Origin of the sequence: Thalassobacillus sp. CUG 92003 (assembly GCF_013618635.1) — a bacterium.
Lineage (GTDB): Bacteria > Bacillota > Bacilli > Bacillales > Halobacillaceae > CUG-92003.
In genome coordinates this window covers 115,343-173,013 of the sequence record NZ_JABLSJ010000008.1, presented here as the reverse complement: position 1 = coordinate 173,013, position 57,671 = coordinate 115,343, and the positions used below count along the sequence as shown (strand labels likewise).

Annotated in this window: 51 protein-coding genes and 1 other annotated feature (2 of these 52 running past the window's edge); of the genes, 38 read left to right on the top strand and 13 right to left on the bottom strand. The window is 43.6% G+C overall.

What is annotated here, in order from left to right:
• The 8 genes from HOP45_RS13630 to ccpA form a co-directional block, all read left to right on the top strand.
• Positions 1–2,483 carry the 3' portion of a DNA translocase FtsK gene (locus HOP45_RS13630; RefSeq protein ID WP_181349915.1) on the top strand. It extends 10 nt beyond the left edge of the window, so 2,483 of the gene's 2,493 nt are visible here — the last part of the coding sequence; its start codon lies beyond the left edge, outside the window; its stop codon occupies positions 2,481–2,483.
• Positions 2,484–2,702: 219 nt separating this feature from the next.
• Positions 2,703–3,812, top strand: coding sequence for a nicotinate phosphoribosyltransferase (locus HOP45_RS13625; RefSeq protein ID WP_181349913.1), 1,110 nt, complete (start codon positions 2,703–2,705; stop codon positions 3,810–3,812).
• A gap of 285 nt (positions 3,813–4,097) precedes the next feature.
• A complete protein-coding gene (gene murC, locus HOP45_RS13620) occupies positions 4,098–5,396 on the top strand; it encodes a UDP-N-acetylmuramate--L-alanine ligase (RefSeq protein WP_181349911.1) in 1,299 nt (432 codons plus the stop codon).
• Between the two features lie 177 nt (positions 5,397–5,573).
• Positions 5,574–5,990, top strand: a complete 417-nt coding sequence (locus HOP45_RS13615; protein ID WP_181349909.1) for a DUF948 domain-containing protein — start codon at positions 5,574–5,576, stop codon at positions 5,988–5,990.
• Between the two features lie 17 nt (positions 5,991–6,007).
• Positions 6,008–6,487 carry a YtxH domain-containing protein gene (locus tag HOP45_RS13610; protein WP_181349907.1) on the top strand — a complete coding sequence of 160 codons (480 nt, stop codon included), beginning with the start codon at positions 6,008–6,010 and terminating at the stop codon, positions 6,485–6,487.
• A 131-nt stretch (positions 6,488–6,618) separates the two neighbouring features.
• Positions 6,619–6,951 (top strand): bacillithiol system redox-active protein YtxJ, encoded by a 333-nt coding sequence (gene ytxJ, locus HOP45_RS13605; protein ID WP_181349906.1) that lies wholly within the window; start codon positions 6,619–6,621, stop codon positions 6,949–6,951.
• A gap of 268 nt (positions 6,952–7,219) precedes the next feature.
• On the top strand, positions 7,220–8,278 hold the full coding sequence (locus HOP45_RS13600) for a bifunctional 3-deoxy-7-phosphoheptulonate synthase/chorismate mutase (RefSeq protein ID WP_181349904.1): 1,059 nt from the start codon (positions 7,220–7,222) through the stop codon (positions 8,276–8,278).
• 293 nt (positions 8,279–8,571) lie between these two features.
• Positions 8,572–9,573 carry a catabolite control protein A gene (ccpA, locus tag HOP45_RS13595; RefSeq protein WP_181349902.1) on the top strand — a complete coding sequence of 334 codons (1,002 nt, stop codon included), beginning with the start codon at positions 8,572–8,574 and terminating at the stop codon, positions 9,571–9,573.
• Between the two features lie 48 nt (positions 9,574–9,621).
• On the opposite strand, the gene HOP45_RS13590 is transcribed toward ccpA, so the two are convergent.
• The 4 genes from HOP45_RS13590 to HOP45_RS13575 form a co-directional block, all read right to left on the bottom strand.
• On the bottom strand, positions 9,622–10,806 hold the full coding sequence (locus tag HOP45_RS13590; protein ID WP_181349900.1) for an acetoin utilization protein AcuC: 1,185 nt from the start codon (positions 10,804–10,806) through the stop codon (positions 9,622–9,624).
• Positions 10,803–11,450 carry an acetoin utilization AcuB family protein gene (locus HOP45_RS13585; RefSeq protein ID WP_181349898.1) on the bottom strand — a complete coding sequence of 216 codons (648 nt, stop codon included), beginning with the start codon at positions 11,448–11,450 and terminating at the stop codon, positions 10,803–10,805. Before HOP45_RS13585 ends, HOP45_RS13590 begins: the two co-directional genes overlap by 4 nt.
• 6 nt (positions 11,451–11,456) lie before the next feature.
• Positions 11,457–12,104, bottom strand: a complete 648-nt coding sequence (locus HOP45_RS13580) for a GNAT family N-acetyltransferase (protein WP_181349896.1) — start codon at positions 12,102–12,104, stop codon at positions 11,457–11,459.
• 138 nt (positions 12,105–12,242) lie between these two features.
• Complete coding sequence (locus tag HOP45_RS13575) at positions 12,243–15,521, bottom strand: transglycosylase domain-containing protein (RefSeq protein ID WP_181349894.1); 3,279 nt, start codon at positions 15,519–15,521, stop codon at positions 12,243–12,245.
• Positions 15,522–15,635: 114 nt separating this feature from the next.
• Positions 15,636–15,841, top strand: a binding site (T-box leader).
• A 106-nt stretch (positions 15,842–15,947) separates the two neighbouring features.
• On the opposite strand from HOP45_RS13575, the gene tyrS reads away from it, so the two are divergent.
• Positions 15,948–17,216, top strand: a complete 1,269-nt coding sequence (gene tyrS / locus HOP45_RS13570; protein ID WP_181349892.1) for a tyrosine--tRNA ligase — start codon at positions 15,948–15,950, stop codon at positions 17,214–17,216.
• Between the two features lie 254 nt (positions 17,217–17,470).
• Here the strand turns inward: tyrS and rpsD are convergent, their stop codons facing one another.
• A complete protein-coding gene (gene rpsD, locus HOP45_RS13565; RefSeq protein ID WP_181349890.1) occupies positions 17,471–18,073 on the bottom strand; it encodes a 30S ribosomal protein S4 in 603 nt (200 codons plus the stop codon).
• A gap of 376 nt (positions 18,074–18,449) precedes the next feature.
• On the opposite strand from rpsD, the gene HOP45_RS13560 reads away from it, so the two are divergent.
• Positions 18,450–20,339: a sensor domain-containing diguanylate cyclase gene (locus tag HOP45_RS13560; RefSeq protein WP_181349888.1), complete on the top strand. Its 1,890-nt coding sequence runs from the start codon at positions 18,450–18,452 to the stop codon at positions 20,337–20,339.
• 101 nt (positions 20,340–20,440) lie between these two features.
• Here HOP45_RS13560 and HOP45_RS13555 read toward each other — a convergent pair whose 3' ends face one another.
• Positions 20,441–20,920, bottom strand: a complete 480-nt coding sequence (locus tag HOP45_RS13555) for a GAF domain-containing protein (protein ID WP_181349880.1) — start codon at positions 20,918–20,920, stop codon at positions 20,441–20,443.
• 120 nt (positions 20,921–21,040) lie between these two features.
• On the opposite strand from HOP45_RS13555, the gene refZ reads away from it, so the two are divergent.
• The gene (gene refZ / locus HOP45_RS13550; protein ID WP_181349878.1) at positions 21,041–21,643 is read left to right on the top strand and encodes a forespore capture DNA-binding protein RefZ; all 603 of its coding nucleotides are present in this window, start codon (positions 21,041–21,043) and stop codon (positions 21,641–21,643) included.
• Here the strand turns inward: refZ and hisJ are convergent.
• Positions 21,633–22,436, bottom strand: a complete 804-nt coding sequence (gene hisJ, locus HOP45_RS13545) for a histidinol-phosphatase HisJ (RefSeq protein WP_370458027.1) — start codon at positions 22,434–22,436, stop codon at positions 21,633–21,635. The genes refZ and hisJ overlap by 11 nt on opposite strands.
• Before the next feature lie 163 nt (positions 22,437–22,599).
• Here hisJ and ezrA point away from each other — a divergent pair, with 163 nt between their 5' ends.
• From ezrA to HOP45_RS13525, 4 genes are all read left to right on the top strand, one after another.
• Entirely contained in the window at positions 22,600–24,291 is a 1,692-nt protein-coding gene (gene ezrA, locus HOP45_RS13540) for a septation ring formation regulator EzrA (RefSeq protein WP_181349875.1), read from the top strand.
• Positions 24,292–24,458: 167 nt separating this feature from the next.
• The gene (locus HOP45_RS13535; RefSeq protein ID WP_181349873.1) at positions 24,459–25,607 is read left to right on the top strand and encodes a cysteine desulfurase family protein; all 1,149 of its coding nucleotides are present in this window, start codon (positions 24,459–24,461) and stop codon (positions 25,605–25,607) included.
• Positions 25,604–26,806: a tRNA uracil 4-sulfurtransferase ThiI gene (gene thiI / locus HOP45_RS13530; RefSeq protein ID WP_181349871.1), complete on the top strand. Its 1,203-nt coding sequence runs from the start codon at positions 25,604–25,606 to the stop codon at positions 26,804–26,806. Before HOP45_RS13535 ends, thiI begins: the two co-directional genes overlap by 4 nt.
• A 261-nt stretch (positions 26,807–27,067) precedes the next feature.
• Entirely contained in the window at positions 27,068–28,657 is a 1,590-nt protein-coding gene (locus tag HOP45_RS13525; protein ID WP_181349869.1) for an amidohydrolase, read from the top strand.
• Positions 28,658–28,709: 52 nt separating this feature from the next.
• Here HOP45_RS13525 and HOP45_RS13520 read toward each other — a convergent pair whose 3' ends face one another.
• Positions 28,710–29,513, bottom strand: coding sequence for an NAD kinase (locus tag HOP45_RS13520; RefSeq protein ID WP_181349867.1), 804 nt, complete (start codon positions 29,511–29,513; stop codon positions 28,710–28,712).
• Between the two features lie 173 nt (positions 29,514–29,686).
• Here HOP45_RS13520 and tpx point away from each other — a divergent pair, with 173 nt between their 5' ends.
• From tpx to HOP45_RS13495, 5 genes are all read left to right on the top strand, one after another.
• Positions 29,687–30,193 carry a thiol peroxidase gene (gene tpx / locus HOP45_RS13515; RefSeq protein WP_181349865.1) on the top strand — a complete coding sequence of 169 codons (507 nt, stop codon included), beginning with the start codon at positions 29,687–29,689 and terminating at the stop codon, positions 30,191–30,193.
• Between the two features lie 150 nt (positions 30,194–30,343).
• Positions 30,344–31,327, top strand: coding sequence for a class I SAM-dependent methyltransferase (locus HOP45_RS13510; protein ID WP_181349864.1), 984 nt, complete (start codon positions 30,344–30,346; stop codon positions 31,325–31,327).
• Positions 31,328–31,453: 126 nt separating this feature from the next.
• Positions 31,454–32,641: an acetate kinase gene (locus HOP45_RS13505; RefSeq protein ID WP_181349862.1), complete on the top strand. Its 1,188-nt coding sequence runs from the start codon at positions 31,454–31,456 to the stop codon at positions 32,639–32,641.
• A 193-nt stretch (positions 32,642–32,834) separates the two neighbouring features.
• Positions 32,835–33,656, top strand: a complete 822-nt coding sequence (locus HOP45_RS13500) for an EcsC family protein (protein WP_181349860.1) — start codon at positions 32,835–32,837, stop codon at positions 33,654–33,656.
• Positions 33,657–33,658: 2 nt separating this feature from the next.
• On the top strand, positions 33,659–34,192 hold the full coding sequence (locus tag HOP45_RS13495; protein ID WP_181349858.1) for a MogA/MoaB family molybdenum cofactor biosynthesis protein: 534 nt from the start codon (positions 33,659–33,661) through the stop codon (positions 34,190–34,192).
• A gap of 79 nt (positions 34,193–34,271) precedes the next feature.
• Here HOP45_RS13495 and HOP45_RS13490 read toward each other — a convergent pair whose 3' ends face one another.
• Entirely contained in the window at positions 34,272–34,712 is a 441-nt protein-coding gene (locus tag HOP45_RS13490) for a universal stress protein (RefSeq protein WP_181349856.1), read from the bottom strand.
• Between the two features lie 293 nt (positions 34,713–35,005).
• Here HOP45_RS13490 and HOP45_RS13485 point away from each other — a divergent pair, with 293 nt between their 5' ends.
• The 9 genes from HOP45_RS13485 (at position 35,006) to HOP45_RS13445 (ending at position 43,876) form a co-directional block, all read left to right on the top strand.
• Positions 35,006–35,764, top strand: coding sequence for an SDR family oxidoreductase (locus HOP45_RS13485; RefSeq protein WP_181349855.1), 759 nt, complete (start codon positions 35,006–35,008; stop codon positions 35,762–35,764).
• A 170-nt stretch (positions 35,765–35,934) separates the two neighbouring features.
• On the top strand, positions 35,935–37,053 hold the full coding sequence (gene ald, locus HOP45_RS13480) for an alanine dehydrogenase (RefSeq protein ID WP_181349852.1): 1,119 nt from the start codon (positions 35,935–35,937) through the stop codon (positions 37,051–37,053).
• Between the two features lie 185 nt (positions 37,054–37,238).
• Complete coding sequence (locus tag HOP45_RS13475) at positions 37,239–37,751, top strand: DUF4178 domain-containing protein (RefSeq protein WP_181349851.1); 513 nt, start codon at positions 37,239–37,241, stop codon at positions 37,749–37,751.
• Between the two features lie 14 nt (positions 37,752–37,765).
• Complete coding sequence (locus HOP45_RS13470) at positions 37,766–38,437, top strand: PspA/IM30 family protein (RefSeq protein WP_181349849.1); 672 nt, start codon at positions 37,766–37,768, stop codon at positions 38,435–38,437.
• Positions 38,438–38,514: 77 nt separating this feature from the next.
• A complete protein-coding gene (locus tag HOP45_RS13465; RefSeq protein ID WP_181349847.1) occupies positions 38,515–39,183 on the top strand; it encodes a DUF4247 domain-containing protein in 669 nt (222 codons plus the stop codon).
• Positions 39,184–39,201: 18 nt separating this feature from the next.
• Positions 39,202–39,597: a DUF350 domain-containing protein gene (locus HOP45_RS13460; RefSeq protein WP_181349845.1), complete on the top strand. Its 396-nt coding sequence runs from the start codon at positions 39,202–39,204 to the stop codon at positions 39,595–39,597.
• Positions 39,598–39,753: 156 nt separating this feature from the next.
• Positions 39,754–41,304: a polyamine aminopropyltransferase gene (locus tag HOP45_RS13455; RefSeq protein WP_181349844.1), complete on the top strand. Its 1,551-nt coding sequence runs from the start codon at positions 39,754–39,756 to the stop codon at positions 41,302–41,304.
• Between the two features lie 35 nt (positions 41,305–41,339).
• Positions 41,340–42,020: a metal-dependent hydrolase gene (locus tag HOP45_RS13450; RefSeq protein ID WP_181349842.1), complete on the top strand. Its 681-nt coding sequence runs from the start codon at positions 41,340–41,342 to the stop codon at positions 42,018–42,020.
• 542 nt (positions 42,021–42,562) lie between these two features.
• On the top strand, positions 42,563–43,876 hold the full coding sequence (locus HOP45_RS13445) for a DRTGG domain-containing protein (RefSeq protein ID WP_181349968.1): 1,314 nt from the start codon (positions 42,563–42,565) through the stop codon (positions 43,874–43,876).
• A gap of 94 nt (positions 43,877–43,970) precedes the next feature.
• Here the strand turns inward: HOP45_RS13445 and HOP45_RS13440 are convergent, their stop codons facing one another.
• The gene (locus HOP45_RS13440; protein WP_181349840.1) at positions 43,971–44,267 is read right to left on the bottom strand and encodes a YtpI family protein; all 297 of its coding nucleotides are present in this window, start codon (positions 44,265–44,267) and stop codon (positions 43,971–43,973) included.
• Between the two features lie 144 nt (positions 44,268–44,411).
• Here HOP45_RS13440 and HOP45_RS13435 point away from each other — a divergent pair, with 144 nt between their 5' ends.
• Complete coding sequence (locus tag HOP45_RS13435) at positions 44,412–45,362, top strand: DHH family phosphoesterase (RefSeq protein ID WP_181349838.1); 951 nt, start codon at positions 44,412–44,414, stop codon at positions 45,360–45,362.
• Positions 45,363–45,400: 38 nt separating this feature from the next.
• Here the strand turns inward: HOP45_RS13435 and HOP45_RS13430 are convergent, their stop codons facing one another.
• The 3 genes from HOP45_RS13430 to ytrH all read right to left on the bottom strand — a co-directional run bounded on the left by HOP45_RS13430 (position 45,401) and on the right by ytrH (position 46,542).
• Positions 45,401–45,598: a YtzJ family protein gene (locus HOP45_RS13430; RefSeq protein WP_181349836.1), complete on the bottom strand. Its 198-nt coding sequence runs from the start codon at positions 45,596–45,598 to the stop codon at positions 45,401–45,403.
• Between the two features lie 108 nt (positions 45,599–45,706).
• Positions 45,707–46,210 (bottom strand): sporulation membrane protein YtrI, encoded by a 504-nt coding sequence (ytrI, locus tag HOP45_RS13425; protein WP_181349835.1) that lies wholly within the window; start codon positions 46,208–46,210, stop codon positions 45,707–45,709.
• Positions 46,210–46,542 carry a sporulation membrane protein YtrH gene (gene ytrH / locus HOP45_RS13420; protein ID WP_181349833.1) on the bottom strand — a complete coding sequence of 111 codons (333 nt, stop codon included), beginning with the start codon at positions 46,540–46,542 and terminating at the stop codon, positions 46,210–46,212. The genes ytrI and ytrH overlap by 1 nt, the downstream gene beginning before the upstream one ends.
• Positions 46,543–46,669: 127 nt before the next feature.
• On the opposite strand from ytrH, the gene dnaE reads away from it, so the two are divergent.
• The 8 genes from dnaE to HOP45_RS13380 form a co-directional block, all read left to right on the top strand.
• Positions 46,670–50,035 (top strand): DNA polymerase III subunit alpha, encoded by a 3,366-nt coding sequence (gene dnaE, locus HOP45_RS13415; protein ID WP_181349831.1) that lies wholly within the window; start codon positions 46,670–46,672, stop codon positions 50,033–50,035.
• A 204-nt stretch (positions 50,036–50,239) separates the two neighbouring features.
• The gene (ystJ, locus tag HOP45_RS13410; protein WP_181349967.1) at positions 50,240–51,451 is read left to right on the top strand and encodes an NADP-dependent malic enzyme; all 1,212 of its coding nucleotides are present in this window, start codon (positions 50,240–50,242) and stop codon (positions 51,449–51,451) included.
• A gap of 95 nt (positions 51,452–51,546) precedes the next feature.
• Positions 51,547–52,155, top strand: coding sequence for a FadR/GntR family transcriptional regulator (locus HOP45_RS13405; protein WP_181349829.1), 609 nt, complete (start codon positions 51,547–51,549; stop codon positions 52,153–52,155).
• A 93-nt stretch (positions 52,156–52,248) separates the two neighbouring features.
• The gene (gene accD / locus HOP45_RS13400; protein WP_181349827.1) at positions 52,249–53,109 is read left to right on the top strand and encodes an acetyl-CoA carboxylase, carboxyltransferase subunit beta; all 861 of its coding nucleotides are present in this window, start codon (positions 52,249–52,251) and stop codon (positions 53,107–53,109) included.
• Complete coding sequence (gene accA / locus HOP45_RS13395) at positions 53,106–54,068, top strand: acetyl-CoA carboxylase carboxyl transferase subunit alpha (protein WP_181349825.1); 963 nt, start codon at positions 53,106–53,108, stop codon at positions 54,066–54,068. The genes accD and accA overlap by 4 nt, the downstream gene beginning before the upstream one ends.
• Positions 54,069–54,322: 254 nt before the next feature.
• Positions 54,323–55,282, top strand: a complete 960-nt coding sequence (gene pfkA / locus HOP45_RS13390; protein ID WP_181349823.1) for a 6-phosphofructokinase — start codon at positions 54,323–54,325, stop codon at positions 55,280–55,282.
• Positions 55,283–55,327: 45 nt separating this feature from the next.
• Complete coding sequence (gene pyk / locus HOP45_RS13385; RefSeq protein WP_181349821.1) at positions 55,328–57,091, top strand: pyruvate kinase; 1,764 nt, start codon at positions 55,328–55,330, stop codon at positions 57,089–57,091.
• Between the two features lie 213 nt (positions 57,092–57,304).
• On the top strand, positions 57,305–57,671 hold the 5' portion of the coding sequence (locus tag HOP45_RS13380; protein ID WP_181349819.1) for an FxsA family protein. It continues 26 nt past the right edge of the window; only the first 367 of its 393 coding nucleotides appear in the window; its start codon is at positions 57,305–57,307; the stop codon falls past the right edge of the window.

Genomic DNA, 57,671 nt, shown 5'->3' with positions numbered 1-57,671 from the left:
AATTAAAATATAAACTCAAACAATTATTTGATAGTGATCATGAATCCGGTGATTCGACGTCATCTAATGCTGCTGAGTCTTCCCGTCAACCTGGGGGAGAGACGAAAATGACCTATAAATATCCGAAATCCGGTGCCTTCCGGTTTCCGGTTATTCCTGATGAGAAAAAACATAAAACACATCAAAGGGTACAACCAGAGCCTTCTTCTAAACCAGCCAAGCATGATTACCATGCAAATGTTCACTCGACTGAGCAGCATCAACCGGAACGGAAGGCCGAGGCTGAAAAAAATACAGCTCGGCCGTATTATAAAGAATCGAACAAGACGAACAAAATCGAAGTCAAAGACAATCATCATGCTAACCCATTCACCCCTACTGAAGTACCTTCTCCTATTTACGGGTTCCAAGTTCGCGAAGATTTAAAGCAGACTGAGCTTGAAACGTATTCGCCTGATTCTTGGAATTATCCGCAAGATTTGATCAGAAGCGGCTTGAAAGATGCATCCCGTCAAACAGAAAGTGAGGCGGCTGCTTCTCTTCAAGAAAGTGATACTGAGTCAGAAGAAGTTGCGCCTCATAAAGTTGATAAAAAAGATGAAGATAGCATTGAAACCACAGAAGCCGAACAGGAAGAATTTGCCGGTATTTTTACTGTAGCAGATATTACACAAACCGATAAGAGTGAAGACGAGGAGGAGAAGGAAGAGCAATCGGCCGATCTCGTGTTGGAAAATGAAGAGATGGAGCAAAAGCGTAAAGAGCTTCAAGACGGGCGTTCCGACAATGAAGAGCTGAGAGACGAGACAGATTCGATGCCAGTCCGCGAAGATAGAGAAGCCAGTGAAGCGTCCCAGGAAAAAGAATCAGAGGTCACGGCCGAACCGAGGGCGTCGACCAGAACCGTTCGCCGTTCCGAGCAAGGCTCATCGCAAAGACGCGTGCCTTTCAATGTGATCATGACCCCTCGCGATAAACGGGGGCGTGATACAAAAAAGGTAACGTCAACTAATTCTGAGACGGAGCGGAAGGTTGACCCTGAGAGCGTCGCCACGCCACCACTCTATCTCTTAGATGATGTCGAACGTCGTTCAGAAGAAGACGATACGTGGATGAACGAACAAATGCAGTTGCTAGAGACAACACTTAAGCATTTTAATGTAAAAGCAAAAGTAGTCAATGCTATGAAGGGGCCATCTGTTACGCGGTTTGAAGTCCAGCCGGACCCTGGCGTGAAAGTAAGTAAAATTACGAATTTATCGGATGACATTAAGCTGAGCATGGCTGCGAGTGATATCAGAATAGAAGCCCCCATCCCCGGGAAGCAGGCGATCGGTATTGAAATACCAAATCCGGAAGCTCAAAAGGTTGGGCTGCAAGAAATTTTCGAGTCTCCATCTTTTGAACAGAGCACGTCAGCTCTCTCTGTAGCACTTGGATTGGATATCGGCGGGGAACCTGTGGTAACAAATCTGCAGAAGATGCCTCATGGTCTGATTGCAGGTGCCACGGGTTCAGGCAAAAGCGTCTGTATTAATACGATATTGATCAGTTTGCTGTATAAGGCGCACTACGAAGAAGTGAAGTTTTTACTGATTGATCCTAAAATGGTAGAGTTAGCGCCATACAATGAATTGCCTCATTTAGTATCGCCGGTGATTACCGATGTAAAAGCAGCTACCAGCGCTCTGAAATGGGCTGTGAAAGAGATGGAAGAGCGCTACGAGAAATTTGTCGCAGAAGGCGTGCGTGACGTGGAAAGATTTAATCATAAAATGGTTCAGCAGCAAAGACACGCAGAGAAACTTCCATATTTAGTGATTGTCATTGATGAATTGGCAGATTTAATGATGGTTTCGCCTCAAGATGTCGAAGACGCCATCTGCCGTATCGCACAAAAAGCAAGGGCATGCGGCATGCATTTGCTTGTGGCCACCCAACGCCCTTCTGTGGATGTCATCACTGGTCTGATAAAAGCAAATGTGCCCACCCGGATTGCATTCAGTGTGTCCTCCCAAGTTGATTCACGTACCATATTGGATACGAGCGGAGCCGAGAAATTACTGGGCAAAGGTGATATGCTATTTTCTGAGAATGGTTCAGGTAAATCTGTTAGGATTCAAGGTGCGTTTGTTTCTGAAGAAGAAATTGAACGTGTGACCCAACATGTGAAAAAGACTGCACCGCCTAATTACCTATTTGAACAGAGCGAACTGATTCAACAGGTTGCCTCAGAAGAAGAAACGGATGCACTGTTTGAAGAGGCTGTATCATTTGTCGTCAATCAGCGAGGAGCAAGTGCTTCTTTGCTTCAACGTCGATTTAAGATCGGCTACAACCGTGCAGCGCGCTTGATAGATAAAATGGAAGAATACGGGATTATATCAGAGCAAAAAGGCAGTAAGCCGAGAGATGTTATGATGACCCAAAGCCAAGTGGAAGCGTTCATGAACCCCGATGAATCAAAATTTGAAACGCATTGACACACCAATGATGGTGTCAAAAATACGGCAACTGCCCGCCCTCTGCTTTTCAGGGGGCGGGCGATTGCATGGCGGTATGTCTTTGTGCAGATCGCTTCTTTGCTGAGAGTGACCACAAAATAATGGATAAATATCTTGTGTTCATTCATAAGTTTTTATATCATAAAGGATGAATGATCATTAAAACCAAGATTTTATCTCACGTTAAGGAGAAGAATCATGAAGGAAATTGAACGTAAATTAAACGGTGAAATCAGCCGATTGACTAATGACACCTTTAAGTTTGATGAACGCGTTGGTGAAGGTTGGTTTTCAGCCGTATACTTTTTAAAAACGAAACGAATAGCGGAAGAATACTTACAGGATAACATCGTGACCATGCAATTTTTTCAAAAAGACCATGCTGTGTTGTGCGGGACAGATGAAGCGATTGCTATCTTACATACTTTTGCTGATCACCCTGAGAAGTTGGAGATTCATTCTCTAAAAGACGGGGATAAAATAAGCCCATACGAGTCGGTATTAACGATTACAGGACCTTATCAATATTTCGGTTACCTTGAAGGCATTATTGATGGCATATTAGCCAGGCGGACATCTGTGGCAACGAATGTTTACACTGTTGTCAAAGCAGCGCGCGTATCCGGACGCCAAAAACCGATCATCTTCATGGGTGACCGTGATGATCACTTCACTCAACAAGCGGGTGATGGCTATGCTGCTTTTATTGGAGGTTCAACAGCTCAGGCCACGCATGCGATGAACGAGTGGTGGGGAAAAAAAGGAATGGGAACGATGCCTCACGCCTTGCTGCAAATGTTCCAAGGTGATGTCGTAGCTGCTACAAAGGCGTACCATGAACAATACCCTGAAGACGAACTTATGGCTTTAGTGGACTATAACAATGATGTTATAACAGATTCACTGAGGGTCGCTCACGAGTTCGGTGACACATTGAAAGGGGTAAGAGTCGATACCTCCCGTACCTTGGTAGATAAATATTTTCTGCGCAATCAACATAAAATGGGGACATTCGACCCGCGCGGGGTAAACGCGGAATTGATTTTCGCTTTGCGTAGAGCACTGGATGAAGAAGGCTACCATCATGTGAAGATTGTCGCAAGCGGCGGTTTTACCGAAGACCGCATCAGGGAATTCGAAGAAAGAAAAGTGCCTGTGGATATGTATGGAGTAGGCGGCAGTCTGTTAAAAATAAACATTGGATTTACGGGTGATAATGTGCTGTTGAATGGAAAAGGTGAAGCGAAAGAAGGAAGAAGATATCGCCCCAACCCACGATTAGAAAAAGTCGACCCTAGTGAGGGCTGATGATTTGGTTGGACTTAAGCGCTGCTAAAGAACTCTTTAGTAGCGCTTTTTATTCATTTTTTAGTAAATCGAGACATTCGCCTTTATCGGAAAGGTTTACCGCTTTTTATCCTGTATAATTCGTGGTAAAATAATTTGATATCTGGGATTTAGATTCATCCTATTCAAACCTTTGGGTACACTAATTAGACTGGCCCCAGAAGCAAACCGTACAAAAATGGCAATTTATTTACACGTACATATATTACATTATAGTGATTCACTTCATTTTGGAGGTTCTTGTTTATGACAATTTTCCACTTTATAGGTATTAAAGGAACTGGAATGAGCGCGCTTGCTCAGATACTGCATGATTCCGGGGAACACGTACAAGGATCAGATGTTGATAAACGTTTTTTTACCCAAGATACGCTTGAAGCAAAACATATAGATATTCGACCTTTTTCTAAACATAATATTGAACCGGGTTTGACCGTCATCGCCGGAAATGCCTTCGGGGATGATCATGAGGAAATTGTAGCTGCAAAAAAATTAGGTCTGCCCTATTATAGGTATCATGAGTTTCTTGGTGAATGGTTAGGAAAATATACGAGCGTGGCGGTAACAGGAGCACATGGGAAAACATCGACCACGGGGCTATTGTCTCACGTTCTATCCGAAAATTATCCCACATCTTATTTGATTGGTGACGGAACGGGTAAAGGACACGAACATGCCAAATATTTTGCGTTTGAAGCGTGTGAGTACAGACGTCATTTTCTCGCGTATTATCCGGATTATGCCATAATGACGAATATTGATTTTGATCATCCTGATTATTTCACCAGTATTGACGATGTCTTTCAAGCTTTTCAAGAAATGGCAAAACAAGTCAACAAAGGCATTATCGCTTGTGGTGATGACGAGCATTTACAGCATATCCAGGGTAACGTCCCTGTGCTGTACTATGGGTTTAACGATACAAATGATTTTCAAGCCCAACATGTAGAAGAGACCGAGGATGGCACGACGTTTGATGTATTTGTGCGCAATTCTTATTACGACACGTTCACAATCCCGACTTTCGGCAACCATAATATTTTAAATGCCCTAAGTGTCATCACGTTGTGCCATTATGAAGGGATGTCTGCAGAAGAAATAAAAGTGATCAATTCGTTTAAGGGTGTGAAAAGAAGGTTCACCGAGAAAAACGTAGGTAATCAAGTATTAGTGGATGATTACGCGCATCATCCGATTGAAATAACAGCAACGATTGATTCTGCCCGGAAAAAATATGCTGATCGTTCAGTTGTGGCCATTTTCCAACCTCACACGTATACGCGAACAAAAACGTTCTTGAATGAATTCGCGGAAAGTCTAAAAGAGGCTGATTATATTTTTCTTTGTGATATTTTCGGTTCAGCACGGGAAAATGAAGCTGATTTATCGATTCAACACTTACAGGACCTGATTCCGGACTCTGTGATACTCGATCTTGACCAGACAGAAAGGCTCCAGCAGTTTGACGATAGCGTTTTGTTGTTTATGGGGGCAGGAGATATTCAGAAGTTTCAGGAAGCGTATGAGATGCATACGCTGACGTAAAAAATTTCAGCTCCCTTTGTCCTGGACTGGGGGGGCTAGATTTTTTTTCTAAAAAAAAGGTATAAACGAGGTTCTTAGCGAAACTTTAAATTATAGAGATAGAACGTTTATCCTGACGTTAAGGCGGGTAAACATTAAATCAGAAGTGAATACATAGTTGAAGGAGTGAACAGGGGGATGATTGAACTACTGTACGTAGCCGCCTTAATCGCTGCGGTTGCATTCGCTGTTCTGGTGATATTCTTAGCTAGAACATTGATGGCTGTCAGAAGAACCATGAACAACGTAGCGGATACATTAGAAGGCGTTGAAAAACAAATGGAAGGTATTACATTAGAAACAACTGCACTGTTAAATAAAACAAATAAATTAGCAGAGGACGTGGGTGAAAAATCACAGAAGCTGAACACGCTGGTTGATGGGGTTAAAGGCATAGGAGACTCTGTACAAGACTTCAATCAATCCATCCGCTCTGTATCAAGAAATCTCACATCTTCAGCTGAAAAAAATGGTGACAGTGCGGCACAAGCGATGAAATGGGGACAAGTGGCTATTAATTTATATAAGAAAGCCAAAAAGGAACAAGGTAAATAAATAAGGAGGAAATGAATATGAGTGAAAATCAAAAGCAACAACAAAAGCAGCACAATCAACAAAATGAAGGAAATGGGAGTGGAAGAGACTTTGTCATTGGCTCATTGATCGGTGGTTTGGTCGGCGCTGTTACAGCGTTATTGTTTGCTCCTAAATCCGGAAGAGAACTAAGACACGATATTAATGAAGGATCTGGCTACGTAAAAGAACGTGCAGGTGAATGGAAAGACACCGCTTATGAAAAAGGCGGCGAATGGAAACACCGTGCGGCTGAGTCCACTTCTCACTTGTCCAAAACTGTATCAGAAAAGTCCCAGGACTTAGGTAGTAAAGTGAAGGATTCCACAAAAAATTTACAAGATAAAGTGAAAAATTTCCGAGGAAATGACGACGAAGAAGAAGCTGAAAGAGCTGCACAAGAAGTAGCAGAAGCGATTGAAGAAGCAGCTCAGGAGTTAGAAAAACAGCAAGATTCCACAACCTCATCAAATGTGTAACAGACGAACAAAAGGCGGACTGACTTAAGAGTCCGCCTTTTTAAGAGCTCATTTATAGAAGGGTCTTAAAGTCTCATAACACGATGTGTGTGATAAGGAACTCAGCTAAAGGATGATAAGGAGATGATCATGTGACAGAACGCAGACTCAGCTCGATTGAAGATTTTCAACAAGCTCAAAAAAATGAAGGAGCATTTTGGCTTTTGAAGCATAGTTTGACGTGTCCGATCAGTGCTTCGGCCAAAAAAGAATTTGAGAACTATACAGAGCGTACTCATTTACCCAGTTTTATACTTCACGTGCAAGATTCACGAGCGTTATCGAACCATATAGCCACTGATCAAAATGTAAAGCATGAGTCGCCGCAAGCTTTATTATTTGAGAATGGCTCGGTCCGTTGGCATGATTCACACGGAGGCATCACGCATGATGCGCTTGAAAAAGCTGAGAAGTCTTTCCGATAATTATGTTAAAACATTGCTGATGGTTGCTCTACAATATCCTAATTCATTATAGAAGAAGTACTTGGGTTGGCAAGAAATATTCTTTCAAAGCCAACCTTAGCTCTTTTATCAAATATAAAAGAGGCCATCCAGTTTATTCCACAAGGGTCGTGTATAACATTTTGCTGACAAATCTGTATGAATATCCTCTGAATGGATGACAACAAAGCTAAAGTCAGCTATAATTATCCCTAATTATCTTATTAATATATATAAGGGAGGCCATCTTATGAGTAACGAACAATTGGATAACCTGCGTAATGAGATGAATCAGGTAAACTTGCAGCTTCTTGATTTAATCAATAAACGCGGTGAATTAGTAAAGGAAATCGGTGAAATTAAACAAAAGCAAGGCATTACCCGTTTTGACCCTGTGCGAGAACGGGATATGCTTGATGAGATAACGGATCATAATGAAGGACCGTTTGAGCAGTCAACAATTGAACATCTGTTCAAAGAAATATTCAAAGCAGCCCTAGAATTGCAGGAAGATGATCATCGCAAGGCATTGCTCGTATCCCGTAAGAAAAAGCCAGAAGACACTGTCATCGACATTAAAGGTGAACAAATCGGCAACGGCGAGCCTCATTTCATTATGGGTCCATGTGCCGTAGAAAGTTATGAACAAGTGGCTACGGTTGCAGAAGCTGTGAAAAAACAAGGCATCAAATTGTTACGTGGCGGAGCTTTTAAACCACGTAGCTCTCCTTATGACTTTCAGGGATTAGGTATTGAAGGGCTCCAAATATTAAAACGTGTGGCCGATGAATACGATCTGGCTGTCATTAGTGAAATTGTGAACCCGGCTGATATAGAAAAAGCTATAGACTATATTGATGTCATCCAAATTGGTGCTCGTAACATGCAAAACTTTGAACTCTTGAAAGCAGCAGGAGCCGTTGATAAACCTGTGCTGTTAAAACGAGGGATGTCAGCTACAATATCTGAATTCATTAATGCAGCTGAATACATTATTTCACAAGGGAATGAAAACATTATCCTATGTGAACGTGGTATTCGAACGTATGAAAAAGCGACTCGAAATACACTCGATATCTCCGCTGTTCCGATTTTGAAGAAGGAGACGCACCTACCTGTCCTTGTTGATGTTACCCACTCTACAGGGAGAAGGGATTTGTTGATTCCAACCGCTAAAGCTGCGCTTGCCATTGGTTCTGATGGCGTGATGGCTGAAGTGCACCCTGATCCGGCGGTCGCCCTGTCAGATTCTGCTCAGCAGATGGACGTTGAAACGTTCAACAACTTCATGAAAGAGGTTAGAGGCTGACATGATAGACTAAGACCGATTCTCACCTTTGGGGATCGGTCTTTTTAAAGTGAATAGGATCCCCAAAAATAGAAAGAATGGGGTTAAGAAGGTTAGTTTTACGGGAAAATATAAGATGTGAAGATTGACTGACGTTGCGGAAGCAGGCAGAGTATCGTATCATGGTTTTATGTCATAACCATGTGCGAAATGCTTATGCGATTGACAGGGATTCCACCTGTTATGGAGCAAGCTTTACTTAAGAGTGAACGAGTTAATGTCTATAATCATATTGTTTGAAGGAGGATGCAGAAATGAATGTAACCATATACGACGTAGCAAGGGAAGCGAATGTTTCCATGGCTACAGTTTCCCGCGTGGTGAATGGTAATCCAAACGTAAAGCCGGCGACGCGAAAAAAAGTTCATGATGCGATCGAACGGTTAGGTTATCGACCTAACGCTGTGGCCCGAGGTTTAGCCAGTAAGAAAACAACAACGGTCGGCGTAATCATACCCGACATTTCCAGCATCTTTTTTGCGGAGTTGGCGCGTGGCATCGAAGATATTGCAACGATGTATAATTATAATATCATTTTGAGTAATTCTGATCAGAATAAAGAAAAGGAAATTCATCTGATTAATACCATGCTGGGAAAACAAGTGGACGGCTTGGTGTTTATGGGAGGGAAAATTACCGACGATCATATCCGCGAGTTTAAAAATGCATCGGTACCGATTGCGTTGGCCGCTACGGTTAATGAATCTAAAGAGATTCCCTCTGTAAATATCAATTACGAACAAGCCGCTTATGAAGCTACAGAACTCTTGTTGAGTCATCAAAACAGTCAGGTGGCATTTGTCTCCGGACCTGAAGATACAGAAGTGAATAACCAAAAATTAAACGGTTACCAGCGGGCGATGCATGATTCTGGCCGTGACATTGATCGTAAACTGATTGTTACCGGGGATTATACGTATGATTCTGGGTTGGAAGCATTGGAACAACTTCTTGAGTTAGACAACCGGCCCACAGCAGTATTCGTGGCTTCTGACGAAATGGGACTAGGTGTTATCCATGGAGCACAAGACCGTGGTCTTCGTGTTCCAGAAGACATCGAAGTCTTTGGGTTTGATAATACGCGCCTGGCTACCATGGTGCGGCCGACGCTTTCTACAGTTGTACAGCCGATGTATGATATCGGAGCCGTGTCGATGCGCTTATTGACGAAATTTATGAATAAAGAAGAGGTAGAAGATAAGAGTGTCGTCTTACCTCATCGAATTATCGAAAGGGATTCAACCCAGAACGGATAATAGATAATAAAACGGTCATTTCCATGTTCAGCATGGAAATGACCGTTTTTAATGACCGGATTTCTGGGAGGGCATATTTTTCTGATTATAGATAAGCTGCATGCAACTTTCCAAAACCTTTGCATTTTTTTCTGTAATCTCTTGCTTTCTCGGTATGGCCTTATAGCTATTCGCGACATCGTGCCAAGTGGAAGGAAGAGTGACTGGTGATTTTGGCTGCCAATGGTTACGCCAGTCTTCAGGCAGCTTCCCTTTAAATGGCTGTTCCCCGAGCATAATTTTCCAAATTTGAGCCCATGCACGCGGTACGACGCGCCAAATATCATACCCGCCTCCTCCAAGCGCGATCCATTTGCCTTCACATTTTTCATGGGCAAGCTGGTGGGCTAAGAGAGGAATTTTTTCAAATATGTTCATCGTGCCGCATAGGTGTGTGAGCGGATCCAGGAAATGTGCATCTGCGCCATTTTGCGTAACAATTACATCAGGTTGAAAATAATTGACGATCTCTGTGAAGGCCGATTCGTATAATTCCAAGAAAGATTCATCCTCCGTAAAGGCATCGATAGGGAGGTTGAAAGAATAACCATATCCTTCTTTGAGACCCCTTTCGTTGACATTGCCCGTGCCAGGGAATAAGTAACGGCCCGTCTCGTGTATCGAAAACGTGCACACGCCGGGATCATCATAGAACGCCCATTGTACGCCATCACCATGATGAGCGTCTGTGTCCACATATAGCACGCGATATCCGTACTGCTCTCGAATATACCGGATTCCTACGGCACCATCATTATAAATACAAAACCCTGAAGCTTTTCGTTCAAATCCATGGTGAAGCCCGCCACCTAAATTCAAAGCATGATCATAGTCTCCATCAAGTACAGCATCGATTGCAGCTAAAGTACTTCCGACGAGTAACGAAGAAGCTTCGTGCATATTCGTGAAAATAGGGGTATCTTCAGTACCAATTCCAAATTCCAGACATTCTTCTTCAGTTAATTTTCCCTCGCCTGCTTTTTTCACTGTGTCCACATACTTTCGACTATGTACGAGTTGTATTTCCTCATCAGTTGCGTATCTTGGTGTAATGATCTGCTCGTTAGACAGTGTTCCTGCTTTATCGAGTAAATCTTTCGTCATGACCACACGCGTCTGATTAAAGGGGTGCTCCTCTTGAAATTTGTAATTAACAACATCTGGTGAATAAACGAATCCTGATTTGCACGTCATAAGGACATCCCCGGAAGGTTCGGCCACAAGACTTCATAACCTGCCGATTGTAGATCTGTAATAGTGGGCTTAGGATTCATGGTTTGAATGCGAAATACGAGTATTTTAAATTTCTTATCCGGCTTATAGGGGTAAATGAGGACCGAATTGATATTCATTTTTCTCTTTCCGAAAATTTGAGTCACTTCAGGTAAAATACCAGGTCGGTCAATGACTTTTATTTCAATTTGCGAGCCTTGTTCATGAGTGCCTGTCAACTGGATCAACGTATAGAGAAGATCCTTTTCCGTGATCATCCCGATTAGTTTGTTTTCACGGGTAACGGGAACACAAGCAATCTCGTTATCATAAAAAATAGCTGCTACTTCTTCAACAAAGTCTAGCGGATGTACAGTAATAACAGGAGAAGACATAATGGACTGAATGTCATTTTTCAACGCATTAGCCCCTGACTGACGATCAAAAATCGAAGGGCTGGCATCACGCACATCGCGATCTGAAACGATCCCAACGACCTTATTGTCATCATCTACAATCGGGATATGACGGATGTGGTAGTCATTCAACAATTTTAAAGCGTTTTCAATTGAATCATCGGCTTTTAGTTTGATGATATCTGTCCGCATCATTTCTTCTATTAGCATGTGTGATTACCTCCTTTGAGCCCTGTAGTTTTTTCGTTGCCAAAACCGAAGTTCATCAAATTGTTCGACTGATGATTGAGGGACGTGTTCTCCGATTTTAGCCATTAAACAATTGGCCGGATGAGAAATGATTTCTGGATCATCAGTAGGGTAAGGGGTAAGCCCTCCTGCACCCATCATCCTTTCCATGACTTTGCGATAATTCCATATATTCAATCCGGTACCCTTTAGATCCCAATGCCAATAATACTCGGTTGAAATAATGATATAGTTCTCCATATAAGCGTCTTTCATTGAAACCTTGAGAAGCTGGGACCCGACACCTGTGCCGCGATATTCTGGAATGACTTCAATGGCTCCTAGCTCAATCAAATCCTCCATATTAAGTTTAGACCACCGTTCTAAAGGATCAGGGTGCAAGTATGTAACATACCCGGCAATCAAGTTATCAAGTCGCGCGATAATGATTCTGCCCTCTTTAAAGTCTGCAATGCTTTTGACAGCTTCAAATTGTTTGGCTGGTGGACGGAATGCGTTTAAGTCCCGATGAAATTCATAATGGCTCAGCTGTTCAGAAGAAATAGGTCCTTCAACGATTAAGGTACCGTGTTCGGAATCTATTTCCACAGAATGATAAGATTTTACATGCTCCATTGCTACACCACCTATAAGTAAAATCGCTTCTATTTTACATTATACATCATCTGGTGCATTTTTTAATGTGATGAATTGACAGAATACTGAAATTTTAAAAAGGTCAGGGAAGTTTGTACCTCCCTGACCTTTCCAGACTTAGTTGTTGTTGTCATTATTTTCGTTTTCAGTAGATTCGGAACTGTTACTGGAGTTACCCTCTGCTTCCGAACTGTCAGCTGAACCAGAATCGTTACCGGTATCAGAATTGTCGCCTGATCCATCACCATTATCTGAACCAGAACCACCGTCGGAACCAGAACCATCACCAGAGCCATCCCCGGATCCAGAACCATCGCCGGATCCAGAATCATCCCCGGAGCCTGATCCATCGCCGGATCCAGAATCATCCCCGGAACCAGAGCCATCCCCGGAGCCGGAACCATCGCCAGATCCAGAGCCATCCCCGGAACCAGAGCCATCCCCGGAGCCAGAACCATCACCGGATCCAGAATCATCGCCGGATCCAGAGCCATCCCCGGAACCAGAGCCATCACCGGAGCTTGAACCATCGCCAGATCCAGAGTCCTCCCCAGACCCGGAGTCATTCCCGGAATCAGAATCTTCACCAGATTCGGAATCATCGTTATTACCAGGGGAACCAACCGTGGTTGAACCAGACATTCCGGAGCTTTGGCCGAAGTAGTCGACGGCTCGTACGGCATATACACCTGAACCGGAATAATTCAAGCTGGTACCAGTCGTGCTGCCAACAAGCGTGAATGAACCGTCAGGAGTAGCAGAACGGTACACTCTGTAGCCAACGACATCGTCACTTCCAGAAGCTGACCAATTAATGGACGAGCTGGTGGAGGATACGGAACTCGGAGCAGCAGGTGATTGTCCGTCGTTCTCAATGTCTGAGGAGTTGGTGATAGAACCTGAGCTAGGCAGAGCGACATTGGACCAGGCACCGGAATTTGGTAACAGATGCTCTAACGTTTCAGAATCATCATAGCCATTGTCCTCGAGAAAATCTGGGCTAAGTGTTACCCCGCCACCATCTTCGATGAACTCGGATGGGGTGTTGGGACCAGCCACAACCAAATTACCTTGAACATCAACGAAATCTCCGCTGATCAAGCTGTCATCTTCTTTTGAAGGCGCATATTTAGCATTAAAGAGATCCTTTTCAGTTAATCCTGCATCAGAACATAGGTCTGATGGTGATAATCCGGAAGTTGCGCAGTATGAACGCGTAACGATACTGCCAGGATTTTTGAATCGCTTATCAGGCGCCATTAATTCCGGACGTACATCAGATGCGGCGTTAACGACATCGGCCCATAATGAGGTATTTCTCTGGCTGTAACCTGAGACATCCCCAAGGTCTTCTTTTTGGTCGTACCCCATCCACATGCTGACTGTTACTTTTGGATTTGTGGCCACGAACCAAGTATCCTTGTACTCTTGGGAGGTTCCTGTTTTACCTGCCCAGTCAACCCCGGAATATTTGAGCTCGTTTTTTAGTCCGCCAGCTGTTCCGTAGTCTAAAACATCACGCATCATGTCAATGGTGAGGTAAGAGGTTTGTGGACTGAATACGTCTGTTTTCTTAGTCTCGTGTTCATAAATTGTCTCGCCTTCTTTTGTTTCTATCTTTTCAATCATATACGCATCCACGAATTTACCCATGTTACCGAATGTTGCATAAGCGTTGGTGTTTTCTTCAATGGTGACACCGTTCTGCAAGCCGCCGATAGCAACCGATTCATTGGTGTGGTCCGCCTCGGTCAGCGTCGTGAAGCCCATTTTCTCTAAATAATTTTTAACAGGGTTCTCATCGATAACCTTCATGTAGGATTTTATCGCGGGAATATTATACGATTCTGCCAGAGCGTTTCGGACCGATGTGAATCCATGATAATTGCCTGTGTAGTTGTTTACGTCACTGCCATCGCGCGGATAGTTGTAAGGAACATCGGCAAAGACAGAACCCGGTTGAATCGTACCCATTTCCATGCCGGGTCCATATGCCAGTAGCGGCTTCATGGTACTTCCGTTAGACCGTGTTGCTTCGGTCGCATGGTTTAGCTGTTCAATGTCAAAATCGCGGCCAGGTATAAAAGCAAGGAGTTTACCGGTTGAATTTTCGATAATTGTACTTCCTACTTGAACTGGAATAGATTTTTGGACTTCTTCTCCTGAGTCTGGATCAATAACCGTAATGGTTTTGTCACGAGCATAGCCGTTGTAGTTGTTTTTCACATCTTGAACTGTGTCATACATCTTTTTATCGATAGTAGAATGAATTTGATAGCCGCCTGAACTTAATTGCCGCTCAGCGACTGTTTCATATTCGGCTAAAAGATCGCTATTATTGTCCAGTTCTTCTTTCGTATAGCCATCCTCTTTCGCCAATTGTTCACTAATAATATCGGTTGCCCGCTTCTTCAGTTCAGTCGTCAGAGATGGGTACCGGTCAAACGACGATGGAGAAGGACTGGTCAAATTCTTTTTGACATTATAAGTATCGGCTTCTTCAAATTGAGCTTCCGTAATATAGCCCGATTCCAGCATGCGATCCAAAACGTCATGCATGCGGTTAAGGCCATCTTGCAACCCTTCATCGGATTTTATGCGATGGTCTTTGTTTTCCCGCAAGGAATTACTGAACGGGGTGTAGGCATAAGGATTCTGCGGCATACCGGCAAGGTAAGCAGACTGAGCTAAATTCAATTCGCTTGCACTGACACCGAATACTCCTTGGGCTGCAGCTTCAACACCCGCAATGTTTCGACCATTTGCGTTTCTTCCAAATGGCACGACATTTAGGTAGGCTTCTAAAATTTCATCTTTTTCAAAGAAGCGCTCCACTCTTAAGGCGTTGACCATTTCTTTGGCCTTTCGTTCAAATGATACTTCATTAGTTAGAATTTGATTCTTGACAAGTTGTTGCGTCAACGTACTACCACCTGTTTTTACAGCTGAATTGGTGACTTCCTGCATGACAGCACGCATGACGGCTTTCGGCACAACACCATCGTGTGTGTTGAAATTCTCATCTTCCGTTGCTATCACAGCGTTCTTTAAATGCTCAGAGACATCTGATAAGGCAACTTCTTCGCGGTATAAGTCAGATCGTACTTTTCCTAAGTATTTTTCGTTCGAGAAATACAACTCTGACGTTTCTTCATAATTATAAATATCTTCCTGCATTTCTGCTTTGCTTCGAAGCGGCTCATCTTTAACGAGCGAAGCGAAGTAACCAGCTCCCACTCCGCCAGCGAAAAACAACCCGACAACGCCGAAAATAATAAAGAATAATAGCACATTCCACGTAATATCGTACGTCATGCGAGTGGATTTCTGAATTTTGCCTTCTTTCCAAAGCTTTTTAAGATCAAATCTATTATTGCGATCATGATGTTTGGTCATTTGCTAACCCCCTAAAATTCAACCTATATTATAACACAATTTGATCGGTCTCGACATGCACAAAGAATTGCGTTTTGAGAAAGAATATGATACACATAATAGAGAATTAAATAAATCATAGCGACGAAAGATTGCAGTAGTAAACATATCCCTATGACAGAGAGTTGACGGCAGGTGGAAGTCAGCATACATATGTTTATGAAATACGATTGGGAGCTATCTTCTGTGTAGAAGACGGTCATGCAAGTATTGGCCGTTATCGTTGTAAGTGGCACAAAACGTGCAACAAGGGTGGTACCGCGACAATCCTCGTCCCTTATAAGGACGGGGATTTTTCTATGTCATGGGTTCTATATAGTGTGTAAATTTTCACCACGATTTTACAAAGCCGTGCCATTAAATATTAATATAAAGGAGTACGTGCAAATGGATATTTTAACCGAATTGGATGCCCGGGGGTTAGTGAACCAAATTACGGATCAAGACGGGTTAAAAAAGCAGCTTGATGCTAGTCAGGTAACGCTATATTGTGGCTTCGATCCTACGGGGGACAGCCTTCATATCGGCCACTTAATTCCTATAATTATGTTGAAACGTTTTCAATTGGCAGGTCACCGCCCCATCGCCCTCGTAGGAGGGGGTACAGGTATGATCGGGGATCCAAGCGGACGATCAGCTGAACGACAGTTAAATGATGAAGCTGTCGTTCTTGAATACAGCGAGAGCATCAAACAGCAGCTTGCCCGGATTTTGGATTTCGATCAAGGGGAAAATGCAGCAGTTGCACGCAACAATGTGGAATGGCTCGGAGAGATGTCCATCATTGAGTTTTTACGAGATGCCGGCAAGCATTTCGGGGTCAATTATATGCTAGCCAAAGAATCAGTCGAATCTCGAATTGAAAGCGGCATTTCATTTACAGAATTCAGTTACATGATCTTGCAATCGCTGGATTTCTTGAAGTTATATCAAAAAGAAAACTGCACGCTGCAAATAGGCGGCAGTGATCAATGGGGAAACATCACAGCCGGGCTGGAACTTATCCGAAGAAATGCTGCAGGTGAAGAAGATGTGGACGCCTACGGGCTGACCGTTCCGTTAATTACAAAAGCGGATGGCTCGAAGTTTGGAAAGACAGCCGGTGGTGCAATATGGCTGGATCCTGAAAAAACGACACCTTATGAATTTTACCAATTTTGGATTAATGCTGACGATCGTGATGTCGTTCAGTTTCTTAAGTACTTCACGTTTCTTTCTCTAGATGAAATTGACGACTTGCAAAAAGAAGTAGAGACCCGGCCAGAACAAAGAGTGGCGCAAAGACGGTTAGCTGAAGAGATGACGAAGCTGGTGCACGATGAACAGGCACTCGATCAGGCGCAAAAAATCACTCGAGCTTTATTCAGTGGTGAAATAAAATCATTAACGGGCCAAGAAATAGAGCAGGGTTTCAAGGATGTCCCGGCTTACACAGCTGACCAGAAGGAAATCGGGTTGGTCGAGTTGATCGTCGCGTCTGGTATTTCCTCCTCCAAACGTCAAGCGCGTGAAGATATTCAAAACGGAGCCATTTATATAAACGGGGAACGAAATCAGGATCTAAACCATACGATTGGTGAACAGGATCGTATAGAAGATCGTTTTACCATTATTCGTCGTGGGAAGAAAAAATACTTCTTGATCCGTTTTCAATAAGCAGAGTTAAAGCATCATGCAGAGAGAGCATGATGCTTTACTTTTGTATGTGGCATAAACCATTCGCTACAGGGTTAAAGTCCTGTATATGGTATTCCCTTACCCGCGTTAAGTATTTTTGTTTCCTTTCGGCTTTAAATTAGATTCATATAATGAGTTATTTTGCTAGGGAGGCTAAAATAAAAAAAACCTTGAAACGTTGATATGCCAACATTTCAAGGGTTTTTTGAGTACTATCCTGCAAACTATAAAGTTTAACGAGAGTAGTATTCAACGATAAGTGCTTCGTTGATTTCAGACGGCAACTCAGAGCGTTCAGGGAAACGCGCGTAAGAGCCTTCAAGTTTTTCGGAATCGAATGAAACATATTCAGGAACAAAGTTTGTCGTTTCGACAGATTCCAGAATAGCGTTCATATTTTGTGATTTTTCGCGAACGCCGATTACTTGTCCTGGTTTAACACGGTAAGATGGGATGTCTACACGACCGCCATCTACTGTAACGTGACCATGGTTAACAAGTTGACGTGCTTGTGGGCGTGTACGTGCCAGACCCAAACGGTATACAATGTTATCCAAACGGGATTCTAGTAAAAGCATGAAGTTTTCACCGTGAATCCCTTTCATGTTGCCGGCTTCTTCAAAAAGACGGCGGAATTGACGTTCAGTCAAGCCGTACATGAAACGTAGCTTCTGCTTCTCTTGAAGCTGAAGGCCGTATTCAGATAATTTTTTGCGTTGATTCGGACCGTGTTGTCCCGGAGCGTAAGGGCGTTTTTCCAATTCCTTACCTGTTCCGCTTAAAGAAATGCCAAGGCGACGTGATTTTTTCCAAGATGGACCTGTAAAGCGTGCCATAGGTATTTCCTCCTTTTTATTTTATTTCGCATAAAATAAAAACAGTGTGTTCCAGAGCTCGCTGCTCATTATGTTTTCATGCACCATCGCTCCAGCAGCAGAGAGTTACTCGATGCACCTCCGGATGGAGGAACAAAATGAATGCAACGCAGGTTCACATAGGCTGCCATTTATTTTACACAAAGGCTATTATAAGTTCTATTTGGTGATACGTCAAGGTTAAATGCTAATTGGTTGCTTATTTATGAGTGCAAATTATGTTCGAACTTAAGAAATTTTTTTATCGCGCTATTATTTTTCAAATAAGTAATTCATTTTTACTAGGTAAAGTGGTACTATAGTCTTAACGGGGATAGGTGTGAAGGGGGACGATGTTATGGTTAGTCACGCGAATGAAAAAAGAGTGCTGAATGAATTAAAACAATGTCTCGCAGACACATTCATTAACCAGATAGACCGTACATTTTCAAGTTCTGTCAACTGTTTGGCAAAAGAGGTTAAAACGCTGCTTGAAGCAGAATCCGTGGACTTCTATATACGAAATGATGGGGAAAACGCGTTCCGTCTAAAATCTGAGCGCGAGTCGGGAGAGGCTATGTACCTAGAAACACTTCTTTTCGATGATATCACTCCCTTGGCATTGCAGCAACAGGTGTATACATCTGATGAGATTCCGATTATGCAAAAGGAGCAATCGCTGCCTGTGTACATTATTCCGGGGTTTCACGAAGGAATATGTTCAGGCTTGCTATGCCTTGTTTATAACCATGATCAAACAGGACAGGCTTCCGAGGATTTATGGTGCAGTGTGACGAATTATACATTGACATATCTTCATAAACTATATAAGTACCACCATGTTTTGAACGAAGAGAATAAGTATGAATTACTTTACCGGGTGACGTCTAAGTTTCATTCTTCGATTGACATGGAAGGGGTACTGAAAGAGGTCATTCATACGTTACAGAAAATATACCCAGACTTAGAGTACCACTTGCTTTTATCACATGATTATACAAGTAATAGTCATCTCCCCATCCAAGAATTGTCTTACGAAGCGGACAATTATACAAAAGCGAGCATCCAGGCGTACTTGACAGGCGAATTGCAAAAAGAGGATCGATTAATTGATAGGCAGTCTTATCTTTATGCCCCATTAAACGGAAAGCAAGGTGTGTATGGGGTGCTACAAGTAGAGGCGCCGAACTATCTTGTTTTTCCTAAAGAAGACATCGAATTTATCATGCTGCTTGCAAGTACGGCGGGCAATGCGCTTGAAAATGCTCAACTTTATCAGCAATCCAAAAAACATGTAACAGATCTACAATTAATAAATGAAACGTCGCATCACCTAAACTCCAATTTACGCTTGAAGGAAAAAATCACGTATATGGTCGAGCAAATTAAGTCGTCTTTTAAAGGCCAAGAAATTGGTTTTTTCTCTTATCAATCTGGCCATTCAAAAGTGCACCTCACGTTAGAAGGAAGCACGCCTTATTTCAATCGGGAAGACGCACATTCATTTGTAGAGGATATCCGCTCGCGTATGGAAGCGGAAGGGGAAGCCCTGTTTATTGGGGACTTAACGATAGAAGAACATGGGGATGAGATAGATTTCCGCTCTGTGATGGCGGTTCCGATGAGTTTACATGAGCAAGTCGAAGGCGTGGCGGTTGTTGTCCACAAGGAGCCTTATTTCTTCAGTTTTGAATCATTTAAACTCCTGCAATCGTTGGTGCACCATTCAGCACTGGCCTTCTCCAATTCGATGCTGCAAGAAGAGTTGGAGAAGACTGTCATAACGGACTATCTAACGAAGCTGTTTTCCCGCAATTATTTGGATGAACAGCTGGAGCACCATGTGCAGCATCACAAACCAGGAGCCTTCCTGTTAATTGACCTGGATAATTTTAAAGCGATCAATGATACGCATGGTCATCAAATAGGTGATGATATTCTTGTGCAAGTCGCTGGTATTTTGAAAGATAACAGCCCTTCTCATGCAATCGCTGCGAGATGGGGTGGAGAAGAGTTAGCGTTGTTTTTACCTCGTGCAAACACCGAGGAGGCTGCGTTGATTGCACAGTTGATCAGACACAAAGTTGCCGAACAAACGAAACCGAGCGTAACGGTGTCGTGCGGCGTGTCGTGGTGGTCTCAAGAAACATCGATGTCTGGAAAGCAAATTGTGAGCCGCGCAGACGAGGCCATGTATAGAGCTAAAACGTCAGGTAAGAACAGCATTGAATGGGCGGTATATGGTTAGCGGTATGCATGCTTGTTTAACCTATACTCACCCGATTATTCAACGCAGCAGAAAAAAACAGGTAAACGCTAAGCAGGCGTCACCTGGTTTTTTCTGTTCTCTTATAAATGGTTTAACAGGGTGGCTGCGTATGACTCCAAATAATGTTGGTCAACGTCATCAAAACGTCCGATTGATGGGCTGTCAATATCTAAAACGCCGTAGGCTTCCGCGTCTTTGTACATAGGAACGACGATTTCAGATTGACTGGCAGCGTCGCAGGCGATATGTCCCTCAAATTGAGTGACATCGTAAATACGCTGGGTAGTATTCTCAGCCAGTGCTGTGCCACATACACCTTTTCCATAAGGGATGCGGACACAGGCAGGTAGACCTTGAAAGGGTCCAAGGACGAGTTGCTCGTTTTTCCAAAGATAGAACCCAACCCAATTGACTTCAGAGAGGAATTGGTTCAGCAGTGAGGCAGCATTGGATAAATTAGCAATCGCATCATTTTCGCCTTCGAGTAGAGCATCTAATTGTTTGATTAGCAGCTCATAATTTTCTTCCTTCGTGCCTGTATATTGCATCGTTTGAAACATGTGATATCCTCCTCATGGTCTTTTCGACAAATCTCATACTGTACTTGTCTATAATTGACGTACGATAATTACAGGAAACCCTCGCTCTGATGCAGAAATTTACAGAGGGAGGCGAATTTTGTGAATAAAAACAAAACCAGAGAAAAGGTCCTCGACGTTGCCTGTCAATTATTTTATACGAAAGGATTCCATGGCACATCGGTCCGGGATATTTCGGGACGTGCTCATGTGAATGTATCGTTGATCAACTACTATTTCACAAGTAAACAGGGCTTGTTCGAGTCATTAGCCGTTGACTATTATGAACCTTACTTGGAGATGCTAGAAAATCACTTGTGGGAAAATAACGTTTCCACTTGGGAGAATTTCAGTCAATTAGTTAAGCGTATTTTACATTATAAACAAGATCGATATCAACTGTCCTGCCTGATCCACCGGGAGCTATCTCTTGATTCAATGTTTGCCAGAGAAATGCTGGTCACTTACATGGCAAAAGAAAACCATTTGATATATGGCTTATTCAAGGCAATCTCCTCCCCGGGTTCTTCGCAGGAAATTTCACTACAATACTTGCAGTTCAAAGGGATGTTAAATGCCCCTTATATGATGCCGCATGAATTCAGGCAAACCATCAGCTCAGATCACTCAAGACGCCATTTTGCTGAAGTATACAGTAAAACCTTGCTAAAATGGCTGGAGAATGAAGTGATGCCTAAAGTGTAAGAATCGAGGTATCGATTTGGGCATACCCTTGGGCGATGGCGCCATGATGGTGGGCATCCGATCCATATATGAGCGGGATCCCCATGTCACTTGCCTCATGTGCGATGTGTAACGGCGGATACGTCTCCAAACAGTTATCTTTGATGGCTCCCGCGCCGTTATAGTCCAACGTCATATTGTAAGCTTTGACGAGGGGAAGGGCAGCCCGGGGGTATTTTTCCCAATTGTCGACAGCAGGGAAGGCACGATGAAACTTCCTGACCAACGTCATGTGCCCGATCCGCTGTGGTTTATACGTTCCCAGTTCAGCTGTGACTGAATCCAAGACGGTCTGGAAGTACGCCTTGTAGAGCGCATCCACACCACCGAAATCATGCAAGGCTTTTTCGTATGCCTGTTTGCTGAAGTCAATACAATGGTATTGATCACGAGACTTCAGAAAATGGACAGAAAGGATGCTATCTGTCAAGTAGGGGCCGTATTGATCAAGGAATGCTTTCGTTTCGTTTTCATACCCTTCAATAAAATCGACTTCAAGACCGGTGTGAATGTCGATATCATTTTGATAAATTTGTTTTAAATCCGTAAGGTCTTTAATATATCCTTCTATATCATTAAGGGCCATGCTGCTGTCCTTTGCAGGTGTCGGATCTGCAAAATGGGCGGGCAAAGGGGCATGTTCAGTGAAGGACAGTGCCGTATAGCCTTTAGCTATGGCTCTTTCCACATAAGAATTGAGTGAATCAGGTGTTCCGTGAGGGCAATAAGGAGAATGGACGTGTCCATCTTTTATCATATATGACGCCTCGCTTGATAGAATTTTTTGTCAAATGGTTAATAAATTTGAAATATTTTAGCAAAAACAATCGATATCATGGTATCATAGTAACAATAAATTATCATTACACGAGCGTAAAAATTCATTTTGTTTGGTGATGGGGCGAGGAGGTTTTAACATGAATTACATCATTGGAGCTATATTAGCCATTATAGCGATTATTGTCGTAGGGTTAATTCTTCGAAAAAGAATCTATGATGGCGTTGATCGACTTGAATCATGGAAACTTGATATTATGAATCGGAATGTGACAGAGGAGTTGTCACGCATCAAGGCCTTGAACCTCTCGGGTGAAACCCAGGAAAAATTCGAAAAATGGCGTGATCGCTGGGATCGAATCGTCACCACTGAGCTCCCTGATTTAGAAGAAGACTTATTTGATGCAGAAGAAGCTGCTGATCGCTACCGGTTCAGAAAGAGTAAAGCGATTTTAAGCCAATTGGAAGATAAGTTGAATCAAGTGGAGGCTGAAATAGAAGAGATGTTCAAGGAGTTAGAGATGCTCCTTGATTCAGAAGAAACAAGCCGTAAAGAACTTGAGAATATCCAGCCGGAGATTAAAGAACGTCAGCAGGAGATCCGTCAAAAGCGTTACCAATTCGGGCCTGCAGCAAGCATTTTTGAAAAGAGATTGGAAACCCTCCAGTCCAACCTTAACAATTATGAAGATTTGACAGCCCAAGGGGATTATCTTGAAGCGAGCCAGCTCGTCCAGGACACGAAAGGCGAGTTGGAATCGTTAAGGGAAGTCATGGACCAATTCCCTGCACTCTATCAAAAGTGTAAGAAAGAATTACCTGAGCAATTCGATGAACTGTTATCAGGTTTGAAAGAGATGCGTGAAGAGGGATACCGTATCGACCATTTTGCGTACGAGGATGAAGTACATAGTTATCAGACTCAACTATCAGCTTGTGTTACCCAACTTAACGAAGGTGATATCGAATCGATTCAGGATGTGATTGAAGGAGCGGAATCCCGTCTGCAAGAGATCTACCAGCATCTCGAAAAAGAAGCCATCGCCCGTAATTTCGTGGAAAATCAGCAGGCCCCATATCAGCGCTTGCTGGATGAAATGGAAAGAGTGTTAGAAACAACCAAGCGGGAAATCAATGACCTCCAAAAAACCTATCAATTCAAAGATCATGATGTAGAAACACACTCTCATTTAGAAAAATCGTTTCGACAGTTGAAATCGCGTTTTACGGAGTTTGATGAGAAATGGAATGATGGGGAAACCCCTTTCTCGGAATTGGAAACGTTGCTTGAGCATAATATGACCCATTTACAAGAATTGCAGGAAGAGCATGAAGCGTTCAGTGAACAAATCCATGCTATGCGAAAAGATGAAATTGCCGCCAAAGACACACTGGCAAACATGGAAACGCTGGTTTTTCAAACCCATCGCAAATTAGGCCGGAGCAATATCCCGGGTATCCCTCAGTACATCTTTGATCAAATGGAAGCTGCCAACGAGAAAATAGATGAGGTGTTTGTCAAGCTAGAGCAACAGCCGCTGAATATGGACCTTGTTTCGGGTGCATTGAATGAAGCTGTAGACGCAGCGGAAACAATGAATGAAGAAGCCAATAAAGTCATTGACGAAGCTGATAAAGCTGAGCGGGTCATCCAATATGCCAATCGTTATCGGAGCCAATATCCATTACTGGCTGCAAAGTTACTGGAAGCGGAGGATCATTTCCGTAACTATGACTATGAAGTGGCTCTTGATGAAGCTGTAAAAGCATTGCAGGAAGTCGACCCCAAAGCGGTGAAACGTTTGGAAGAGAAAGAGCACGTTTATGTTTAAACACCGTTAGCTGCCGAGTATGTCTCGGCAGTTTTTTTGATGTTAGGCTCCATTATAGTGTTTAGAAATCTTTTGAAGGGTTTGGGATGGCGTCTCATCTATTTTCTTTTCATCCCGCTATATGGTAATATAAAAGATTGCAGAACGTAAAAAGGAGCGCCAGCCTCATGATTTATTTAGATAATAGTGCCACCACTAAACCCTATGATGCGGTTTTGGATAGTTTTAACAAGGTGAGCAGCACCTATTTTGCTAACCCTTCTTCCGTCCATCGTTTTGGCGGAGAAGCAGAACGTCTTTTAAGACAATCCAAAATCCAGGCTGCCGAACTTATGGGTGTTGAGGAAGATGAAATGGTTTTCACATCAGGCGGAACAGAAGGAAACAATATGGCAATCAAAGGGATTGCGCTTGCTCATCAAGCGAGAGGTAAACATATCATCACCAGTCAAATTGAACATCCTTCGGTCCTGGAGGCTTGCCGTAGTTTGGAAAGTCTGGGCTTTAAGGTCACTTATCTCCCTGTTGATGAAACGGGAAGAGTAACGGTGGATTCAGTTGAATCTGCCATTCAGAAGGATACTATACTGATCAGCATCATGTCCGTTAATAATGAGCTGGGGAGTATTCAGCCTGTCGAACAAATAGGTGAACTGGCCGCACATTATCCAAAGTTATTTTTCCATGTGGATCATGTCCAGGGCTTATACAAAACACCCTTTGATATAAAGGGGGCCAAAGTAGATCTTTGCACAGTTTCGGGCCATAAGGTGCATGGGTTGAAAGGTACGGGGGCCTTATACGTGAAAAGGGGGACGCAATTGTTTCCGCTCTTTCACGGAGGGAACCAGGAAGCAGATTACCGGGCAGGAACCGAAAATGTTCCCGGTATTGTAGCGTTTGTGAAAGCCTTGCGTTTAACGTCACATCAACAGCAAACCAATCGAGAAAGCCTCATACGCATGAAGCGTGATTTAAGGGCTGCATTAGCAGGGATAAATGGCGTGCATATCAATTCCCCGGAGGATGGAGCACCTCATATTGTGAACATATCCGTCCCAGGGTACAAGCCTGAAGTTGTCATTCATGCATTAGGAGAAAAGGAGATTTACATTTCCACGAAGTCCGCTTGCTCTTCTAAACATCCTGACGTAAGTGCAGTATTAGCAGCATGCCGCTTCAACGAAGAACGCACGACTTCTGCTCTGCGCATCAGTTTATCCTATCAAACTGAACCATCTGAGATAGATACGTTTGTCACAGAGTTAAAAGCGACACTGAATGAACTAAAAGAGACAATGGAGAGATCTTCATGAATTTTGAACACATTATGATTCGATATGGTGAAATGGCCTTGAAAAAAAAGAACCGTAATCAATTCGAGCGCCGTTTACACCATAATATTATTGAGAAACTGAAGCCTTACCCGAATACGCACGTAAAAAAGACGCGCGATCGCATGTATGTCTTATTGAACGGTGAACCTGAGGATGAGGTCATGAAAAGCTTGCAGGAAGTATTCGGCATTCATAGTCTGAGTTTTGCAGTCAAAACAGATAAGACAGAGGAACTGATAAAAGAAGCGGCGCTCTTTGCCTTTCAAGCTGATGACACAGCAAAAACCTTCAAAGTATCGGCCAAACGAACGGATAAACAGTTTCCTGTTCACTCACAGGACCTGAATCAGCATCTGGGTGGTTATATTCTTGCGCATACTGAAGGTGTGAGGGTGGATGTTCATAACCCAGATGTTGAATTGAAAGTAGAAGTCCGTCACGATGCTGCTTATGTTACCTCCAAGGATTACCCAGGCGCTGGAGGACTTCCGGTTGGTACAACAGGAAAATCGCTATTGTTATTATCGGGCGGAATAGACAGTCCGGTCGCTGGATATTTGACGATGAAACGGGGTGTGGAAATAGAAGCAGTGCACTTTCATTCCCCGCCTTATACGAGTGAACGAGCTAAACAAAAGGTGCTGGATTTAGCCAAGGCCATGACGCGTTATGGCAATCGCGTAAAGGTGCATGTTGTTCCATTTACAAAGGTTCAACAGAAAATCCACCGTGAGATGCCTGAGGGTTACAGCATGACGATTATGCGCAGGATGATGATGCGCATCAGTGAATCACTAGCGAACAATCGGGAGATTCTATCGCTGACAACAGGAGAAAGCCTTGGCCAAGTAGCCAGTCAAACGATGGAAAGCATGCATGCGATCAATGATGTGACGAACTACCCGATTATCCGACCATTAGTATCAATGGATAAATTGGATATCATCGACTTATCAAAGAAAATCGGCACCTATGACATTTCCATCCGCCCTTTTGAAGATTGTTGTACCGTCTTCCTCCCTAGTGCTCCGAAGACGAGACCAACTCGGGAAAAAGCTGCATCCTATGAAGCTCATGCAGATTTCACTGATGATCTTCAGGAAGCACTCCGTCAAACAGAAACGATTGAGTTTAAATCAGGGGATACAATCAATAAAGAGTTTGAAGATCTATTGTAGATTTAAGGTAACCTCAAGAGGTCGTAGAGCAATGCCTTGAACATTACAGTACGAACTTAAGAGCCTGGGACAAAACTGAACACCATAATGCCGAACGGTTTCACTTGAAATTGTTCGGCATTTTTATGTGTTAAGCAAGGTGTTCTAAGATCGTTCCGCTTTCCACGGCCTTAGCTTGTTAGGGCTTTGTAAAACAGAGGCACGTACCCTGTTAGAATGTTATGATATAAAAAAACGGATAATGAGAAAGAGGTTGGTGTGATGAAATTATGGTATGGGGGCAAAATCTATACGATGATCCAAGAAGGGGACTGGGTTGAGGCCATTGTAGTCAGAGATGGACGGGTAATTGCAAGTGGAGAGACCCAAGACTTATATGACACATACAAAGAAGAAATCGAAGAAGAATACGACTTAAAAGGGCACGTGATGTACCCGGGATTTGTAGACAGCCACCTCCACATTATTGGTCACGGGGAACGGCTGATCAGACTTGATTTATCATTTATGAAATCAGCTGAAGAAGTCATTCAGGCATTGAAACAACATGCCGCGCAACTGCCTGATGGGCAATGGATCATTGGCGAAGGGTGGAATGAAAATCAGTGGGAGGACCCGCGTATCATCCATCGTGATGAATTGGACGAAATCAGTCAGGCTCATCCCATCATGTTGTCACGAGTTTGCCGCCATGCGTTATTAGCGAATTCGAAAGCTATTCAGCTAGCTGGTGTTGATGATTCAACGCATGACCCTTATGGAGGGGTGATTGTAAAAGATGAGTCTGGACGCGTAAACGGCTATTTTCATGAAAAAGCACAAGAACTTATAAAGCAGGCTATGCCTCCTGCCACCTTTGATTACTTAACGCATGCTACTGAACTTGCCCTCCAGAATATGTATCAAAATGGTTTGACGGGGGGCCATACAGAAGATTTGAATTATTATGGCGGGTTTAAACAGACGTATGATGCTTTCACGCATGTTATAGATGGTAAGGCGTGCAAATTTCGCGCGCATCTACTCGTTCATCACGAAGTTGTAGATGATATGGTGAAGGAAGGGCTGGGCTACAAACAAGGTACAGAGTTTGTTGAGTTAGGAGCCATGAAAATATTCGCTGATGGAGCTATTGGAGGGAGAACTGCATGGTTGAGGGAAGCTTATTCAGATCAACCCGGTCATTTCGGCGTGGCCATTCATGATGAGCATAAATTTACATCGTTGGTTCAACAGGCGCGTCATCACCGTATGCCCGTAGCGATTCATGCGATCGGGGACCAAGCTCTGAAAGCTTCATTAAAAGCCGTTCATCAGTTTCCATTAACAACGGGTGAGCGAGACCGGATTATCCATGCTCAAATTTTCCCTCCAGAATTTATGAGTCCTCTTAAAAACAGGCCGATCATATTTGATATCCAGCCTGCTTTTGTGGCATCCGATTTCCCGTGGGTCATGGAGCGTATCGGCAGATCACGACTTAAGCACTCCTACAGTTGGAAAACAATGATTGATGCTGGTTTAGCTTGTGCTGGTGGTTCAGATGCCCCTATTGAAGAGATCAATCCATTGCTTGGCATGAGAGCGGCGGTGGAGCGGAGAGCTGGACCAGATCAAAAAATATACCAGGAAGAAGAACAGTTATCCATCTATGAAGCTGTGGCGTTATATACGAAGGGGAGTGCTTATGCCATTGGGTATGAGCTCGAACGGGGTCAAATTGCACCTGGCTTTGTTGCTGATTTTACTGTGCTTGATCGGGATTTATTCACGTTGAATAGCCATGAGCTTGCTGATGCAGTCGTGTCCACAACTATCGTTGACGGGGATGTTATGTATAATCGGCTATAATGCTTGAAAAAAGCTGACTTATCAAAAAAGTTTTGATAAGTCAGCTTTTAATTTAGAGGAAGGTACGCTTAACGCGATCCCAATAGGTGTTATTTTTAAGTTTGACTGTTTTGACGACTTTATCACTTAACGCGATATTCACTTCTCTGATATTACGAATGGAATAAGCTTCGTTGTCCATTCCTATCAACGGGTAGTCATTGCCATCTTGTTTGACTTTCAAAGACAGCTGGCGTTGGCCGCTCAAGACAAATGAGGAGCCTAATGTCCGGTAGCGATTATTGTTTAATGATGCAAGTTCGCTAACTTGGAAGCATGGAAGCTTAGGATCGATCACCGCTCCATTTGTTGACTTATTATAGCCGGTGCTCCCTGTAGGTGTAGCGACAATCAAACCGTCACCTCTGAACTGTTCAAAATGAAGCTCGTCTATATAAACATCAATATCGATCGATTTGATCAAGGTGGAGCGCACACTGCATTCATTTAGGCAATAGTAGGTCGCTTCATTGTTAACGGTCGCTTCTATAATAGGAAAACGACGGACTTCCAGCTCAGCATTAAGCATGGAATCGACCATATGGTCATATTGGTCAAGATTGAAATCGCAATATAAGCCTGCCTCATTCTCCTGTCTTACGCCAACGTAAAGGCAGTCTTGGCGGAATCCCGTTTTTCTTACAGCTTGAAGAAACGTCCCATCTCCTCCGACAGCAATGATGATGTTGGCCTGTTTGCTTTCTTCCACTACATTAAAATGGTTATCTTTCGCCAGGTCAATGAGGGGTTGCAGTTTCTGATCAAGTTCTTCACTAGGTGAATAGTAGAAAAATAAATTACGGCGCTCATCGGTCATAGTGGCTCTCTCCTTTTGTTTCTGAAGGTGTACTATCATCCTATCATTTACCTTGTGAAATGAGTAGGGTGAACCCCCTTTCGCACGCGTATAACCGTCAAAATTAGACAATAGACGCCGCTAGCCTTCATACTGGAAAATAACATGGCATCATGACTGGAGGAATAAACAAAATGACAGCTATTACGTTTAAACAGAAACCGGTAAGCATAGAAGGAGAGCCGTTGAACGTCGGAGATGAAGCGCCAGACTTTAATGTATTAGCGACGGATCTATCAGAAGTGACATTAGCAGACTATGAAGGAAAAGTGAAGTTGCTCAGTGTCGTCCCTTCTCTGGACACGTCAGTCTGTGATTCGCAAACGCGGCGATTTAATGAAGAATTTAATACGATGGAAGATGTTAAAGTGCTGACGTTAAGCATGGACCTGCCGTTTGCTCAAAAACGCTGGTGCGGATCAGCTGGGGCACAAATTGTAGACCCGTTGTCTGATCATCGCGATGCTTCGTTCGGCCGGGCTTACGGTGTTTTGATGAAGGAGATGCGGTTACTTGCACGCGCTGTCTTTGTGGTAGATACGCATGATATCATCCAGTATGTTGAATACGTCCAGGAAGCAACTTCTCACCCTGATTACGATTCCGCAGTAAAAGCAGTCCAAAATTTGGAGACACCGTAACTTGAAGTCGGGGGTAAAATCCGTTATATTTTGTGTAAGTGAATAATTTGGTTCTTTCCCGTTAATGAAAGAGATACAAAGTGACGCATTTTGACTAGGAAAAGTGCGTCCTTTTCTTATGTGGCACACAAGGAAACGAGGAGGCACAACATGGATCAGAATAACGTGGAATTTTTATATGAAAAAATCGATGAATTGGCTAGCACGATAGAACATCACAACGATAAGACGTATTTAGAGGCTGTCGTTGATGCGATGGACATCCTTTTTCACCAACAACCTTTTGAAGATTCAGAAGAACTGCTGCATCAGAACGTGGAGAAACTTTTGTCTGAAGTCGATCTGGCTCAGTATAAGAAGGAGGAAACACGAAAAGCGATTCAACTGGTCATCTTAAAAGGCATGAAGGATGCCACTCAGCAACAGCATCTCATTACGCCGGACGCTGTGGCAATGTTTATGGGATATTTGACGTCAAAGTTATTTGAAAATCAAGAAGAGTTGACCATGTTCGATCCGGCTTGCGGGAGCGCTAACCTCCTTACGTCTGTGATGAACCAGCTCTCTCATAATGTGAAGGCTTATGGCAGTGATGTGGATGAAACCTTAATTCGACTAGCCTTAGCCAATGCTAACCTGCAAAAGAATGAAATTGAGTTTTTCCATCAGGATAGTCTCGGTGCCTTTCTCATGGAACCCGTCGATTTTGTCGTAGCTGATTTACCTGTCGGTTATTACCCTGATGATCTCCAAGCCTCTCAGTATGAGTTAGCCGCAGAGGAAGGGCATTCTTATTCTCATCACTTATTTATCGAACAAGGTTTGACCTATACAAAAGCAGGAGGTTACCTGATGTTTATGGTGCCGAACTTCCTGTTTGACAGTGACCAGTCGAAACAATTGAATGCCTATTTACGAGAGCACGCGCATATTGTCGGCATGCTCCAGCTTCCAAAATCGTTATTTAAACAAGAAAAGCACGCTAAAAGTATTCTCATTCTCCAGAAAAAAGGGGAAAACACCAAGACCCCGCAGCAGGCGCTGTTGGCAACCTTACCATCGTTTAAAAATCATAATGCTATGGCCGATGTGCTCGCACAAATTAATCAATGGTTCGATCAGCATCATAAGTAAGTTGTGTGAAAATAACAAATACGTGACGTAAACGATTCCATTTTCTTTCTATGTTGAAATCGCGGCAAACGGGTGGTTAAATAGTAATGGTGAAATCACGAACCTATAATAAGGGGATGAATAACGTTGAATAATATATTAGCCATCAATGCTGGCAGTTCATCTTTGAAGTTCCAATTGATCGAAATGCCAGAAGAAACCGTCGTGACAAAAGGGTTGGTTGAACGGATCGGTCTCCCTAAGTCCGTTTTCACTATAGAAATCAATGAAGAAAAAGATAAAACGGTAACGGATATTGAGGATCATGCTGAAGCTGTGCGTCTCCTGGTCGATAAATTAACGTCTACCGGCATCATCCAGTCTTTAGAGGAAATCGACGGTGTCGGTCATCGTGTCGTTCATGGTGGTGAGCGATTCAGCGAGTCTGTGCTTATCGATGAGCAGGTCATTGCCGAAATAGACCAAGTATCTGAACTGGCTCCATTGCATAATCCCGCCAATTTAACCGGCATCCGCGCTTTCCAGGACGTGCTGCCCCATGTCCCTCACGTGGCCGTTTTTGATACGGCTTTTCATCAGACGATGCCTGAGCAATCGTATCTGTACAGTTTACCTTATGAGTATTACGAAAAGTACGGGATCCGGAAGTATGGGTTTCATGGCACATCCCACAAGTACGTGTCAGAACGAGCGGCTGAATTATTGGAGCGCCCCGTTGAACATTTGCGGCTGTTATCCTGCCACTTAGGGAACGGTGCAAGTATCGCGGCTATCGAAGGTGGTCGTTCCATAGATACGTCAATGGGCTTCACACCTCTGGCTGGCGTGACAATGGGGACAAGATCAGGCAACATCGACCCTGCTCTTATCCCTTATATCATGGATAAGACCGGCAAAACAGCTAATGAAGTGATGAACGTTTTGAATAAAGAAAGCGGCATGTTAGCGCTCTCCGGCTTTTCCAGTGACCTTCGCGATATAGAGGATCACGCTTCCCAAGGTGAGGAAAGAGCCGAGCTTGCTTTGGAAGTATTTGCCAATCGCATCCACAAGTATATCGGGTCTTATGCAGCGCGTATGCACGGCATTGATGCCATAATCTTTACTGCCGGTGTCGGCGAAAATAGTACGGCCATCCGGGAACGCGTTTTGAAAGGGTTGGAATTTATGGGCGTCTACTGGGATCCGTCGTTGAATAAAGTGCGCGGAAAAGAAGCCTTCATCAGTTATCCGCATTCTCCGGTCAAAGTCATGATTATTCCGACGAATGAGGAAGTCATGATCGCCCGTGATACGGTAGAAAAAGGACTGTAGCAAGCTTGGAAATGTATAAGTGTATGAGTAAGCGGCTTTCTTTTTGTTACGAAATGGGGACAAGAAGGAGGGTCGCTTTTTTTATGTCTTCATCATATAGTATCTTAGGTGAAAAATAAGTCAGTACAGAGGTTTTGCTTTTGTTATAATAAGGATACACTGGTATTAATACCATGAAGGGGAGGGATACAGCATGAGCTGCGAGCGGGTCTTAAAAGATATTCAAGCGTGGCAACTGCAGTACAGTGCGTATGAACCCAATGATTTTGAAATGATATATGACGATTGGATCAAAGAATCATTTCGCGCAATCAACCCTGGTGTGAAAGCAAAATTTTTTTCCAAAATTGATAATTGGCTATTCCATAGCCATGCCTTCTTGCAAGGAACAGCTTATCAAAAAGAAGCACGTCTGCGTTTGCTGAATACGGGAAGTATATTCAATACCAATATTGAAAAAATTGAAGACATGAAGACGCTATCAATCGATCAATTAACCTACATAGCGGAGCAGCAAGTAGCTAAAGGGAAGCTATATGCCTTCGCTCAAGGGGGGATTACAGGAAGCGGTGGATTGCTGCTGCTTGGTATCGATTTCCCCTTGATGTTGATCATGAACTTGCGGGTGGTCCAGTTAATCGGATTATCATTCGGTCATGAAATGAATCGGCCATTTGAAATGATGCTCTCCTTGAAACTCTTCCATGCTGCTACGCTGCCGAAGCGCTTACAGGCTGCAGCGTGGGAAGGATTAGTTAGGGAAATCGAGCAGCAATCGCATGCGTATATTTATGAAGGAGCCGAAGAAATAACTGACGAATCATGGCTTGATCAGCCGTTAAAGCAAGCGATAAAATCGATGTTCATCTTAATGTTTCGCCGGAAAATTTTTCAAAGCTTGCCGATTATCAGCATGGGGATTGGCGCTGTGTTCAATTACCAGCTGACCCGTCAAGTCACTGAATTTTCTTTGAGATTTTATCAATACCGTTACATTTTGGAGAAAGGAGAATAACGTTGTCCGTGCACGAGCATAAACAGCAAGCACCCGAGCATGTTAGGTGTCACATAATAACAGTCAGTGATACGCGCACTTTGAAAACGGATAAAAGCGGCCACCTCATGCATGAAAAACTGACCGATTCAGGGTATACAGTCGTGGATCACCAAGTAGTCAAAGATGAAAAAGAAACCATCCGGGAAGCTGTGCAAGTGGCCAGTCGCCAGACGGAAGTCGATGTAATTCTGACAAACGGCGGGACTGGCGTAGCGGAACGGGATGTTACCATTGAGGTTGTACAATCGCTGCTTGATAAAGAACTGCCCGGTTTTGGCGAAATCTTTCGTATGCTCAGCTACACAGAGGACATAGGGAGTTCTGCTATTTTATCAAGGGCGCTAGCCGGCATCACCCGAAACACTGTCATCTTTTCAACACCAGGTTCAAGCGGGGCTGTGAAACTGGCGATGGACAAGCTCATTCTTCCGGAAATGGCTCATGTGGTGAGGGAAACACAAAAAGATCTGCCTGAGAATGAAAAGGAAGCGTAAGGCTGCTCATTAGCCTTACGCTTCCTTATGAAACAAACGGTCGATCATCTATAATTAATACGCGTATAATCGTAACACTTTATGATGCACGCACCACGAGCACATCGCATGGCGCATAACGTGTGATATGTTCAGATACACTCCCGATGAAGAAGCGCTCAACAGCGTTTAATCCTGTAGCGCCGCAAATGATCAGATCCGCGTTATATTTGGGCGCCACCTCTTTCCCGATTTTCACTTTAGGGGAGCCATATTCGACATCAATGACGACATCCTGAACCCCTTCTTTTTTTGCCTTTTCTTGATAGTCGTTCAGAAGTTCGGTGGCGTATGTTTCAGCTTGCATAGCCAGCGAACGATCATAGGCTTCGACGGTAGCAAAAGCGCGGGTATCAACTACATGGGATAAAATCAATTGGGCATTGTTCCTTCTAGCAATATCAATCGCTTTGTTAAAAGCGAATTCTGCTGCGTTCGATCCATCAACTGCAACCACGATGTGTTTATATTCAAATTCCATCACTGATGCCCCCTTCCTAAAGTTACTTCCATTATACCATGAATGAGCGGCGTACAAACCCTGTGTCCTGTGTGAAAACACGTTCATTAATAATGACTATGTTCAATACTAGTGGTTGATACCATTTTGGGTTACCCTGCCATCACAATGCTCTTCTATATTAGAATCGGATCAAATTAGACAAGATGCAAACCTTTGAACGTGAACACAATCTGCTGTTTGTAGTAAAGTAGAAAGGGCATTCACTTACATATCTTATCAAAATAGGGGAATACGAAGGAGGTCTTGCTCGCATGCGTCATGCAATCATCACGGCAGGAACGAAAGGACTAGGAAAAAAAGTAACCGAACAATTTTTAAATCAAGGCTGCACTGTTACCGCTACGTATCGAAATGATGACCAGCAAGCAGAAAAACTTCTCCAAGAGAATGCTCACCTGGAAGGGAGACTACACCTTGTTCAAGCGGATGTCACACATTCTTCTGATCTTGTAAAACTGGTTCAGGAAACGATCGAACGATATGGCCGCGTCGATTACTTAATAAACAATGCCGGCCCTTATGTGTTCGAACGTAAAAAGCTGGCGGATTATACAACAGCTGAGTGGGATGAGATGATCCGGGGAAACTTAGATGCTGCTTTTCACTTATTTAAACACGTCATTCCATATATGCGAGACCAACAGTTTGGCAGGATTATCAATTACGGGTTCCAGGGTGCCGGGGCTGCCTCAGGCTGGCTCTATCGGTCAGCTTTTGCAGCAGCGAAGGTCGGGCTAGTGTCTTTAACGAAAACAATTGCTTTTGAAGAAGCAGAGCATGGGGTCACATCCAACATGATATGCCCAGGCAGCATAGCAGGAGAGATGAAAGAAGCGTCGATTAGTGAAAGTAAGCAGCAACCGGATCCAGCAACACCAGTCGGTCGTTCAGGAACCGGAGAAGACATCGCTCGTCTCATCGAATTTCTGTGCCAAGAGGATTCGGATATGATTACGGGGGCAGTCTATGAAGCGACCGGCGGGATCGACGTCATCCATCGCTACAGATAAGCTATTACTGCAATTTTCTGAATTTGAAGGAAAGCGTGAATTAATGAAGTGAGTTTGATACAATGTAAGGGCTTTCAAAAAATTGAAACTACCAACAGTAAAAAATTGATGGTATAGTTGAATCGTAATTAGGGAATAGGTCCCGACTTATGGAATGGGAGGTAGAGATCTTGAAAATTGGTGTACCTACTGAAATAAAAAATAACGAAAATCGGGTCGCCATGACACCGGCAGGCGTTATATCATTGACACATGCAGGACATGAGGTTTTTGTTGAAAGTGGAGCAGGAGCGGGCTCTAGCTTTACAGATAGCCAGTACGAAGAGGCTGGAGCTGTCATTGTCTATTCGGCATCAGAAGCCTGGAATAAAGAAATGGTCATGAAGGTTAAGGAGCCATTGCCAGAAGAATATTCTTACTTTTATCAAGGACTTATATTATTTACTTATCTTCACCTTGCTCCTGAACCTGAATTAACGAAAGCATTGATCGATAACCAGGTCGTTGCTATCGCCTATGAGACCGTCCAGCTTGATAATGGCTCCCTTCCGCTGCTCACACCGATGAGTGAAGTAGCAGGAAGGATGGCTACACAAATCGGAGCGCAGTTTTTAGAAAAATCCTACGGGGGCAAAGGGATTCTGTTAGGTGGCATTCCAGGTGTACGTCGCGGACGTGTTACAGTGATCGGCGGCGGTGTCGTCGGAACGAATGCGGCGAAAATCGCGTTAGGACTAGGAGCTGATGTGACCATCATCGATCTGAATCCTGAACGGTTGCGGCAATTGGACGACATTTTTGGCTCGGAAATTAACACCTTAATGTCTAATCCGTTAAATATTCAAGAAGCCCTGGAGGAGTCCGATCTCGTTGTAGGAGCGGTCTTGATTCCAGGTGCTAAAGCGCCGAAACTCGTATCTGAAGATGTCGTAAAAGCGATGAAAGAAGGGTCGGTTATCGTTGATGTGGCAATTGATCAAGGCGGTATTTTTGAAACCACCGATCGCATTACCACGCATGATAATCCGACATATGAAAAGCATGGCGTGCTCCATTATGCTGTAGCGAACATGCCTGGAAATGTACCGAGGACCTCCACTATCGGGTTAACGAATGTAACGGTTCCCTATGCGCTTCAGCTTGCGAATAAAGGGTATAAGCAAGCGTGTCAGGATAACCATCATTTGTTTAAAGGACTCAACACACTTGAAGGATATGTGACCTATCAAGCTGTGGCTGAAGCTCATGGCTTGGAATATGCCAGCGCCAAAGAATTGCTCCAAAAGTAATGAGTCAAGCAGTGCTTAAGAAAAAAGCACTGCTTTTTCTTAAGTTTGTTGCGATGTTAAACGGCTGCTCGTTCCTATATAACGCTTTTGTGAGTGATTTAACAAAATCTCAAAAAAAAGTGAAACATACGTTTAACTCATTCGTACATAAAGATAAGAACATTTAATCAAAGCGAGGTGAGGATATGGGGATTTTTTCGAAACTATTCGGAAACAAACAAAATAAGACACCAGATATTGAAGAACGAACCCCATTGAATATTAGAATAGGAGATATCGTGACGTTCGACCTTGTGGATTACGAAGTTGTTGGTAAAATCACATACCGCGATGGCTCCTATGAGTGGTATGCTTATCAATTACTGGAGGGGGATAAATCCATATGGCTTTCAGCAGAGATGGATGATGCGTTAGAATTAGGAGTGTACGAAAAAGTGAATCTTCCTGTTTCACGCCCGTTTCCCAAAACGATCGATTATGAAGGGACCACTTTTCATAAGGATGAAGAAGGAGAAGCACGGGTGCGAGGGGAAGGAAGAAGTTCCAATCTCAGCGGGGATGTCTTACCTTATGCGGATTATCTGTCAGAAGAAGAAAATGCTTATTTAAGTGCTGAAGCATGGGGAAGTGAAGTGGAGGTCAGTCACGGACGTGACATCGAATCATACGAAATAAAAATTATTGCTGCTTCAAAATAAAAGGAGGAATATAAATGTTTAAACTATTTAAACGTGTTAAGACGGTAGTAGGTTCAGAATTGAATGCGATGCTGGATAAAGCCGAAGATCCTGTAAAGATGCTCGATCAATTCATGCGTGACATGGAAAATGATATTCGTGAAGCAGAGACTGCTGTAGCGAAGCAGGTCGCGAACGAAAAAATGTTGAAGCGTAAGTATGATGATGCACAAGCTCTCGTTGAAAAACGCCAGAGCCAAGCGGAGCAAGCAATCGAGAGTGGTAATGAAGACTTGGCACGTCGAGCGCTTGAAGATAAGAACAACCATGCGGACCAAGCTTCACAGTTAAAAGAATCGTATGAGAGAGCAGAGGCGGACTCCCAAAATTTACGCTCGAAGCTCGATGAAATGAAAAAAGAATACCAAGAAATGAAATTGAAAAAAGACTCCCTGAAAGCCCGCGCAGAATCAGCCCAAACACGTACGAAAATGAACCGTACGATGTCGAATATCGGCGGCGACGAATCGCGGCAAGGGTTCGAGAGAATGGAAGAGAAGGTCATGCAGCATGAAGCTGAAGCAGAAACCAGTGAAGACATGTCACAAGCCAGCCGCTCACTCGATGATGAATTTGAAGATCTTGATAAGAAGAGCGGAGTCGATGACGAACTTTCTGAGTTAAAGAAAAAAATGGGTAAATCTTAATATTTTGGGTTGTAAGCTAGTGTAATGCCCGGTTATCAGCCGGGCATTATCATTTGTTTTGGGAAAGGAGGTCGCATATGAGAGATTTGGTCGGCATGCTAGCACTCGGTGCAATTGCACTATTCCTGCTTATTAATGCATTTGGCGGTGGTGCCCAAAGTTTAATGAAGGGTATGACCGGATCCCAATCAGAAGCTACATACGAAGAACTTCCTGATGAGCCAGACCGTAGCGAAATTTTATCGTCAATTGAAGAATCCGATGCTGCATCGATTGATGACTTGATCGAAGCGGAGTTTCCTCTGCTGGATACAGTCAAGCGGGATAACCAGCAGGCGAAAATATATATGACACGGAAACTCACCCTGCCGGAAGTTATTGATGAATTAAGCGGAAAAATTACGCCGGAAGAAGTCGGCGAAAGAGTTGATGATAAACAAGTTCTCATTTATGATGATCACTTTGTTACAGTAAAGGAAAGCGATGAAGAACCGAATCTCGTTTTGATTGAATTGGCCAATGATGAATTTGTGCGTAATCATTATTCACCTGGCTTTTTTCAAGGCATGTTTGCATACGCAATGCTTAACCGCATGCTGAATTCCAATGACTGGGCTGAGCGGCGTCGAAGTAGCTGTCGTAACAACTCAGGGTGCTATGGCGGTTATACCATGTACGGAGGTCAGGGCACAGGTTCATTCAGAGGGTCTTCTAATCGCGGCGGAGGTCCTGGTTCAGGAAAATAAAGAAGAGGAGGAGATAGAATGGGTCCATTTATTGCGACTTTCGTTTATTTTATATTAGCCATCATTGTAGTTGTCATTGGGTTGGTGATTTTTGAAAATATTACGAAACAGTATAAAGACTGGGAAGAAGTAAGAGACCAAAACCAGGCAGTCGCTTTGTCGATTGCAGGAAAAATCATAGGGATCTGTATTGTACTTTCATTCGCTATCTATCACAGCTTCACCATCTGGGATACGGTCATTTGGGGAGTGTATGGACTTGTCTTGCAAATGGCAGCCTACGGCATTTTTGAAGTGCTGACGCGAAAATTTTCGGTAGAAACAATGCTGAAGGAGAATAATCTGGCTGTCGGCATTATTTCAGCAGGTGTCTCGATTGGACTAGGGCTAGTCATTGGTGCGTCGATTACCTGATATGTTTCATTTTCGAAATCCCTGGATGACTTCCAGGGATTTTTATCTCGTATCACCTTTCATAAGCAAACAGGTAATTAGAATTATTTAAGCGGCGGCATGCCTGACGATGTCGGGTAAGTCTTTCGCTTCTGAACATGAGCTGGAGTGATCAGCATGAAAAACGAAATGGTTAAAAGAAGTCATGCGATATATTGGGCTTCTGGCATTGTATCAATTTGCGGTATTATATTTGAGGTTTTGTTCGGGGCACTCGGTTCCTACATATTAGGGGACGGCGTCAAACAATATACCCTTACCATCAGTCTCTTTTTGACGGGGATGGGCATTGGGGCAAGTTTAAGCGAAAACGTCATGAAACAGTTGATTACCACCTTCATATGGATTGAATACATGGTAGCCTTAATTGGAGGATTTTCCAGTTTCACCATGTTCGGAATTACGGCCTTTGCCCCATCCGGCTCTGATGCCCTTTTCTTGTATATGGTTACCTTTACAATCGGAGCTTTAACAGGGTTAGAGCTGCCTATATTGATCCGCAAGGCTAATGAAATCGGAGTTGAATTAAACAGAAGTACCGCACGCGTATTGTTTTCAGATTATGCGGGAGGATTAATTGGCGGGTTATTATTCGCCTTTTTACTTAGACCGCAAATGGGCATGGTAAAAAGTGCTTTTTTTGTCGCTTGTATTAATCTCGCTGTTGCTTTAGGCGTATTGTATCTTTTTCGTAAAGAAATTCAGCACATCAAACGACATGTCATGGCAGGTTTAACGATCGGCATCCTGCTTGTAGCGGGTTTATTTTTCGGTGAAGAAATGGCATTCTCGTTTGAACAAAAGCTGTATAAAGATCCTGTGCTACATATGGAGGAGTCAGCTTATCAGCGGATTGCCGTTACGAAAGACGAGGATGATGTGCGGTTATATTTAAATGGATCTTTGCAATTCAGTTCAACGGATGAATACCGTTACCATGAAACCCTTGTCCATCCCCCGATGGGGTTTGTTCCCGATCCAGAACATGCACTCATTCTGGGAGGGGGAGACGGGCTGGCTGCAAGGGAATTATTGAAGTACCCGTCTCTTAAATCGATCAAGCTCGTTGATCTCGATCCAGCTGTTACTGAATTAGCGAATGAAAATCCTCATTTATTGGAATTGAATGAGGGGTCATTAACCGATGACAAAGTATCCGTCGAGCATAAGGACGCATTTAAATTCCTGGAAAACAGTGATGATTTCTATGATGTCATTCTGCTTGATCTTCCAGATCCGAATAATGAAAGCTTGAATAAATTATATACGAAGGAATTCTATTCTCTAGTGCGAAATCATCTTTCTCCTGACGGTGCCCTCATGGCTCAGGCAACCAGCCCAGTTTTTGCAACAGAAGTTTATTGGACAATCAATGAAACGATAGAATCGACAGGGCTTCATACAGAGAACTTTCATGTGGACATTCCCAGCTTCGGGAACTGGGGCTTTGTATTTGCCAGTCGCAACAAAATCGCGGTTGAAGATTTGGACATCAACGTGTCTACGGAATTTTTAAAGGAATCCATGCTTCCTTCGTTAACGGTGTTTGGAAAAGATGAAGATAGGGAAATTACAAATGATGAAGGGGAACAGGTTCCCTTAAAGCCCAACACGTTGATCGACCCTCATTTGATTCAGAAGTATGAAGCCGCCTGGAGGAATTATTAGGGGACGATCACATCTATAATCAAGGAGTTGATCAAATGAACGTAACGTATCATGGACATTCTGTTGTAAAAGTCGAAGCAAATGGCAAGACGATTTTAATTGATCCCTTTATTTCGGATAACGGGAACACGGATTTGAAAGCGGAGGATGAAAATCCCGATGTGATACTGCTCACACATGGTCATAACGATCACGTAGGTGACACATTTGCTATTGCTAGACGTTCAGGTGCGCAAATTGTTGCCCCATTTGAGTTGGCCACGTACCTAGGAAATCAGGATTTGAATGCGCATCCTATGCACGTTGGCGGTTCCCACACGTTTGATTTTGGCACGGTCAAGCTTACCCAGGCTTTTCACGGTTCAGCGTACACAGAAGAAGATGGCAATATCGTTTATACCGGGATGCCAGCCGGGATTTTGCTGACGATTGATGGCAAAACGATTTATCACGCGGGTGATACAGGCTTATTCTCCGATTTGAAATTGATTGGTGAAATGAATAAAATCGATGTTGCTTTTCTTCCGATTGGTGATAACTTCACGATGGGACCAGAGGATGCATTGGTCGCTGCAAGATGGACAAAAGCTAAACAGGTCGTTCCTATCCATTACAACACATTTGATTTAATCAACCAGGATGGACAAGCTTTTGCTCGTCAGGTGGAGCCTGGTATCGGCAAAGCGTTAGAGCCTGGCGAATCAATATCCTTATAAGAACCACTTTAGCCCCTCATCCGATTCACGGAAGAGGGGCTTTGCTCTGATATATCGTACATAAAACTCCTCTAATGGTAGACTCAGATTCAAAATCGTTTGGGTTGGCTGGGAAATAACTCGCTTTCCTGCGGGGACCCGTCGAGCCTCCTCAGTCGCTTCGCTCCCTGCGGGGTCTCGTCGAGCTCCTTTTCCCGCGGGAGTCTCGTCATTTCCCAGCCAACCCTACCTTATATTGAAGAATGGCCCCTTCAATAGACAGGCTGAACAGAGAATCGACGTGGTCCGATGTTGGCTTATCGTATAGACGTGAGGGAAGTGTCACGAGCCGGAACTATTTAGCTCATGCAAGGCAAATCTTCTATCCCCAACCGCTTATTTGAAACCAGGTAGTCGTGCCGGATAGTAAAATAAGGTTTTGTGAGTAAACAACAACAACGTTTAACTGAGCTAATGGGAAAAATTGCACGGGAACTGTATCATCTGTATAATAACAATTAGAGGCAAAATTATTAGTACAGATGGAAAGAATGGTGAGGATTTTGGCCACTAAGCATGAACAGATTCTCCAGCACATTGATTCACTATCCGTAGGAAGTAAGATCTCCGTCAGAAGAATTGCTAAAACGTTGGATGTAAGTGAAGGGACAGCCTATCGTGCAATCAAGGAAGCGGAAAATCAAAACTTGGTTAGTACAATCGAGCGTGTTGGTACGATTCGAATTGAAAAAAAGAAGAAAGAAAATATCGAACGGTTAACGTTTGCTGAGATTATCAAGATAATTGATGGTCAAGTCCTAGGAGGACGTGAGGGCCTATATAAAACACTCCATAAGTTTGTGATCGGCGCTATGAAATTAGAAGCTATGATGCGCTACACGGAAGCAGGATCACTTTTAATTGTAGGAAACCGGACCAATGCTCACGAGTTGGCCATTAAAGAAGGCGCAGCCGTATTAATAACTGGCGGGTTTGATACAGACGATCACGTAAAAAAGCTGGCCGATGAGAAACATTTACCGATCCTATCGACAAGCTATGACACATTTACAGTAGCTACCATGATCAACCGTGCAATATATGACCAGCTCATCAAAAAAGAAATTGTCCTGGTTGACGATATATATACCTCGTTTAAAGAGTCTCACTATTTGACGACGAAAGACCAAGTGGCCACGTGGCACCAACTTAACGAGCAAACCGAGCACAGCCGTTACCCGGTGGTAGATAAAAATAATAGAGTGGTCGGCGTTGTAACGTCCAAGGATGTCATAGGTGAAGCGAAGACAACACCCATTGATCGTGTTATGACACGTCATCCGATGACCGTTAACACCCGGACCTCATTGGCGAATGCAGCCCATGTTATGGTGTGGGAAGGGATTGAATTGATGCCTGTAGTCGATCACCATCATAAATTTCAAGGGATCATCTCAAGGCAGGATGTTTTAAAAGCCCTTCAGCATTTACAACGTCAGCCTCAAGTGGGTGAAACCATTGATGATCTGGTATCCAAACAAATGGTCATTAAGGAAGGTGAACAAAAAGACATTACCTTCGACACGCAAGTGACCCCGCAGATGACCAATCAGTTAGGCTCGCTTTCCTATGGCGTATTTACGTCGTTGGTCACTGAATCGGCAAGTCGATTACTGCGAAAGTATAAAAAAGGTGATCTTGTCGTAGAAAATATTTCGATTTACTTTCTTAAGCCTGTGCAGCTTGAAAGTGAACTGGAGATAAAACCTCATTTATTAGAGGTGGGACGTAAATTTGCGAAAGTTGATGTGGAAGTCTTTAACGAAGGTGCGTTGGTAGGGAAGTCCTTACTTATGGCGCAATTGATTGACAGGTAGTCCGGCTCAACTTAAAAAGCCTGATTTACACGTGCAGGCTATATAATCCTCACGTGTAAATCAGGCTGCACATTAAGTTGACACCATCAGGGAGTCAATCGATAACGCGCGTTCTTTGGTATTCACGTTTATAATGCTGAAGGCTTTTCGTACCAAAACGAATTTGAAATACCCCGATTAAGATAAATGCGATTCCTATAAATAAGGATAGTTGGGTTTCGTAAGCTAAATATTGATTGATAGCAAAAAACAAGATAAATGAGCCCAGGCATATCCGTGCTTTGCTATTTTGATATTCTTGCATTAAGGGGTCCTTCGTTTTAATGATAGTGACTTTGTAATAAACATACATAACCAGCGAAATAAGGATAAGCGCCGAAAAAATAAACACGTGCATCTACTCCTGTGTAAGTTTTCAAATCCGGTATCAATTGTAGCTTGTTTTATGAATTTATGCTACCGATTGATTAAAATCTATGATTTAATATGGAGGTAGCCGCACCATCTTGTAAGAGATGGAGAAAGGAATGAAACGATGGTTGTTCATGATATTGTTGATACGATTAAAGCTTATGATACGATTATTATCCACCGTCACGTAAGGCCTGATCCTGATGCTTATGGGTCACAAGGCGCGTTGGCTGAAATGATAATGACAAGCTTCCCGGAAAAAAACGTCTTCGTAACGGGATTGGAAGATGAATCACTGAATTACTTATTATGCATGGATAAGGTTCCTGATGAAGCTTATGAACAGGCATTGGTCATCGTATGTGATACTGCAAATCAAGCCAGGATAGATGATCAACGCTATAAATTGGGAGATAAGCTGATAAAAATTGATCATCATCCAACCGTCGATGAATATGGCGATATTCAATGGGTAGATACGACAGCCAGTTCTACCTCCGAAATGATTTTTGAAGTGTTCCTTTCGTCTAAAGATGATGGGTTAACGTTTAATGACAATGCTGCTCGGTTAGCTTATGCTGGTATAGTCGGGGATACAGGACGATTTTTGTTTCCAAGCACGAGCAGGAAGACACTTGAATACGCAGCCGAACTCGTGATGTACAGCTTTGATCGATCAGACCTTTACGATAATATGTATAAAACAAAAATGAATCTCGCACGATTAAAAGGATATATTTTGCAGCATTTCTCGGTTTCTTCGTCAGGCCACATTGTTGTGACTATAACAAAAGATATTTTGGAAGCGTATCATGTGTCCCCGATGGAAACCAGTCAGCTTGTGGGTCTCCTTGGAGACATTGAAGATGTTCTGGCCTGGGTTTTTTTCATCGAAGAAGACGAGTTGATCAGGGTCCGGCTTCGTTCAAAAGGGCCTGCAGTGAATGAAATAGCTTCCCGGCATAACGGAGGAGGCCATCCTATGGCTGCGGGCGCGACAGCTTACTCGTGGGAGGAGACAGAAACAATCTCGCAAGAACTAGATGAAGCTTGCCGCATTTACAAAGAGCAATAAAAAAAACGCCTGAGAAGACTTTCCTCAGGCGTTACGTGTCAGGAACACTGATCATCTCTTAGAGGGATGATCCAGCATCCGCTGTCAGTTTTATCGAAATGGACTTGTAATTGATGTTTTTGTACTTCGCGTTTCATTAAACGGATGAGCTCTTCTGTTTCAACAAATGCCGTATAGCCACTTACTAACTGAGCGACCTTCTCTTCAATTTGCCTATGACTGTCGAGGATCAACATTGCATCATCACCCCTTTTTGGCATTGTTCAAGATATTAATTTAATTGTATAAAAATTCAATCGTGATTGCCAGTTTTTTGTTTTGCCAGTTTTTGATAACCCATTTTGTTAATGGTCTATTGCAATCATGATTCTCAATCGTGTCTGCGGGGCTAATGCCAGGAAGCGTACCTCCAATAAATAATTGACATCATCGATTTTAAATCGTTTATTTTCAATTACAGAGATCACTAAGTCAGGGTTTTGGGCCAAATCTTCTATTTGTTTACCGATAATGGATTGCAATTCGTCTTTAACCATTGCTTCCAACTGATGTTTAGTGAGTCGATCTACCTCGAGCCGATCGTCATTGATAAAGGCCACTTCAAGTTCTTGGATTTGCTGGATATCCGTTTTTTGCTCTTCTTCTTGTTCTTGCGATTCCAACAGCCCCTCATATTTTGACTCAAGCTGTGTCAATTCAGTTTGCAGATCAATACTCTCCTCGGTAATCCTTTCATATATGCGCCCGTGAATAAACAAAAAGAATATATAAGCAATGATTGCACCTACCACAACGCCCGTCAACAGCCATTGCCATTCTCTTCTTTTATAATATGGAGGGATGTGCATTAGGTGACATCCTCATGTAAAACCCATGAAAATACTAAAAGGGCCGCTTGGACGCCTCCCATAGCGGAAACAATCACCATTACTTGTTTGAACAAATCAAAGGGTGAGCCTTCAAAAATACCTTTTTCAAAGTTGCTGATTGCATCAAATGTGCCTCCAATAGCTGCTACGATGGCCCAAATCCGTAAACGTTTAGCAATTCGATAAATAGATGTCATAGGGGCTTCGCCAGTAATAAATCCGCCGATACTTCCTATAATCGCCCCTCCGATTACCACGCCGAAAGCGATGAAAAAGCAGTGAATCATTGATATGACTAGACGTTCATCCATTCTTCACTCTCCTTATGCAGGCACGTCCTTTATTGCATTATATTCAGATGAAAAATTGGATATGCTGAGTGGTTTCAATCCATTTCAGGTTTTCGGTATAATAACAAGAAGAGAGAAGGTGAAATCAATGTCAGGAACCCAATTGCAGTGTCGAAGCAGTTACACCCTCATGCACAGTACATTAACGCCGGGGGATATAGCTGAGCAAGCAAAAGCGTTAGGTTATTCAGCGGCGGCACTTACGGATGATCGCGTCATGTATGGAGCAGTGTCGTTTTATCAAGCTTGTGTACAGGCAAATATCAAACCGATAATAGGGCTGACCCTATACATAGAGTCCAATGAGTTTAAATACCCTCTGATTCTGCTGGCGCTCAACAATAATGGGTACCAGACGTTGCTTTCCCTGAGCACTAGGCAGCAATTAGATGAAAAGGCCTATTTAAAAGAAGAAGACATAGAAGATATTGATGATGTTCTTGGCATTTTGCCTGTGACAGAAACGGAGTGGGCTAGATCCATCGTTGAAGGTGAAGAGGAGGGTTTGGCAGCGACTGTTGAGGCTTGGAAAAATCGGCTTGGCACTGAACAATTTTATCTTGGAGTCCAGGATCACGGGGAGGAATCAGAACAACGGGCAGCCCATGCTTTACGCCAGTTTGTCGAGAACTATCAGGTTAATGTGACCGCTGTTCAAGATATTCGTTATAAAAATAAGCCGGATGCGTTAGCCTATACATGTTTAAAAGCTATGAGAGAAGGCGACATTTGGGCAGAAGAACGTGTGCCTGCTGAATTACAGAATCATCATTACCCTGCTCCTGAAGAGATGCAGGACGCGTACGCTAAGTGGTGGCCAGAAGTATTAGAGGCAGCCGATCATATTGCTTCGCGTTGCCACGTAAATCTTTCGTTTGATTCACACCTGCTCCCCTCTTACCCGTTGGACGAGGAGATGACAGCGGATACGTATTTGCGGCAGTTATGTCAGGACCAATTACACCGTCTTTTTGATGAACCGAGTTCGGAAGCTATTGATCGGATGGAATACGAACTTAATATTATTACATCGATGCAATTCAGTGATTATTTCTTAATTGTTTGGGACTTTGTGGCGTATGCCAAGCGAGAAGGCATAAAAGTCGGTCCTGGCCGTGGATCGGCGGCAGGGTCATTTGTAGCTTTTTTATTAGGCATTACAGAAGTTGATCCGCTGGAATATGATTTGCTTTTCGAACGTTTCCTTAACCCTGAACGCATGACGATGCCAGATATTGATATTGATTTCCCTGACCATCGCAGAGATGAAATGATTCAGTATGTAGCAGAAAAATATGGACGTGATAAGGTAGCCCAAATTATAACATTCGGAACCTTTGCTGCCCGCAGTCTATTGCGCGAACTTTTTAAAGTCATGGACGTTCAACAGTCGGAAGCAGCTTTCATCCTTAAGCATATCCCGGCAAACTCTGGATTATCATTAGGCGAGGCCGTCCGCAAGTCTAGTGAACTCGTTTCATACATTCAGCAATCACCAAAATTGAAGAAGTTGTTCAAAGTGGCTGCAGGACTAGAAGGGCTGCCCCGGCATGTGTCGACGCATGCTGCAGGCGTTGTCATCAGTGAAGTCCCCCTGGTCCGGAATGTCCCCTTAACGAGCGGGCACGAGGATGTTGCCTTGACGCAATACGCGATGGAGGATTTGGAATCAATCGGATTGTTGAAAATGGATTTTTTAGGGTTGCGCAATCTAAGCTTGATGGAGCGAATCGAACACCAGGTGAACCGCACTCAAAAGCAACGCTTCTCAGTGAAAGATATTCCATTCGACGATGCGTTGACTTATGAGCTTTTAAAAGAAGGGAAAACAAACGGCATATTCCAATTGGAATCAAGTGGCATGAAAGGTGTCCTGCAGCGTCTACGGCCGTCTCATTTTGAAGATGTAGTAGCGGTGAACGCCTTATACCGCCCTGGCCCGATGGAATATATTTCGGTTTATATCAATCGTAAACACGGACTTGAAAGGGTTCAATATCCGCATCCCGATGTCGCACCTCTATTAGAAAAGACGTTCGGGGTATTAGTGTATCAAGAACAAATTATGCAAGTGGCGGAAAAAATAGCAGGTTTCACATTAGGACAAGCCGATATTTTGCGCCGTGCCGTCAGCAAGAAAAAAGATGCTGAGTTGAAAGAACAACGAACAGCATTTATCGAGGGATGCGTGGCTCGAGGTTATGACAGAGCGGTTGCCACGGAAATTTTCGAATGGATTGTGAAATTTTCAAACTACGGTTTTAACCGAAGTCACGCTGTGGCTTACAGTATCATTTCCTATCAATTGGCTTATTTGAAAGCTCATTACCCTTCGTTCTTCCTGGCAGAACTTATGAATGCTCATACAGGTCACCATGATAAATTAGCCAACTACATTCGTGAGGCTAAGGGGCTCGGTGTAGAAGTCTTGCACCCCTCTATAAATAGCAGCGTTCCCTATTTCCGAGTAGACCAGGGAAGGATCCGTATGGGGTTGATAGCGGTTAAGGGAGTAGGATATCAAGCTGCAAAAGATATTGTCGAAGCACGAAGCAATGGCCCATTTAAAAGCTTACATGATTTTTGTCTGCGTGTTCCTTCACGTACAGTAAGCCGGCAGGTGATCGAAGCGTTGATTTTAGCCGGAGCACTAGATGAAACCCGTAAGAATCGGGCTACTTTATTGGCGTCGATTGACCAGGCCATGGAACAAGGGGAGTTATTCAAAGAATTTGACGGTCAAACGTCCTGGTTTGAAAGTGGCTTGGAATTAGAAGCAGAATACATCGAACAAGAGGCATTTCCTACTCTGAAAAATTTAGCCATGGAAAAAGAAGTACTTGGAACATATCTATCTGATCATCCACTGGGCATTCACCGAGAGCAGTTACGTCAACAGGGTTACATCTCATTAAAACAAGCTGAACAATCTGCGTTAACTGGCCAGATTCATATTTGTGCTGTAGTAGATGAAATTAAGGAAATCAGAACAAAACGCGGTGACCCCATGGCATTCATTAAACTGAGTGATGAAGCCCACCAAATGGAAGGGGTCTTGTTCCCTGATATTCATCGTAAAGTGAAGCCCTGGCTGACCGAGCAGATGATGGTCACCTTCAAAGGGAAATTAGAAAAACGGAACCATAAACTGCAGTGGCTGATCGCGGAACTGCAGCCTTACCAAGAAACTGTCAAAAGTGAGCCTCCTGCTGCTAAACGAGTTTTTGTAAGAATCCATCAGCAGGATCAACAGGAAGCCCGACAAGCTCTGCAGCAAATCGCGTCCTATTTCCCAGGGAATACGCCTGTTATCGTGTTTAACGCAGAGACGAGAAAGACATATCAATTGGATGCATCATTTAATTTAGAATTGACTAACGATTGTTTGCGAGCATTGTATGATTATTTTGGGAAAGCGTCAGTTGCGATAAAGCCTGTGTCTACTGAAGCGTGATTTACATCCACCCATTCTACCCCGCCTTTTTGTTTGCTAAGTCCGGCATTTTGTCTGGATGGTATGTTCTTTACACGATTTTTGCATCTGTTATAATTAAGAAGTTACGGTGGTCAGACCACCTAAGCCGTTAAAACGTATATTATATTGAGCTATAAAAGGAGCGGGTTATACTTGTCAAATCTACGAGATGAAGCATTGCACATGCATCGGGTAAATAAAGGTAAACTGGCAACGCACTCTAAAGTTCCAATCAAGAATGCAAAAGATCTTAGTTTAGCCTATTCTCCTGGTGTAGCTGAACCGTGTAAAGAGATATATGACCATAAAGATACTGTTTATGACTACACAATGAAAGGGAACATGGTAGCCGTTGTAAGTGACGGTTCAGCTGTTTTAGGGCTGGGCAACATAGGTCCTGAGGCGTCACTTCCGGTTATGGAAGGAAAAGCTGCACTTTTTAAAGCTTTTGCTGGAGTAGATGCTTTCCCTATTTGCCTTGATACGTATGAGGTAGAGAAGATTGTCCAAACAGTCAAATTAATGGAACCGACATTTGGCGGTGTTAATCTTGAAGATATTGCAGCACCTAATTGCTTTATTATCGAAGAGCAGTTAAAAAAAGAAACGAACATACCCATATTTCATGATGACCAGCATGGTACGGCCATTGTTACCGTTGCCGGTTTGATGAACGCCCTTAAAATCGTAGGTAAATCATTTTCTGATATAAAAGTAGTAGCCAATGGCGCAGGAGCAGCTGGAATTGCGATTATCAAGCTTCTTTATCATTTCGGTGTCCGCGACATTATCATGTGCGATTCTAAAGGAGCGATCTTTGAAGGGCGCAGTTATGGAATGAACCCTGTAAAAGATGAGATAGCTAAAATAACGAACAAAGATAAACAAGAAGGAAGCCTAGAAGAAATTATGAAGGATTCGGATGTGTTTGTAGGCGTTTCTGTAGGAGGGCTGCTATCTAAAGAGATGGTAGAGAGCATGAATGATGATCCGATCATATTTGCCATGGCTAACCCTGAACCAGAAATAATGCCTGCAGATGCTAAAGCATCCGGCGCGCGTGTCATTGGGACAGGACGTTCCGACTTCCCGAACCAGGTTAACAATGTACTTGCTTTCCCGGGTATATTTCGAGGAGCGTTGGATGTCAGAGCGACACGAATCAATGAGAAGATGAAAATCGCTGCTGCAGAGGCTATTGCTTCCCTGGTTGGGCCAGATGAACTGAATGAAGACTATGTCATACCTGCTCCTTTTGATAAAAGGGTTGCGCCTGCAGTAGCTGCTAGCGTAGCTAAAGCAGCCATGGAATCGGGTGTGGCTCGCCATCATGTGGACCCTGAGGAAGTAGCTGAGAAGACGCGGCAGCTTACGATGATTGACGAGGATAATTAATGGAAGAGAAGCCGTTTTGGCTTTTCTTCCATTTACATGTGAAGGTTCCTCATAAGAAAATGACCCTTCCTTAATAGAAGGAGTGACGCACGAACGTGGATAAGCCGCCAAAGGTAAAAGTGTATGAAGAAGTGCTGCAACAAATACGTGCGTTTATCACCGCTCAAGGGCTGCTTCCGGGAGACAGACTCCCATCGGAACGAGAGCTCAGCGATACGTTGCAAGTCAGCCGTTCCTCACTTCGCGAAGCTTTAAGAGCAATAGAGCTGCTAGGTTTGATTGAAACGAGAAGAGGTGAAGGAACATTCGTTCAAGCTTACCGGACGAATCGAACGATCGAATTGTTGTCGACATTCATTTTGAACGAGTCGCGGACGCGGGAAGAATTAATTCATGCTCGGCAAATGCTTGAAAAAGAAGTCATTATCCATCTTGCAGGTCGCCTGGAAGGTCATGAGCTGCAGGAACTGCGAATCTTGAAGGAAACATTTACGTCGGACGATCGGGAGCTTTATCAGCAATTTTTTTCGCATTTATTTACGGTTCATAATTATCAGCTCCTGACGCGGATGTGGGAATTAATAGATGATTTCATTTCAACTTATCATCCATCGCCTTACAATCATGGGTTTTATAGTAACGTGGTGTCCATCTTGAAGAATGGGTCTCCTATTGATGTTCACGATCTGTATGAGTCCGAGTGACGTGACAAAATCGACGCGACTGAGTACTACACATTCTGCTCGGTTTTACGATATATTGAATTTAGACCAGTTTGTCCCAAAGGAGGGAGATCCGTGCTTAAAGATTTTTTCAGCAAAAAGAAAAAATATGCACCGATGCCCAGCAAAGAAGCTAAACAAGATATACCCGCGGGCTTGATGCAAAAATGTCCAGGCTGTGGAAAAATCTATTATCGAAAAGAACTAAAGCGCAATATGCAAGTTTGTCCCCACTGTGATCATCATAGTCAAATGAACGCTTATGAACGGATTGAGTCACTGTTTGATCCTGATAGTTTTGAAGAATGGGATGCCGGAATGATCTCGACGAATCCATTGAACTTTCCGGACTATGAGATGAAATTAGAAAAAGACCGAAAAAAATCCGGGTTAAATGAAGCTGTCGTGACCGGTAAGGCTGAAATGGAAGGGTTACCTACAGGTTTTGCCATCATGGATGCTCGTTTCCGTATGGGAAGCATGGGGTCTGTCGTCGGTGAGAAAATAGCCAACGCTGTCGAAGAGTCACGGAAACAGAAGCTGCCTTTTATTATTTTGACTGCTTCTGGGGGGGCCCGGATGCAAGAAGGTGTACTCAGTTTAATGCAGATGACCAAGACATCTGTTGCTATCCAAAGGCACCATGCTGAGGGCGGATTGTTCATTTCGATAATGACTCATCCTACAACCGGCGGCGTTTCCGCCAGCTTTGCGTCGATCGGGGATTATAATCTAGCAGAACCTGGTGCATTGATTGGGTTTGCCGGTCGTCGTATCATTGAGCAGACCATCAGAGAAAAATTGCCTGATGACTTCCAAACATCCGAATTTTTGTTGAAACATGGTCAACTCGATCAAGTCGTTCATCGCCATGACCTGCACAAGGTGCTGCATACCATTTTAGATATTCATCAGTCAGGAGGTGATTCGTCATGAAACAAATCCTAGATTTTGAAAAGCCAGTCGTAGAACTACGGGAAAAAATAGCAGAATTAAAACGCCTCACCAAAGAGAGCGATATGGATTTGAATGATGAGATCGCCACACTGGAAACGCGTTTAGAGAAGTTGGAAGAGGATGTATATGATCGTTTGCGCCCTTGGGATCGTGTACAAATGGCCAGGCACCCTGAAAGACCGACGACTCTGGATTATATCGATTGTTTGTTCACAGATTTTCTAGAGATGCACGGAGATCGTTTATATGGTGATGATGAAGCAATAGTGTCAGGCATCGGTAAATATAAGGGCGAGCCTGTTACCATCATCGGCCATCAGCGTGGCAAAGACACAAAGGAAAACATTCGGCGTAATTTTGGGATGCCTCACCCTGAAGGGTATCGGAAAGCGCTTCGATTGATGAAGCAGGCTGATAAATTCAACCGCCCGATTATTTGCTTCATCGATACGAAAGGAGCCTACCCGGGTAAAGCAGCTGAAGAACGCGGCCAGAGCGAGGCCATTGCGCGAAATTTAGTTGAAATGGCTGGGCTTTCGGTACCGATCATTTGCATCGTAATTGGTGAAGGGGGGAGCGGAGGCGCTCTTGCCTTAGGTGTAGGGGACCATATTCATATGCTGGAAAATTCCACTTATTCTGTGATTTCACCGGAGGGAGCGGCTGCTTTGTTATGGAAAGATTCCAACCAAGCACAAAGTGCAGCTGAGACGATGAAAATCACCTCTTATGATTTGAAGCAGCTTCATGTCATCGACCAGGTCATTCCAGAAATTCGCGGAGGTGCCCATCGGGATGTGAAGCAGCAGGCAGACCATATTGATCACGTATTAGAGTCCAGCATGGCGGAGCTGCAGGCGCTCTCCAAAGAGGATCGGTTGGAAAAGCGTTGGGAAAAATATAAACAGATTGGGGATTATACGCAGTTAGATTTGTGATAAATAGGGTATAATTGTTAGAAAGTGGCCGCACGTCAGATGTGCGGCTTTTGTTATCTTAGTGGAGTACCCTCGCTTACTCCCTCTTTATTTCCCATTATACTTGTGAATCAACTCTATTTTTGTTACCTTAAATCTTGTTTCAGAACATGAACGGGTGTATTTTAACTATAAGAACGTTTATACATTAAAATGATTAACTATTCTCTTATCTATCATGTAAGCTACCATATAGAAAGTGTTGAGGTGATACGATGAAAAAAATCGGAGTATTGACGAGCGGTGGCGATGCACCAGGGATGAACGCTGCAATCCGAGCTGTCGTGAGGAAGGCTATTTATCATAATATGGAAGTTTATGGCGTGAAATATGGCTTCCAAGGTTTAATTGAAGGAAACATTGAAAAAATGGAATTAGGTTCTGTAGGCGACATCATCCAACGGGGAGGCACGAAATTATATTCAGCTCGGTGTGATGAGTTCAAAACCGAAGAAGGTCAGTTGAAAGGCATCGACCAATTAAATAAGTTTGGCATTGAAGGCCTTGTGGTGATAGGCGGAGATGGCTCATTTATGGGTGCGAAAAAGCTTACCGAAAAAGGCTACCCGTGTATTGGGGTTCCAGGTACAATTGATAATGATATTCCTGGAACGGATTTCACGATTGGTTTTGACACAGCCTTGAATACGATCATTGAAGCGATTGATAAAATTCGCGACACTGCTACCTCTCATGAACGTACTTATGTTGTAGAAGTGATGGGGCGCGATGCTGGTGATCTTGCTTTATGGGCTGGTCTGGCCGATGGGGCTGAGAGTGTCCTGATCCCTGAGAAGCCGGATGAATTTCATGAAGTGATCGAGCGTCTCAAGCGAGGTCATGATCGCGGCAAAAAACATAGTATCATTATTGTTGCTGAAGGGGTAGGAAGCGGTGTGGAGTTTGGCCAACGGATTAAAGAAGCCACCAATCTGGAAACACGTGTGACTGTACTTGGGCATACGCAAAGGGGCGGATCCCCAACGGCCACAGATCGTGTCCTGGCTAGCCGACTCGGGGCGTTTGCGGTGGATTTGATTATTGAAGGGAAAGCAGGTCGTGTTGTTGGTATCGAACGAAACCAGCTGGTTGATCATGACATATTGGAAGTGCTCAATCAAAAGCACACCGTTGATTTCGATATGTACCGTCTATCCAAGGAACTTTCTATATAAATAGAATGAACGAGCAAGTAGTTGAATGAAGGAGGTTATTTTAAGATGACAAGAAAAACAAAGATTGTGAGCACGATCGGTCCCGCTTCTGAGAGTAAAGAAAAACTTATGGAGTTGATCGAATCGGGCATGAACGTCGCTCGCTTGAACTTCTCTCATGGCGATTTTGAAGAGCATGCAGCCCGCATTGCCAACATTAGAGAAGCTGCCGAGAAGACAAGCAAAACGGTGGCGATATTATTAGACACAAAAGGGCCAGAAATCCGGACAGGCCGTATGAAAAACGAAGGCGTCCAATTGGAAAAAGGGTCCACCTTATACGTAAGCATGGATGACGTGGAAGGGGACCAGGAGCGGATATCGGTAACGTTTCCTGGATTGATCAACGATGTTCATGAAGGGTCCAAAATCTTACTAGACGATGGCTTGATTGAACTTCAGGTTGAAGAAATCAAGAAGCATGACAATGAAATCAAAACCACGGTCTTAAATTCGGGTCTGTTGAAAAATAAAAAAGGCGTGAACGTACCGAATGTCAGTGTAACCCTTCCCGGCATTACTGACAAAGACGCGGAAGATATTCTGTTTGGAATTGAACAAGATGTTGATTTCATCGCTGCTTCTTTCGTTCGGCGCTCCTCAGATGTACTGGAGATACGTGAGCTGCTCGAAAAGCATGAAGCTACCCATATTCAAATCATTCCAAAGATCGAAAACCAAGAAGGTGTCGATAACATTAAGGAAATCCTTGAGGTCAGCGATGGATTGATGGTCGCACGTGGCGATTTGGGCGTTGAAATTCCAGCTGAAGATGTGCCCCTCGTACAAAAGCAATTGATTCACCAATGTAACAAGGCTGGGAAGCCGGTCATTACGGCAACACAGATGCTTGATTCAATGGAACGCAACCCTCGCCCTACCCGTGCAGAAGCATCGGACGTAGCCAATGCCATTTTTGATGGAACAGATGCAATTATGCTATCGGGTGAGACCGCTGCCGGACGTTATCCTGCTGAAGCTGTTCAAACGATGCATAACATTGCTGAAAAAACCGAAACGGGATTAGACTATGCAGCTATTTTAGAATCGCGATCAAAGACAAGTGATATGACCATCACAGATGCCATCAGCCAGTCTGTTACACACACAGCCATTAATCTATCTGTGAATACGATTGTTACGCCTACGGAAAGCGGGCATACGGCTTTGATGATTTCCAAATATCGGCCGCGCGCGTCCATCGTAGCTATCACGAATAGTGAACGAGTCAACCGATTGCTTTCATTGGTTTGGGGCGTCCATGCGATCATGGGACCTCGCGCTCGATCGACTGATGATATGCTTGATGTGGCAGTGGAAAGAGGGCTTGCCTCAGGCTTGGTTAAACGCGGTGATCGTATCATCATTACGGGTGGCGTGCCTGTTGGAGAAAGCGGCACGACGAACTTGATGAAAGTTCATGTTGTAGGTGATGTACTCGTAAAAGGACAAGGGATTGGACGTACCAGTGCCTATGGCCGTGCAGTACTTGTAAAAAATGCTGAGGAAGCAAACAGACGGATTGAAGAAGGAGATATTCTAGTCACGTTTGGAACCGATAAAGATATGATGCCTGCTATCGAACGAGCCGGTGCGTTGATCACCGAGGAAGGTGGTCTTACCTCTCACGCAGCCGTTGTCGGGCTGAGTCTCGGCATTCCAGTTGTTGTCGGTGTTGAAGATGCAATGAATGTGATCGAGGACCACGAGGATTTAACAATCGATAGCTCTCGAGGAGATATCTACAAAGGTCACGCAAGCGTCCTTTAACTAATGAACAATCCAAAATACCATCTAACTGAGCCTTATTAAAAGGTTAGGTTAGATGGTATTTTTTTGATAGGCTTTCTACCTTGTATAAGCCACAACCAGGGTCAGGGAGTGATTCTACTTCAGGAATTGCAGCCCATCTATTCCTTTCAGTTTTGTCGGGGGCGAAGTTGACGTATAATAAAAGGAAATGGTTTTGGAAGGGAAGATTGTATGTTTCGTTGGTTATTACTTCTAATCATAATTGTACCAGCTTTGGAAATAGGTATTCTTGTGTGGGCCGGCAATATCATCGGTCCGTGGTGGGTCATCCTATTAATTATATCAACCGGGGTTCTTGGTGCCTGGTTAGCTAAACAACAAGGATTGGAAACGATCCGTCATTTTCAGCAATCCATGTCGATGGGGCAAATGCCTCGAGACACATTATTAGATGGCGCCTGCATTTTGGTAGGAGGTACCGTCTTGCTCACTCCTGGATTCATTACGGATGCGATCGGATTTTTACTCCTGCTGCCCGTTACGCGAACACCTCTCAAGCGGGTGATTGGCAGTCTCATTAGAAAAATGATGGACAAAG

Excerpts from the sequence above, each read along its gene's own strand:
- HOP45_RS13625 (WP_181349913.1), top strand. The coding sequence starts at position 2,703 with ATGAAGGAAATTGAACGTAAATTAAACGGTGAAATCAGCCGATTGACT.
- murC (WP_181349911.1), top strand. The coding sequence starts at position 4,098 with ATGACAATTTTCCACTTTATAGGTATTAAAGGAACTGGAATGAGCGCG.
- HOP45_RS13615 (WP_181349909.1), top strand. The coding sequence starts at position 5,574 with ATGATTGAACTACTGTACGTAGCCGCCTTAATCGCTGCGGTTGCATTC.
- HOP45_RS13610 (WP_181349907.1), top strand. The coding sequence starts at position 6,008 with ATGAGTGAAAATCAAAAGCAACAACAAAAGCAGCACAATCAACAAAAT.
- HOP45_RS13600 (WP_181349904.1), top strand. The coding sequence starts at position 7,220 with ATGAGTAACGAACAATTGGATAACCTGCGTAATGAGATGAATCAGGTA.
- ccpA (WP_181349902.1), top strand. The coding sequence starts at position 8,572 with ATGAATGTAACCATATACGACGTAGCAAGGGAAGCGAATGTTTCCATG.
- HOP45_RS13590 (WP_181349900.1), bottom strand. The coding sequence starts at position 10,806 with ATGACGTGCAAATCAGGATTCGTTTATTCACCAGATGTTGTTAATTAC.
- HOP45_RS13585 (WP_181349898.1), bottom strand. The coding sequence starts at position 11,450 with ATGCTAATAGAAGAAATGATGCGGACAGATATCATCAAACTAAAAGCC.
- HOP45_RS13580 (WP_181349896.1), bottom strand. The coding sequence starts at position 12,104 with ATGGAGCATGTAAAATCTTATCATTCTGTGGAAATAGATTCCGAACAC.
- HOP45_RS13575 (WP_181349894.1), bottom strand. The coding sequence starts at position 15,521 with ATGACCAAACATCATGATCGCAATAATAGATTTGATCTTAAAAAGCTT.
- tyrS (WP_181349892.1), top strand. The coding sequence starts at position 15,948 with ATGGATATTTTAACCGAATTGGATGCCCGGGGGTTAGTGAACCAAATT.
- rpsD (WP_181349890.1), bottom strand. The coding sequence starts at position 18,073 with ATGGCACGCTTTACAGGTCCATCTTGGAAAAAATCACGTCGCCTTGGC.
- HOP45_RS13560 (WP_181349888.1), top strand. The coding sequence starts at position 18,450 with ATGGTTAGTCACGCGAATGAAAAAAGAGTGCTGAATGAATTAAAACAA.
- HOP45_RS13555 (WP_181349880.1), bottom strand. The coding sequence starts at position 20,920 with ATGTTTCAAACGATGCAATATACAGGCACGAAGGAAGAAAATTATGAG.
- ezrA (WP_181349875.1), top strand. The coding sequence starts at position 22,600 with ATGAATTACATCATTGGAGCTATATTAGCCATTATAGCGATTATTGTC.
- HOP45_RS13535 (WP_181349873.1), top strand. The coding sequence starts at position 24,459 with ATGATTTATTTAGATAATAGTGCCACCACTAAACCCTATGATGCGGTT.
- thiI (WP_181349871.1), top strand. The coding sequence starts at position 25,604 with ATGAATTTTGAACACATTATGATTCGATATGGTGAAATGGCCTTGAAA.
- HOP45_RS13525 (WP_181349869.1), top strand. The coding sequence starts at position 27,068 with ATGAAATTATGGTATGGGGGCAAAATCTATACGATGATCCAAGAAGGG.
- HOP45_RS13520 (WP_181349867.1), bottom strand. The coding sequence starts at position 29,513 with ATGACCGATGAGCGCCGTAATTTATTTTTCTACTATTCACCTAGTGAA.
- tpx (WP_181349865.1), top strand. The coding sequence starts at position 29,687 with ATGACAGCTATTACGTTTAAACAGAAACCGGTAAGCATAGAAGGAGAG.
- HOP45_RS13510 (WP_181349864.1), top strand. The coding sequence starts at position 30,344 with ATGGATCAGAATAACGTGGAATTTTTATATGAAAAAATCGATGAATTG.
- HOP45_RS13500 (WP_181349860.1), top strand. The coding sequence starts at position 32,835 with ATGAGCTGCGAGCGGGTCTTAAAAGATATTCAAGCGTGGCAACTGCAG.
- HOP45_RS13490 (WP_181349856.1), bottom strand. The coding sequence starts at position 34,712 with ATGGAATTTGAATATAAACACATCGTGGTTGCAGTTGATGGATCGAAC.
- HOP45_RS13485 (WP_181349855.1), top strand. The coding sequence starts at position 35,006 with ATGCGTCATGCAATCATCACGGCAGGAACGAAAGGACTAGGAAAAAAA.
- HOP45_RS13475 (WP_181349851.1), top strand. The coding sequence starts at position 37,239 with ATGGGGATTTTTTCGAAACTATTCGGAAACAAACAAAATAAGACACCA.
- HOP45_RS13470 (WP_181349849.1), top strand. The coding sequence starts at position 37,766 with ATGTTTAAACTATTTAAACGTGTTAAGACGGTAGTAGGTTCAGAATTG.
- HOP45_RS13465 (WP_181349847.1), top strand. The coding sequence starts at position 38,515 with ATGAGAGATTTGGTCGGCATGCTAGCACTCGGTGCAATTGCACTATTC.
- HOP45_RS13460 (WP_181349845.1), top strand. The coding sequence starts at position 39,202 with ATGGGTCCATTTATTGCGACTTTCGTTTATTTTATATTAGCCATCATT.
- HOP45_RS13455 (WP_181349844.1), top strand. The coding sequence starts at position 39,754 with ATGAAAAACGAAATGGTTAAAAGAAGTCATGCGATATATTGGGCTTCT.
- HOP45_RS13450 (WP_181349842.1), top strand. The coding sequence starts at position 41,340 with ATGAACGTAACGTATCATGGACATTCTGTTGTAAAAGTCGAAGCAAAT.
- HOP45_RS13435 (WP_181349838.1), top strand. The coding sequence starts at position 44,412 with ATGGTTGTTCATGATATTGTTGATACGATTAAAGCTTATGATACGATT.
- HOP45_RS13430 (WP_181349836.1), bottom strand. The coding sequence starts at position 45,598 with ATGTTGATCCTCGACAGTCATAGGCAAATTGAAGAGAAGGTCGCTCAG.
- ytrI (WP_181349835.1), bottom strand. The coding sequence starts at position 46,210 with ATGCACATCCCTCCATATTATAAAAGAAGAGAATGGCAATGGCTGTTG.
- ytrH (WP_181349833.1), bottom strand. The coding sequence starts at position 46,542 with ATGGATGAACGTCTAGTCATATCAATGATTCACTGCTTTTTCATCGCT.
- dnaE (WP_181349831.1), top strand. The coding sequence starts at position 46,670 with ATGTCAGGAACCCAATTGCAGTGTCGAAGCAGTTACACCCTCATGCAC.
- ystJ (WP_181349967.1), top strand. The coding sequence starts at position 50,240 with ATGCATCGGGTAAATAAAGGTAAACTGGCAACGCACTCTAAAGTTCCA.
- accA (WP_181349825.1), top strand. The coding sequence starts at position 53,106 with ATGAAACAAATCCTAGATTTTGAAAAGCCAGTCGTAGAACTACGGGAA.
- pfkA (WP_181349823.1), top strand. The coding sequence starts at position 54,323 with ATGAAAAAAATCGGAGTATTGACGAGCGGTGGCGATGCACCAGGGATG.
- pyk (WP_181349821.1), top strand. The coding sequence starts at position 55,328 with ATGACAAGAAAAACAAAGATTGTGAGCACGATCGGTCCCGCTTCTGAG.